A 56,423-nucleotide genomic window follows, 5' to 3' on the forward strand; every position below is an offset into this window, starting at 1 on the left:
TCCTCGCAATCCATGTCCTGGGCCATGGCCAGCGGGAAGATGGCCTCGCCGAGATAACGCTCGCCAGCCGGGCCCTCGATCACATGCCCCTTGATGCGCACGTGCTCGGCCCGACCCTGATGATCGTAATGGGTATGCAGCACCTGATGCGCCACACCGGTCTGGAATACCTGCTGGTGCGGGCAGTCCTCGCCATGGGCATGACAGGGGCTGTCAAGATGATGGGAAACCTCATGGCAACAGCGCCCGATCAGCTGCTCCTCGTCTTCGATGCCATAGCTCGCCCGGTAGGCACGATTGGCCGCCACGATGCGGTACTCGGCATCGATGAGCACGAAGGGGTTCTCCTGGGCGTCGATCAGCGACTGCATGAAAACGGGAAGCCGGGGCATGGGACCCTCCATGACAGATTGTCAGATGTCATGCCGCCATGACATGACAAATCATCTACAAAGTCTAGTACATTATTTTATATATTAAAAATCTCACTATATTTCAAATGCTTACGATTTGGCACAGAAGATGCTAATCAGATTTGCACTTTTCTGAGGAGGAAAAAAATGCGTACATTGAAATCCTGTTTGGCGAGCGTCATCCTGTTGGGCACGAGCAACCTGGGCATGGCCGCTGTTACCCAGATCGAAGGCGCGGGCGGCGGTGGCATCGTGCCATGGGCCCTGCTGGCCGGTGACGATCCCAAGCAATCCATGGGTGGGACGGCATCCTATACCTTCATAACCACTGGCAACTTCGACATCCACAGCGTAGGGGCTGCGGCCAGCTTCGGCCACCTGGCGGAAATCTCCTATGCGCACCATTACCTGGGCCTGCCGGAATCACTTCAGACCGCCACCGGCACCTCGGAAATCCAGCAGAACGTGTTTGGCGCCAAGTTCAAGCTCCTGGGCATGAACGGCATGATCCCGCAAATCGCCCTGGGCGTGCAGTACAAGCAAAACAGCAACGGTGATCTGGTCCGGGCCCTGGGCGCCAGGGATGACAGCGGCACGGATTTCTATCTTGCCGCCACCAATGTCTATCCTGTTGGTGGCAAGAAGCTGCTCCTCAATGGCACGGTACGCGCCACCAAGGCCAACTGGTTCGGCCTGCTCGGCTTTGGCGGGCCGGACAACGACAGCTACGAGGCCCAGTTCGAAGGGAGCGCGGGGCTCTTTCTCAACGATCAGACCGTGCTCGGCGCCGAATACCGGATGAAGCCGGACAATCTCAAGTCCGCAGGACTTGCCGAGAACGACGCCTATGACGGCTTCATTGCCTACTTTCCCAACAAGAACCTGGCGCTGGTAGCGGCCTATGCCGGCTTGGGACAGATAGCAACCAAGCAGGATCAAAACGGTCTATACTTGCAGGTACAGGCCAGCTTCTAATTCCATCCAGGGTGGAGGGCTTCAGCCCTCTGCTCCCCCTTCCGAGGAGTCTGAAATGGCACATATCGTCATCATCGGCGCCGGGACCGGCGGCCTGCCGCTGGCCTATGAAATGCGCGCCGAGTTTGGCCGACAGCATCGCGTCACCGTCATCAATGCCCACAGCACCTTTTCCTTCGTACCCTCCAACCCCTGGGTAGGCGTGGGCTGGCGCAAGCGCGAGGACATCAGCTTCGAGATCGCTCCACGCCTGGCGCGCAAGGACATCCACTTCATCCACGATACCGTCACCGAGATCGCCGCCACGGAAAACCGGCTCTCGCTGCAAAGCGGCAAGACCGTCAACTACGACTATCTCGTCATCGCCACCGGTCCCAAGCTCGCCTTCGAGGAAGTGCCAGGGCTTGGGCCGGACGGCGGCCACACCCAGTCCATCTGCGTGACCCATCACGCCGAGCAGGCCTATGCCGCCTACGAGGAATTCTGCAGGAATCCGGGACCGGTGATCGTCGGTGCCGCACCTTTTGCCAGTTGCTTTGGCCCAGCCTATGAGCATGCCTTCATCATGGACAAGGACATGCGTTCACGCCGCATCCGCGACCGCGTGCCCATGACCTATGTCACCTCGGAGCCCTATATCGGCCATCTGGGACTGGGTGGAGTGGGTGACAGCAAGGGCCTGATGGAAAGCGAGCTGCGCAACCGCCACATCAACTGGATCACCAACGCCAGGATCACCAAGGTCGAAGCCGGCAAGATGTTCGTCGATGAGCTCAACCCCCAGGGCGAGATTCAGAAGCAGCATGAACTGCCCTTTGCCTATTCGATGATCCTGCCCGCCTTCAAGGGCGTCGATCCGGTGGCGGCGGTGGAAGGCCTGTGCAATCCGCGCGGTTTCGTCATCGTCGACAAGCATCAGCGCAGCCCCAAGTACCCCAACATCTTTTCCATTGGCGTCTGCATTGCCATCCCGCCCGTCGAGGCTACCCCGGTCCCCACCGGCGCGCCAAAAACAGGCTTCATGATCGAGAGCATGGGCACGGCGGTGGTACGCAATCTCAAGGCCGAACTCGAAGGCCGACCGGAAAAGGCCGAGGCCACCTGGAACGCGGTCTGCTTTGCCGACATGGGCGATACCGGGGCGGCCTTCGTGGCTTTGCCGCAGATCCCGCCGCGCAACGTCAACTGGTTTCGCAAGGGAAAATGGGTACACCTGGCCAAGATCGCCTTCGAGAAGTATTTCATGCGCAAGATGAAAAGCGGGGTGGCCGAACCCTTCTACGAGCGCCTGGCGATGGGCCTGATCGGGGTGAACCGGATCAAGAACAAGCCCCTGGTCGATCCCGAAGAGGCTTCCAAGGTCTGAGCGATACGGGCTTGAGCCTAGCTAACGAAGGAAAACGGCTGGCGGATTCTCCACCAGCCGTTTCGTTTCAGGCGTTCATTCCACGGTGACACTCTTGGCCAGGTTGCGTGGCCGGTCGACATCTGTTCCCTTCAATACGGCCACATGATAGGACAGCATCTGCAAGGGCAGCACATAGAGTATGGGGGAAATGAAGGGATGGCAGGCGGGCATGCTGTGAAAGCGCATGCCCCCGCCGTGATCCACCGCGCCATCCTCGCCAAATACAAAGAGCTGCCCGCCACGCGCACGCACTTCCTCCAGGTTGGAGCGCAGCTTCTCCAGCAGGCTGTCGTTCGGTGCCACCGCCACCACCGGCATCTCCTCGTTCACCAGCGCCAGCGGCCCGTGCTTCAGCTCGCCGGCAGGATAGCCCTCGGCATGGATATAGCTGATCTCCTTGAGCTTGAGTGCGCCTTCCAGCGCGATCGGATAATGTACGCCACGGCCGAGGAACAGCGCGTGATGCTTATCGGCAAAGGCCGCTGCCAGTTCCTCGATGGCTGAGTCCATGGCAAGAATTTCCTCGACCTGAGTCGGCAGCCGCAACAGCGCCTGACGCATGTCGCTCCGTACACCCTCCCGCTCGGCCAGAGCCAGCACCGTCAGCGCGAGTGCCGCCAGTTGCGTGGTGAAGGCCTTGGTGCTCGCCACCCCGATCTCGGGGCCGGCGCGGGTCAGCAGCACCGCATCCGCCGCGCGCGCCAGGCTGCTCTCATCGACATTGCAGATCGCCAGCACGCCATCGAAGCCCCGCTCGCGGGCATCATGCACCGCCGCCAGGGTATCGGCAGTCTCGCCGCTCTGGGAAATGGCGATCACCAGCTCATTTGGCATCGGATAGGAATCACGATAGCGAAACTCGCTGGCCACCTCCACCCGGCAGGGCAGCCGGCACAGCGACTCGAACCAGTAAGCCGCGGTCAGGCCCGCGTGATAGCTCGTGCCACAGGCCAGGATACGGATGGCGCGCGCATTGGCCAGCAGGCTCATCGTTTTCTCGCCCAGGGCAAGGGGGGCGTCGTCCAGCGGCAGACGCCCCTGCAAGGTGCGCCCCAGGGCCATGGGCTGCTCGAAGATCTCCTTTTGCATGTAATGGCGATATTCGCCACGCGACACGCTGGTCGGGTCGAGCTGGCTGATGCGCAGGGCTCGCTGTACCGGCTGCCCATCGCGATTGAAGATCTGGTGCTGATCGGCGCTGAGCTCGACCATGTCGCCATTTTCGAGGTCCACGAGCTGACTCGTGACCGGAATCAGGGCCGACGGGTCGGAGGCCAGGAAACGCTCGCCGACGCCCACGCCCAGCAGCAGCGGGCTGCCCTTGCGGGCGGCAAGCAGGCGATCCGGGTTTTCCTGATCCAGCACCACCAGCGCGTATGCGCCTTCGAGCTGGGCCACTGCCGCGCGAAAGGCCTCCCACAGGCTCAAGCCCTGGCGCAGGCCGCGCTGGATCAGGTGCGGCACCACTTCGGTGTCGGTCTGCGACTCGAACACCGCGCCCTCGGCTTCCAGCATCTGGCGCAGCGGCTTGTAGTTCTCGATGATGCCATTGTGCACCACGGCAATCCGCTCACCCGCCATGTGCGGGTGGGCATTGCATTCGCTTGGCACCCCATGGGTGGCCCAGCGCGTATGGGCAATGCCGGAATGGCCATTCAGCTCGGCCGCCTGCACCGCCTCCTCCAGCACCGAAACCTTGCCCAGTCGCCGCATCCGGTTCAGTTCCGTGCCGCGAGCAACTGCCACCCCGGCCGAGTCATAGCCGCGATACTCCAGCCGGTGCAGGCCTTCCAGCAGAATGGGAACGACATTACGTTTTGCAATTGCGCCAACGATACCGCACATGATTTTTTCTCTCTCGTGCAACTTATGCGTAGATAGCCCAGCCCGGCTCTTCCGGCAAGCCTGCCGACAATGCTATCCGGATTTCTTGGTCGGTCGCTTCCAGCCGGTGCGGGTTCGCTGCGGGGGGCGACTCAGGGTCAATTCGCCAGCAGGCGCATCATGGGTGATGGTGCTGCCCGCGCCGATGGTCGCCCCCTGCGCCACCCGCACGGGCGCCACCAATTGGGTATCACTACCAATGAACACATCATCCTCGATGATGGTCTTGTGCTTGTTGGCGCCGTCATAGTTACAGGTGATCGCACCCGCTCCGACATTCACACCGTTGCCGATTTCGGCATCGCCGATATAACTGAGGTGATTGACCTTGCTACCCCGGCCAATGGCGGAGGCCTTGACCTCGACATAGTTGCCGATATGCACGCCCTCGGCAAGCGTTGTGCCGGGGCGGATGCGGGCAAAGGGTCCAATCCGCACCCGGTCCGCGATGCGCGCGCCTTCCATTACCGAATAAGGCAGCACCTCCACCCCATCCCCGAGTTCCACGTCACGCAGTACACAACCCATGCCGATCACGCAGTTGGCGCCAATCCGCACCCTCCCTTCAAGCATCACATTGGGTTCCAGCAGGGTATCCGGCGCGATCTCGATCTCGCCACGGATATCCAGCCGCGCCGGATCCGTGACCAGCACGCCGGCTAGCATGAGTGCCCGGGCCTGGCGCGCCTGGAAAGCCCGCTCCAGCTCGGCGAGCTGTACCTTGTTGTTCACGCCCGCCACCTCGGCCGGATCAGCGACGGCAAAGGCCTGCACCTCAACGCCATCTTCGCGCGCCAGCGATACGACGTCCGTGAGGTAATACTCCCCCTGGGCATTGTCGTTGCCGAGCCGTTCAAGCCATGAACCCAGCCGCTTTCCGGGCAGGAGCATGATGCCGGTATTCACCTCGCCCACCGATTTTTCTTCCGGCGAGGCATCCTTTTCCTCGACGATGCGCATGACGGCACCCGCCGCATCCCGGATCACCCGGCCATATCCGGTGGGATCTGCCAGCCGCACGGTCATCAGCCCCATGCCATGCTCGGGCACGGACTGCATGAAGGCCCGCAGGGTATCCGCCTGCAGCAGAGGCACGTCGCCATAGAGCACCAGCACCTGTCCCGCGTCCGCACAGTGGGGCTGTGCCATCTGCACGGCATGGCCGGTGCCAAGCTGGGCTTCCTGCCTCACCCAGTGCAGGTCTGCCGATGGCAGTGCGGCACAGACCTGCTCGCCGCCATGCCCGAACACGATGCGGATGGCCGCAGGTCCAAGCGCCCGGGCCGCATCGATGACATGCCCGAGCAGGGGCTTGCCGCCGAGCCTGTGCAGCACCTTGGGAAGCTGCGAACGCATGCGGGTGCCCTGCCCGGCAGCCAGGATGACCACTTCCAGTGAATTAGCTTCTTTCACGATGCCTCCGGATGAATAAAAAGGGCCCCCTTGCGGGAGCCCCAAATGTAACCTGCCAACACGTTTTCTGGGTGGTGCATGGGTCAGTGGCGGTTGGGCAGAAGACCTTTTTCACGCAGCCGGTGAATGGTCCGCAGGCGGGCGATCTGTTCCGCGATATCAGCCTGTGCTCTGGCGTAATCAATGTCGCTCAACTGTCCGGCCATGCGCTCTTCAGCCCTTTGCTTGGCTTCCAGGGCCTTGGCCTCGTCGAGATCGCTGGCACGTTCGGCCGTATCCGACAGGATGGTGACCACATGCGGCTGGATTTCGACGATGCCGCCCGACACGAACAGGTACTCGACATGCTCCCCGTTACGGATACGGACTTCACCGGCCCGCAGGCGGGTCAACAATGGCGCGTGCCGGGGCAGGACACCGATCTCGCCCATCTCGCCAGGCACCACGACCATCTCGGCCGTGCCCTCGTAGATGCTTTGCTCCGCACTCACGACATCGACCCGAATCGTCATTGCCATAACCTCTCCTTAAGCAGCGCCTGCAATCTTCTTGGCCTTCTCCACCGCTTCATCAATGGTGCCGACCATGTAGAAAGCCTGCTCCGGCAGATGATCGTATTCGCCATTGGCAATGCCACGGAAACCACGGATGGTCTCTTTCAGGGACACGAACTTGCCCGGCGCGCCGGTGAACACTTCCGCCACGAAGAAGGGCTGGGACAGGAAACGCTGGATCTTGCGGGCGCGCGACACGGTGAGCTTGTCGTCTTCGGAAAGCTCGTCCATGCCCAGAATCGCAATGATGTCCTGCAGTTCGCGGTAACGCTGCAAGGTCCGCTGCACCATGCGGGCGGTATCATAGTGTTCCGCGCCAACGACGTTCGGATCGAGCTGACGGCTGTTGGAATCCAGCGGATCCACGGCCGGATAGATGCCGAGTTCGGCGATCTGGCGGCTCAACACCACGGTGGCATCGAGGTGGGCGAAGGTGGTCGCCGGAGACGGATCGGTCAAGTCGTCGGCAGGCACGTACACGGCCTGGATCGAGGTGATGGAGCCGGTCTTGGTCGAGGTGATGCGCTCCTGCAACTGACCCATTTCCTCCGCCAGTGTCGGCTGGTAGCCCACGGCCGAAGGCATACGGCCCAGCAGCGCGGACACTTCGGTGCCAGCCAGGGTATAGCGGTAGATGTTGTCGATGAAGAGCAGCACGTCACGGCCCTCATCGCGGAAATGTTCAGCGATGGTGAGACCCGTCAGGGCCACGCGCAGACGGTTCCCAGGCGGCTCGTTCATCTGGCCATAGACCAGCGCCACCTTGTCGAGCACGTTGGAGTCCTTCATTTCGTGATAGAAGTCGTTGCCCTCGCGGGTACGCTCACCCACGCCGGCAAACACGGAGTAGCCGCTGTGCTCGATGGCGATGTTACGGATGAGCTCCATCATGTTCACGGTCTTGCCCACGCCCGCACCACCGAACAGACCGACCTTACCGCCCTTGGCGAAGGGCGCGATCAGGTCGATCACCTTGATGCCGGTTTCGAGCAATTCCGTGCTGGCCGCCAGCTCGTCGTAGGCAGGGGCCTTGCGGTGAATGGAGGCACGCTCCTCGGTCTGCACCGGACCGGCTTCATCAATCGGATTGCCGAGCACGTCCATGATGCGCCCGAGGGTGGCGGTACCGACAGGTACGGAAATCGGCCGGCCGGTATTGGTCACGGCCAGACCGCGACGCATACCTTCCGTGGGGCCCATGGCGATGGTACGGACCACGCCATCACCCAACTGCTGCTGTACTTCCAGGGTCAGATCCCCTTCCTTGATCAGCAGCGCGTCCAGCACGTTCGGCACGCTTTCGCGCGGGAACGCCACGTCGACCACCGGTCCGATGATCTGAACGATCTCGCCCGTCCTGCTGACGGTATTTACGGCTTCGCTCATTGCATTTTCCTCATTGCAAATTGAATTGGATCCCGGCTAGACCGCCGCCGCGCCGGCGCTGATCTCGGAAATTTCCTGGGTGATCGCCGCCTGCCTGGCCTTGTTGTAGACCAGTTGCAGTTCGCCGATCAGCTTCTTGGCATTATCCGAGGCGCTCTTCATGGCGACCATGCGCGCACTCTGCTCGCTGGCAGCGTGCTCGGTCATGCCCTGATAGACCACGGCCTCGACATAGCGGCTCAGCAGCGTCTCCAGCACGGGTGCCGGATCGGGCTCATACAGGTAATCCCAGGGAGCAGTGCGTTCCGGCATGCTGGCTGCCTGAATCGGCAGCAGCTGTTCCACCGTGGCCCGCTGGGTCATGGTGTTGATGAACTTGGCCGAGATCAGGTACAGGCGATCGATCCGCCCATCCTTGTAGGCATCCAGCATCACCTTTACCGGCCCGATGATCTGCTGCAGGCTCGGGCTGTCGCCCACGCCATTGAGCTCAGCGACCAGATTGCCACCATAGCGCCGGAAGAATCCCAGGCCCTTGTTGCCGATGACCGCAAGGTCTATCTCGGCACCCGCCCCCTGCAGCTGGCGGATCTCGCCAAGGGCCGCCTTGAGCACGTTGGTATTCAGCGCGCCCGCCAGTCCCTTGTCGGAGGTAATGATGATCACGCCGGCGCGCTTGACGGCGCGCTCTTCCATGAAGGGATGGCGGTATTCCGGATGCGCCGCCGCCAGATGACCGATCACCTGCCGGATCTTTTCGGCATAGGGCCTTGCGGCCCGCATGCGTTCCTGGGCACGGCGCATCTTGCTGGCTGCCACCATTTCCATTGCCCGCGTGATCTTCTGCGTATTCTTTACGCTGCGGATCTGCGAACGAATTTCCTTGCTTCCGGCCACGGGACCTCCTAGTAGGCGCTGTTCGCCTTGAACTGCTTGATGACCGTTTCCATTTGCGATTTGGCCTCGTCGGTCAGATCAGGCTTGGCATTGATCGCTGCGAGCAGGTCCGCATGGTTGGACTTGACGTAGCCCTGCAGCGCGCGCTCGAAGTCACGGGTCTTGTCGACCGGGACATCATCAATGGCGCCACTGTTGGCCGCGAACAGCGAGACCGCCATTTCGGCGACGCTCATCGGCGAATACTGGTCCTGTTTCAGGAGCTCGGTCACGCGCTTGCCGCGTTCGATCTGCTTGCGCGTGGTCTCGTCGAGATCGGAAGCGAACTGGGCAAAGGCCGCCAGCTCGCGGTACTGCGCCAGATCCAGACGGATACCGCCGCCGAGCTTCTTGATGATCTTGGTCTGGGCCGCGCCACCGACGCGCGATACCGACAGACCGGCATTGATGGCCGGACGGATACCGGCATTGAACAGATCGGTTTCCAGATAGATCTGGCCATCCGTGATCGAGATCACGTTGGTCGGCACGAAGGCGGACACGTCACCAGCCTGGGTCTCAATGATCGGCAGGGCCGTCAGCGAGCCGGTCTTGCCCTTGACCTCACCATGGGTCATCCGCTCCACGAACTCAGCATTCACCCGGGCAGCGCGCTCCAGCAGGCGGGAATGCAGATAGAACACGTCGCCGGGATAGGCTTCGCGGCCAGGGGGGCGACGCAACAGCAGCGAGATCTGGCGATAGGCCCAGGCCTGCTTGGTCAGATCGTCATAGACGATCAGGGCGTCTTCACCACGGTCGCGGAAGTATTCGCCCATGGCGCAGCCGGAATAGGGAGCCAGATACTGCAGTGCGGCGGATTCAGAGGCACTGGCCGCCACCACGATGGTGTGATCCATGGCGCCATGCTCTTCCAGACGGCGCACCACGGAAGCCACCGAGGAGGCCTTCTGGCCAATGGCGACATAGATGCAGATGACGCCGGTGCCCTTCTGGTTGATGATGGCGTCCACGGCAACGGCGGTCTTGCCGGTCTGGCGGTCGCCGATGATCAGTTCGCGCTGGCCGCGGCCAACGGGCACCATGGCGTCGATGGCCTTCACGCCGGTCTGCAGCGGCTGGTCCACGCTTTTACGGGAAATCACGCCCGGCGCGATTTTTTCCAGGGTGGCAGTCACGCTGGTGTTGATGGGGCCCTTGCCGTCGATGGGCTGGCCCAGGGTGTTCACGACGCGGCCAATCAGGGCCGGGCCCACGGGCACTTCCATGACCTTGCCGGTGGTCTTGACCGGATCACCCTCATTGATGCCACTGTAGTCACCCAGCACCACCGCGCCGACGTTGTCACGCTCGAGGTTCAGGGCCAGGGCGAACAGACCGCCGGGGAGCTCAAGCATCTCGCCCTGCATCACATCACCCAGGCCGTGTACGCGGATGATGCCGTCATTGAGGCTGATCACCGTCCCCTGAGTGCGCGCTTCCGTCCGCGTTTCGAAGGAAGCAATTTTTGCTTTGATCAGTTCACTAATTTCCGAAGGGTTCAATTGCTGCATTTTGCTTCCCTCATTTAACTGCGTAAGGTATTGGCGAGCTGGTCCAGCTGGCCTCGGACGGATCCATCAATCACCAGATCGCCGGCACGGACGATCATGCCGCCGATCAGCTGCGGATCCAGCCGGGTCTCAAGGATGACCTCTCGCCCCAGTCTGCGCTTCAAGGCTTCTTTGAGAGCCTTGACCTGGCTTTCGTTCAGATCGACCGCGCTGCTTACCTCCACCTCGATCTGCCCTGCCGAGCTGCGAAGCGAGGTTTCGAAAAGATGCTGAATCTCCGGCAGTAGTTCGATGCGATCATTTTCGAGCAACAAGGCCAGAAAGTTATGAATCTTCGGGGTCAGCAGATCCCCACCGAGATCCCGTAGAAAGGCAAGCTTGCTGGCCTGTTCGACTTCGGGGTTGATAAGAAACGCTTCAGCGGCCGGATCGCGCGCCACCGTCGCAAGAAATCCCAGCGCCTTTTCCCAGACCGGCAGTTCGCCGGCTTCGCTGGCGAACTGGTAGGCGGCTACGGCATAGGGTCGGGCCAAGGTGGTGAGTTCTGCCATTCCCTACTCCTAGATCTGGGCGACCATGCGCTCCAGTATCTGCGCATGCGCCTTTGGATCAATTTCCCTGCCAAGGATGCGCTCGGCACCTTCCACGGCAAGCTGGGACACACGGGTGCGCAACTCTTCCCGGGCGCGATTGTATTCCTGCTCCACTTCTGCCCGCGCGGCTGCCACGATCTGTTCGGCTTCCTGCCGGGCGACGGCCTTGGCTTCCTCGCGGACTTCGTTGCCGCGCTTCTCGGCAGCAGCGACGATCTCGGTGGCGCGCTGCTTGGCTTCGTTCAGAACCTCAGCGGCGCGGCGCTCAGCCAGGTGCTGCTCGCTCTTGCCGCGCTCGGCAGCCTCCAGGCCTTCCGCAATCTTCTGGCGGCGGGCAGCCATGGCAGCGCTGAGTGGGCCATAGAGATACTTGCGCATCAAAATGATCAGCAGGATGAAGGTGATCATCTGGCCGACCAGGGTCAAATTTATATTCATGCCTCGCTCCGATTTTCCTCACGGCCCCGGATAGCCGGGGCCGGCTAGCTGCCCAGGGTTCTTAGCGGATGGCGGCCAGGAAGGGGTTACCGAACACGAACCACATGGCCATGGCCAGCACGATGAAGGGGAAGGATTCCATCAGACCGGCGAAAATGAAGGTGTTGGTCATCAACTGCGCGCGCATTTCCGGCTGACGGGTGATGCCTTCGATGGTCTTGGCGGAGATCAGACCCCAGCCCAGGGCGGAACCGAGACCGGCAGCAGCGAGGATCAGACCTACAGCGATGGCAGTGGCGGCGACAATATAAACTTCGGGATTCATGCTTTGCTCCTTGAGTTACATGATTGAAAAGAAAATCAGTGGTGTTCTTCTTCAGTGCTGGCCATGGCGAGATATACCACGGTCAGAACCATGAAGACGAAAGCCTGCAGGGTGATCACCAGCAGCTCGAAGCCCGACCACACCACACCCGGCACAAAGTTGATGTATACCGGCAAGAGTGCGATCAGCAGGAAGACCAGTTCACCGGCAAACATGTTGCCGAAAAGTCGCAGCCCAAGGCTCAGGGGCTTTGCGATCTCTTCGATGATCTTCATGATGATGTTGAAGGGCATGAGGTACTTGCCGAAGGGATGGTACAGGAATTCCTTGAAGAAACCTGCTCCCTTGACCTGAATATTGGTGTAGATGACCAGTCCGAAGATCGTCAGGGCAATACCCATGGTGGTATTGAGATCGGTCGTGGCGGTTGGACGGAAATGCGAGGTGCCAAGAAACCCTGCCAGGCCGGGAATGAGGTCTGCCGGAAAGACATCGAAGATGTTCATCAGGAAGACCCACATGAACACCGTCATGGCGAGCGGAGCGACCAGGTCGTTGCGGCCGGGAAAGCTGTCTTTTACGACGCCATCGACGAAATCGATGATGGTTTCGAGGAAATTCTGCAGGCCGCCGGGCACACCGGTTTCCAGACGCCGCCCCGCCAGGATGCCAAGAAACACCAGGATCGCCGCAGTAATCCAGCCCATGATGAGCGAATCGACATTGAGTGACATGAAACCATTGGTCCCATCCAGACTGACCGTCCAGTTCGTTATGTGATGGGATATGTATTCAGATGCGTTCATGCGACCTGTCTCCAAGCGATTATTGGTTCTGCACGGGGCTCTTTGCCCTCGCGGCGTGCACTAGAAAAATCAGATGCCCCAGGATCAGTCCGGTCAGAATGCCGGCTACCGGCAATCTCAACCAGCCGAAGGCGAGCGCCATGCTTGCCAGGGTAAAGACGAAACGCTGCACAGCCCCGCCAAGCAAGCGGGCCTGCACATTTCCCCCTTCCTGCTCAAGTCCCTGGACCCGGGTACCGAGCAAAAGGGTATTGATCATGACCACACCCCCTGCAAAGGCAACCGCCTTGGCCTGGGCAAGATCCCAGAACATGCCGTAGGCAAGCGCGACGATCCCGATCAGCAGCACCTCATAGGCCACCAGCCTGGCAAGATACTTATCCAGGGCACTGGTCATGAGAACGGTATGGTGGCAATGGGTCGGGCGCGATTGTGTCTGCGGCCTATTGTTCCCCAGGGGTGTGCAAACGCGGCGAGTATAAAGTTCGGTCCCGACAAAAGTCAAACCTCGATCTGCAGGCGTGCCAGCACGCCGTCCAGTTCATCCAGCGAGTGATATTCGATGCTGATGCGGCCCTTGCGCCCGCGCTGCGAAATGCGCACCCGCGCACCCAGTGCATTGGCCATGGCTTCCTCGAGCTTGCGCAGATTCGGGTCATGGCTGGCCGGCTGGCGTGGCGCATCTCCGCCCTGCAGCCGTTGCACCAGGCGCTCGGTATCGCGCACCGACATGCCGCGGCCCATCACCCGCTGGGCGACCTTGAGCTGCAGCGCTTCCGGCAGGGTCAGCAGGCTGCGTGCATGACCCATGCTGAGCTGGCCCGTTTCCAGGCCACCGCGAATGCTGGCGGGCAGGCGCAGCAGGCGCAGCATGTTGGTCACGCTGGCGCGCGAGCGGCCCACCTGCTCGGCGAGATGCTGGTGCGTAAGCCCGAACTCGGTCTGCAGGCGGTTCAGGGCCTGGGCCTCCTCGATGGGATTGAGATCCTCGCGCTGGATGTTCTCGATCAAGGCCAGGGCCATGGCCTGCTCGTCGGGGATGCTGCGCACCAGCGCCGGAATGCGTTCCAGACCCGCGATCTGGGCGGCCCGCCAGCGTCGCTCGCCGGCCACGATCTCAAAACGGTCCGGCCCGACCGGCCGGGCAACCACCGGCTGCATGACGCCCTGGGCGCGGATCGAGGCGGCCAGATCCTGCAGGGCGGCAGGGTCCATCTGGGTGCGCGGCTGGTATTTGCCGGGGCTGAGCAGATCCAGCGGAATATGTCGCAGCTCTTCCCGGGCACCGGCAGCCGCGCTGTCGCCCAACAGGGCATCGAGACCGCGACCCAATCCAGACTTTTTCATCAACCTTCCTCCCGGCGCAGAAACTCCCGGGTCAGGCCAAGGTATGCCTGAGTGCCGGCGCACTGGCGATCATATTCCATCACCGCGCGGCCATGACTGGGCGCCTCCGCGAGCCGGACATTGCGTGGCACCACGGTCTGGTAGAGCTTGTCCGGAAAGTGTCTTTCCAGTTCGGCGGCGACTTCGTTGGCGAGCCGGTTGCGCGGATCGAACATGGTCCGCAGCAGGCCTCCGAGCGCCAGATCCGGGTTGAACTGGCTGCGCACCCGGCGGATGGTGGCCAGAAGCTGGGTCAGACCTTCCAGGGCATAGTATTCGCACTGCATCGGGATCATGACCGAGTGGGCAGCGACCAGGGCGTTCACGGTTAGCATGTTGAGCGCCGGCGGACAGTCGATGAGCGCATAGTCAAAGGCTTGCGCCTGGGTGGCCAGCGCCTCACGCAGGCGCTGGTCGCGGCCGGTCTGGTCCACCAGCTCCACCTCGGCGCCGGATAGCTCGGCGTTGGCAGGCGCGAGCTGCAGCCCGGCCGGGGATACCGGATGCAGGACCCCCGAGAGCGGAATCTGATCGACCAGGACCTGATAGATGGTATGGGTCAGGGCGTTCTTGTTGACGCCCAGCCCCATGGTGGCATTGCCCTGGGGATCGAGATCAACGAGCAATACCCGCTTCCCGGCCAGCGCAAGGCCCGCAGCCAGATTGACGGCACTGGTCGTTTTGCCGACCCCGCCCTTCTGGTTGGCTATGGCAATGATCCGCATGATTTTCCTTCGCCCGGCAAGCTTCGATTCTGGTCCGGCCCAAAATGGCATCAAGCATAGCCGATTCGCTGCTGCCGGGCTAGGGGGATGATCTGTCCCAGGATTGCCGCCAGCACAGCAGGGATCGCTGCTCCCCGGCGCCGGGAATCGTGAGCGATATCAACTGTGGCGCGGACTGGTTGGGGTGCTGCGCTTGCCAGGCTGCCAGCTCGGTTTCCGCGGCCGGTCCCTTCATGGCCAGCACCGTGGTGCCGGGCAGGAGCAGGTGATCGATGGCTTTCATGAAGTCCGCAAAGTTGGCAAAGGCACGAGACAGGATGCAGTCCACTGGTTCGACCGGCTGATAGGCTTCGACGCGCGCCTGCACCAGGGTGACATTCTCCAGCTTCAGTTCGAGCAGCACCTGCTGCAGGAAGACCATGCGTTTACCCAAACTATCGAGCAGGATGAAGTGTCGCCCAGGCTCGGCAATGGCCAAGGGGATGCCGGGCAGGCCCGCGCCGGTGCCGACATCCAGAATGCGCTGGCCACAGAGATATGGCCGCACTCCGAGGCTGTCGAGCAGATGGCGTTCGACCATGGCCCGTGGCTCGCGCACGGCGGTGAGATTATAGGCGCGGTTCCAGCGCGCGAGCAGCCCGATGTAAGCAACCAGCTGCTGAACCTGCTGATCATTCAGGTCCTGCTGGCCCAGGGCCTTCAGGCCTGCGCGCAGCTCCTGCTCCAGAATGTCACCCCTCTCCATGCAGCTTCGCCTTCTCGTCAGTCAACGCCATCGGCCTAATTTCGTTATCTGTATCAAGAGTTTGGCCATCACTCAACACCGTTCAAGGAATCTGTCATGAAGATCTCTTCGTTTCGACTAAGCCTGCTTGCCGCCGTGTCGGCCCTCGCCCTGGGTGGCTGCGCCAGCACGGGCAATAACTGGCAAAACCCCACCATTGCTGGCAGTCACGCCTATGGCGAGGCGGCGGCGGGTGCCGCGATTGGCGCCGCCACTGGGGCCCTGATCGGCAATGCCACGGGTAATCAGGGCAATAGTGCCGCCATCACCGGTGCGGTCGTGGGTGGCGCGGGCGGTTACATCCACGGGCGCGAAAAGGATCAGCGCCAACAGTCTGGCTATCCCTATCAGTATCCGCTCAGCTATTGAACTCGGACCTTCCCGGACAAACCCGCCTTGACCGGCGGGTTTTTTCATGCGCTGCGCTTTTTCAGGTGCACCAGCAATAGGCTCACGGCCGCGGGTGTCACGCCACTGATGCGGCTGGCCTGGCCGAGCGTGTCGGGACGGAATTTCTCCAGCTTTTGGACGATTTCCGCCGAGAGCCCGGAGAGCTCACGAAAATCGAGATCCTGCGGCAGCGGCAGTTCCTCCCAGCGCCGGCTACGGGCAATCTCTTCCTGCTGGCGCTCGATGTAGCCCGCGTATTTGGCCTGGATCTCGACCTGCTCGGCGACCTTGGAGTCTTCGACGGGATCGGCAATGCCCGCCAGATGCAAGAGATCAATATAATTCACGCCGGGGCGGCGCAGCAGCTCCAGCAGGGAAAAATCCCGCGACAGCGGCTGGCCGAGCACGGCCTCGGCCTGCTCAGGCGAGACCTGGCCGGGATGCAGGCGGGTGGTGCGTAGCCGCGCCTGTTCCGCTTCGATCGCCGCACGCTTGGCCTCGAAGCGGCTGAAACGCGCGTCATCGACCAGACCCAGCTCGCGACCGATGGGCGTCAGGCGCAGGTCGGCATTGTCTTCGCGCAGCTGCAGGCGGTACTCGGCGCGGCTGGTGAACATGCGGTAGGGCTCGTCGGTACCCTTGCTGACCAGGTCGTCCACCAGCACGCCGAGATAGGCCTCGTCGCGGCGCGGATACCAGCCAGGCAACTCGCGGGCGCGGCGCGCGGCATTCAGCCCGGCCAGCAGACCCTGGGCGGCGGCCTCCTCATAGCCGGTGGTGCCGTTGATCTGGCCGGCGCAGAAAAGTCCCGGCAGGCGCTTGCTTTCGAGTGTCAGGTGCAGGTCGCGCGGGTCGAGATAATCATATTCGATGGCATAGCCCGGGCGCAGGATGCGGGCGTTTTCGAGCCCCTTCATGCTGCGCACCAGGTCCACCTGGACATCGAAGGGCAGACTGGTGGAGATGCCATTGGGATAGACCTCGAAGGTATCCAGGCCCTCGGGTTCGAGAAAGATCTGGTGCGCGGCCTTGTCGGCAAAGCGCACGATCTTGTCCTCAATGGACGGACAGTAGCGCGGCCCCACGCCCTCGATGTGGCCGCCGTACATGGCCGAGCGGTGCAGGTTCTCGGTGATGATTTCGTGCGTGCGGGCATTGGTGTAGCTGATGTGGCAGGGCACCTGCGGCACCGTCACGCGCTCGCTCAGAAAAGAAAACGGTGGTGGCGGCGTATCACCGGGCTGGGCTTCGAGCCCGCTGTAATCGATGCTGCGCCCATCGATGCGCGGCGGCGTGCCGGTCTTGAGGCGCCCGATCGGAAAAGCCATCTCGCGCAGGCGCCGGGCCAGGGCATTGCTGGGGGCATCGCCCATGCGTCCGCCGGACTGCTTGACGTCCCCGATGTGGATGATGCCACCGAGAAAGGTGCCGGTGGTCAGCACCACCTGGCGGGCATGGATCGGGATGCCGCTTTCCAGCATCACGCCGGCAAGCTGATCGCCCGCCATCAGCAGGTCACCCACGGCCCCCTGGAAGAGATCCAGCCCCTGTTCGGCCTCGACCAACTGGCGCACGGCGCGCTTGTAAAGCACCCGATCGGCCTGGGCGCGGGTGGCGCGTACCGCCGGTCCCTTGCTGGCATTGAGGATGCGAAACTGGATGCCGCCCTGGTCCGTGGCGCGCGCCATGATGCCGCCGAGCGCATCGATCTCTTTCACGAGATGGCCCTTGCCGATGCCACCGATGGCGGGATTGCAGGACATCTGACCGATGGTGTCGAGATTCTGGGTCAGGAGCAGCGTGCGCACCCCCAGGCGCGCCGCAGCCAGGGCCGCCTCCACGCCGGCATGTCCGCCGCCGACAACGATGACATCATAGATCGTGTTCATGCATTTCCCGTCCGGCTGCTAGAGCCCTCATCAACCGAAAAAATCATTTTACCTCAGAAACCAGGCATTTAGCCAAGGTCTTCGCCTCGTCAGGCCGCCAAGGCGGGACAGGATTGCATTTTGTAAGATGAAAGATTGCAGAATGCAAAAGTGCCGGATCAATGGCCAGAAAAAGCCTGAAAACTCCGCATTCTTCAAGTGGCACACTCGTTGCTATTGGTATGAAGGGGCGGTTCAGGCCTTGCCCAGGCATTCCACACAAGCTCATAAAAGGAGAAATCATGGTCAAAATCCCTTTCTCGCTGATTTCCCTGGGTCTGGCGGCCAGCCTGCTGCTTGGCTGCGCCAGCACCGAAAACGACAATAAATCCGCGAGCGATACACAGGGTGCAAATATGACCAGCCCGACCGCCTACGTCGCCGTCCCCAAAAACAAGGACAACGACCTACGCCTGTTTTACGCCGATGGCAAGCTGCTCAAGGGCAGCGCGGCGATGGATCGCATGCCGCAGGATGCGGATCTGACGCTATGGCTGGCGGGCAATCAGTTTTTCGCCATGGAAGACGTGGTGCGCAGCTTCCAGAAGCAGCATCCCGACATCAATGTCGGTGTCATCACCCTGCCACCGGGGTTGATTCTGAAGGCCATTCAGGCTGGCGGCTGGCGTTATCAGGGCAAGGATTATCCCGGCCAGCCGGATCTGTACGGCTCTGTCAACATTGGCCACCTCAAGGCGCTCAAAAAAGCAGGACTGATGGATCAATACATGATCTACATGCACAACGAATTGCAGATCATGGTGGCCAAGGGCAATCCCAAGCACATCCAGGGCATCGATGATCTGGCACGCCCGGATGTGCGCACCTCCATGCCCAACCCGCTCACCGAAGGCATCATGAAGTTCTATGCCAAACCGGTGCTGGAGCGTCACGGCATCTGGGACAGGATCTCCGGCGGCAAGGAATGCCAATCCTGCCAGACCACCCCGAATAACTGGTTCACGGCGGTGCATCATCGTGAAACGCCGGAGCGCATCCAGGATGATAGGGCGGATGCCGGTATCGTCTGGAAGACCGAAGTACTGGAAGCCGTGCGACATGGCGCCAGGGTGGAAGGTATTGCATTACCGCCTGCTGACAGCCTGGTCAATGAAGTGGCTTATGCGATAGGACCGCTGAAAACAGGGGCGCATCAGGACACCGCCATGCAATACCTGGCCTTCCTGGCCACAGCGGCGGCTCAGGATGCTTACGCCAAATACGGCTTTGTCCGCGCCAAGCCCGAGGAGTTGCGTCCGCAGTCGCTTGCCAGGTAAGCAGCCGGAGAAAACATACCGTTTTCTTATCAATAGCCTATTTATTTATCAATAGCCTATTTATACAGCGGATCGGCTCCTCCGGGGCTGATCCGCTGATTTGCATTCAAAGGTTTTCATCGGATAGGTCATGGCGTCAAAGAAGTTCTTGGGTAACCACCCGCTATCGCAAGCCTTTCGGCTGATGAGCGCGCTGTTATTGGTGGCGATGCTGGCTTACGGGATATATGCCTGGTTTCTGGCCAAGGAGCGCACGCTCGAACAGCTTTTGCATCTCAGTGACTTCACCGCCAAGTCCTCTGAGCAATTTTTCGATCATTATGCCGTGGCGCTGGAACTGCTGGGGCAGGATCTGCAGGAACATCAGGCTATGCGAAGCCCTGCCTATGCTCATGACTTGCTGACCCGCTTTCAACAGCTCAACCCAGACATTGCCACTGTGAACGTGGTCAGCACACAAGGCCAGATTCTCCTCAGTTCTCGCGTGCCGGCAGGCAAGCCTCTGCCCCGCTCTCGACAGCCAGCTTATTTCTGGGAAGACTTCCGTAAGGCGCAGCAGAAAAGTGACCTGCAGATCGTTCCGCCCATCAAGAGCGCAATATTGAAGCAGTGGGTCATGCCGCTACTGTACCCGGTACGCGATGCGCAAGGTCGACTGCAGCATTTCCTGGTAGTGACCATCCTGTTAAAAAACCAGCAGGCCATCTGGCGCCATCTGGAATTGCCCAGTGATACGGCGATCGGCCTCATACGTGATGATTATTATCTGCAAAGCCGCTGGCCGGATCTGGGTATACCAGAGGACATGTACCAGCATTCCAAAAAAGGGCCGCTCACGGCCGCTCTGGAGAAAACACCCAGGCAGGTGCGTGGTACCTATATTGGTCTGGCGGATATCAAGAGCACCTATCGCTTTGGCGCCTTTTCGCGCCTGCCGCATTATCCGATGGCGGCTTTCGTCTCAATGCCCGTAGGCAAGGTCTGGAAAGACTGGTTTCATCTCATCCGTCTGCCATTTCTCCTGTTCAGCCTGTTGATCATGGGTGATTTTTTTATTTACCGGCTCAGCCTGCGCCGCGAAACCGCACTTGAAATAGCCAGGCAGGAAGCCCAGAACGCCTTGCTGCGTCTGAGTCAGCAAGATGCCCTGACCAAGCTGCCGAATCGCAGCTATTTTCAGGATCAACTCCGCCAGGCCATGGCCAGAGCCGAGCGGCATGAACGCTTGCTTGCCGTGTTGTTTCTGGATCTGGATCGCTTCAAGGTCATCAATGACAGCCTCGGGCATGCTCATGGCGACCAGCTCATCCAGGCGGTTGCCCAGCGGCTGCAGGCCAGCATGCGGCAATCGGAAACTGTCGCGCGCATGGGTGGTGATGAATTCACTCTGTTGCTGGAGGATCTGACCACTGTGGAAGAAGCTACCTTCGCTGCCCAGCGCATTCTGGACTGCTTCCGAGAACCTTTCGCGGTGGATGGCCGCGAACTGTTTGTGAACACCAGTATCGGCATCGCCATTTACCCCTTCGATAGCGCAGACTGCCAGACCCTGCTCAAGAACGCCGATACCGCCATGTACCGGGCCAAGGAACTGGGCCGTAACAACCTGCAATTCTATGCAGCGGAAATGAATGCACGCGCGGATAATCGCCTGCAATTGGAAAACCGGCTGAGACGTGCGCTGGAGCGTGGCGAATACGTGCTGCACTACCAGCCCAAGCTTGATCTGCACAGTAATGCCATCTTTGGCGTGGAAGCGTTGCTGCGCTGGGAAAGCCCGGAACTTGGGCTGGTTTCACCCCTGGATTTCATACCAGTCCTGGAAGAGACCGGCTTGATCCTGCCTGTCGGTGAATGGGTGCTGAGCAGTGCCTGTCGACAGGCCGTCGCCTGGCAAAGAATGGGATTGCCATTGAGGGTTGCGGTGAATCTTTCCGCCCGCCAGTTTCAACAGGAAAACCTGGCCGGCCGAATCGGGGAAATCCTGCGCGCCAGCGGGCTCCCGGCGAAATTCCTGGCGCTGGAAATCACCGAAAGCATGGTCATGGCGAATCCGGGACAGGTGGTCGATACGCTCAAGCAGCTCAAGTCCATGGGCATTTCGCTCGCCATGGATGACTTTGGCACCGGTTATTCGTCGCTGGCTTATTTGAAGAACTTTCCCATTGACAGCCTCAAGATCGACCGTTCTTTTGTCAATGAGTTGCCAGATAATTCCAAGGATGCCGCCATTGCCAAGACAATCATTGCGCTGGCACACAACCTGAATCTGCAGGTGATCGCCGAGGGCGTGGAGCACAGGGCGCAGGCTGATTTTCTGCGTGCCCATGGCTGTGATGCCATCCAGGGCTATCTCGTCAGCCGGCCTGTGCCGGCGCAGCAGATCAGTGCACTGTTACAGAACAGTGATTTTGCATGAAAGCAATTTTCCTTGAAATACAAATTCGCATGTTCATGCACAGAGTGCATCATCTACTGGTGTGCTATTGTAAACTTTTCTGCAGCACTTGTTCTTTCGGGAGCAATATTGTTTTTGATCGCTTGAGCTCGGATATTGCCGAGCGGTGGGAAATGGAGCAAAGCTTGCCCTGCTCGCCAATTACGACAATGACAGTGCGGACCAAGGCATGTAACGGGCCAAGCAACAGGGTCGCAACGCGGTGGAGTTTTGTGCCGGTAGGCAAGATGGGCATCCGGAAGACCTGCAACTGATTCTGGCAGGGTTTTCCGATTAAGAATTCAGAAACTTCAGGAACCAGGGCATAAAAAACCCCGCCACGAGTGCGGGTTGGAGTGCTTAGAAGCGGTAGTTCAGGCCCAGCGTCAGGCTGATGTTGCTGATGTTATAATCCACGGCCGTGTTTTCGACCGTGAGCCGGTCGCTGTAGCGTATGTAACTGGCCTCGGTCTGCAAGCCCAGGTGCGGATTGAACAAGTATTCCACACCGAGAGCGGCATACAGGGCGCGTTCGCGCTCCGAGTCCCCCAGATCGGTGTTGCTGTCGCGCTCCTTGACATCCTTGATTTGTGCCCAGGCCATGCCGAGCTTGGCATAGGTCATGGTGTCGATGTTCTTGATGCCGACCAGGCCGGTCAGGCCGTAGGCATCGGCGCCAAATTCAGCGCGCCCACTGGCCAACGTGTTGCCACTGGCATCCGTAATGCTGTAATCGTGGTCATTCTTGCCGACCAGACTGCCAAAGCCCTGCACGCCCAGCACCGTGTTTCCGATGGCCCAGTTGTAGCCGGCCTGGACCGTGCCCTGGGGTGCGACGCTACGCTCCACCTCGGCGTTATACCCACTGGCATCGGCCTCGGCACCGATCCAGCTCCCACCGAGCTGGCCGCCGAGATAGGCCCCGGCAAAGGGCTCCGCCAATGCTGTGCTGCTCAGGCCGCAGAGCGCGGCCGCCATGATGATGTGTCGCATGCTATCCCCCCTTTTAAAGGACTTATGGAGGATAGTTACAAAGTATGTTTGGCGCAACGGCTTCATGCCCCCGAGGCAGATATTCACCTTAACCTGGCCATTCGGTCAGCATCATTTTCCGATGCAGAATCTCCCGAACACCTCGCCCAGCAGCTCGTCCGCGCTCACCTGTCCGGTAATCTCGCCCAGGGCCTCGCCCGCCTGGCGCAGATCCTCGGCCAGCAGTTCCAGGCCGCTGTGGGCCGCCAGCGCACCGGCGGCGGCTGTGAGGGCCTGCTGGCAGCGGCGCAGGGCATCGAGGTGGCGGGTGCGGGCGCTGAAGAGCCCCGCCGCTTCGCCGCCATAGCCGAGCAGGGCCTTGATGCGGATGCGAAGATCGTCGAAACCGCTACCATCGCGGGCGGAGATGCCGATGGCATCCGCAGGTAGCGCGAATCGTTCTGTCACAAGATCCAGCTTGTTGAAAACGGTCAGGATTGGGGCGCCGGAGGCAGCGAGTCGGTCGCGGATGGCGACATCCTCGGCGCCAAAGCCCGCCAGGGCGTCCACCACCAGCAGGCAAAGATCCGCCTCCTGAGCGGCCTGCCAGGCGCGCTCGATGCCGATGCGTTCCACCGCGTCTTGGGTATCGCGCAGCCCGGCGGTGTCGACGATGTGCAGGGGCAGGCCATCGATCTGGATCTGCTCGCGCAGGACATCGCGGGTGGTGCCCGGCACATCGGTGACGATGGCGGACTCCATGCCGGCCAGGGCATTCAGGAGACTCGACTTGCCGGCATTGGGCAGGCCCGCCAGTACCACGCGCGCGCCCTCGCGCAACAAGGCGCCTTGTCCACTTTGCGCCAGCAGATGCTGCACTTCAGTGGAGAGCGTTTGCAGGCGCTGGCCGACCTGGCCGCTTTCGAGCAGATCCAGCTCTTCATCGGGAAAATCAATGGCGGCCTCGATGAAGGCGCGCAGCTCCAGCAGTTGTTCATGCAGTTGATTGACCACCCTGGAAAACTCGCCTGCCAGGCTGCGGGTGGCGGCGCGCGCCTGGGCCTGGGTCTGGGCATCGATCAGATCGGCGATGGCCTCGGCCTGGGCCAGATCGAGCCGGTCGTTCAAGAAGGCGCGTTCGGAAAACTCGCCGGGCCGGGCCGCACGCGCACCCAGCGCATAGATGCGCGCCAGCAGCATTTCGAGAATCACCGGACCACCGTGGCCCTGCACTTCCACCACATCCTCGCCGGTGAAGCTTTTGGGGCCAGGAAAGTAGAGCAGCAGACCCGTATCGAGCGGTTCACCGCGGACATCCCGGAAATGGACGTAATGGGCGTAGCGCGAGCGGATCGTGGTACGGCCACTGAGCCGATGGGCAATGGGCAGGGCTTGTGGACCGGAGATGCGGATCACCCCCAGCCCACCCCGGCCGGGCGGGGTGGCGATGGCGGCAATGGTGTCAGCGTTGCGGAACATGGCCAGCTTGCGGTTGGTTTACCTTGAAAACGCCAAAGTGCGATCAGCCAGCCTTCTCCACCTGATGGGTGATGTACCACTGCTGGGCGATGGAAATGACGTTGTTGACCACCCAGTAGAGCACCAGGCCCGCCGGAAAGAAGGCAAAGAACACGGTAAAGATCACCGGCAGGAGATACAGCATCTTCTTCTGGATGGGGTCCATGGGTGCCGGATTCAGGCGCTGCTGCAGAATCATGCTCGCCCCCATGAGTACCGGCAGGACATAGAAAGGATCGCGGATGCTCAGATCCTGAATCCAGAGAAAGAAGGGCGCCTGGCGCAGTTCCACGCTTTCCAGCAGCACCCAGTAAAGGGCGAGGAAGACCGGGATCTGCACGATGATGGGCAGACAGCCCGCCAGCGGGTTGACCTTCTCGGTCTTGTACAGCTCCATCATGGCCTGACCAAGCTTCTGCTTGTCATCCTTGTAGCGCTCGCGCATCTTCTCCATCTTCGGCTGCAGCTTGCGCATGCCGGCCATGGAGCGATAGCTCGCGCCCGAGAGCGGGAAGAACAGCAGCTTGACGACGAGCGTCAGCAGGATGATGGCGATGCCCCAGTTGCCGGTCAGCTTGTGGAACCAGGACAGGAGCTGGAACAGGGGCTGGCCGATGATGGTCAGCCAGCCATAATCCACCGCGCGGTTCAGGCCGCGATCGAGAGATTCCAGCAGGTCCTGCTCCTTGGGGCCCATGAAGAGTTGTTCACTGACGCTGGCCCGCTGGCCGGGTGAGAGAATCGGCAGACTCTGCGCAATGCCGCTGACATAGAAGCCATCGCCGGTGGCGCGGGCATAGGCCTGGGCCGGCTGGTTCTGCGGCGGCAGGACCGCGGTCAGGAAATAGTGGTCCATGATGCCGGCCCAGCCCCCGTTGACCGGCGCGCCGATGCTGTTCTTGTCGAGATCCTTGAAGGCGTGTTTCTGGAATTCGTTATCGCGATAGACCACGGCGCCCGTAAACACCGGCATGAAGTAGGAGCCCTGACCGCTGCCATCGCGCAGAAACTGGTTGTACACCTGCCCCTGCCAGGGCTGGCCGCCCTGGTTGACGAATTCATAGCGACTGTCGATCAGATAGCTGCCGCGCCGCAGGGTCAGGATCCGGTGCACCAGAACGTTGCCGATCCGGCCTTGGAGGCGGATTTCGAGGGTGTTCTGGCCCGGCTGCAGCTGATAGCGCGTCGCGTCCGCCTCAAAAAGCAGCGGGGTGGCGGTCCCGCCCTGCGGGGTCACGCCACTTTGCTGGATCCAGCGCTGATTGCCCTGACCTCCGAGCAGTTGCAGGGGCTCGCTGGAACCGGCTGCCACGGTATAGCGCTTGAGCACCAATTGGCGGATATCGCCGCCAAGCCGATCGAGCGTCAGGCGGTAGAGGTCGGTCTCGACCTCGATCGTGCCACCGGATACTGGCGAAGCGTGGGACAGGCTTGGCACCGAGGGGGTCTGGGCGGCCGGAACCGGGCTGTGCGCCGGGGCGCTGGCGGTCGGGGCCATCGGTGTGGCGGGCTTTGGTTGCTGCTGGGCATTCCAGGACTGGAACAGCAGCAGCACGATGATCGACAGTGCTACGGCAAGCAGGGTTCTTTGCGGATCCATGGGTGACCTGTATCGGTGTTATTGTCTCAGGGAACGGGATCGACACCGCCCGGATGCCAGGGGTGACAACGGCCAATGCGCCGCAAGCCCAGCCAGCTCCCCTTCAGGGCGCCATGACGTTGCAGTGCGGTGATGGTGTAGTGTGAACAGCTGGGATAGAAACGGCAGCGCTGCCCGAGATAGGGGCTGAGCACGATCTGATAGACCCTGATCAGGAGGATGAGCAGTCGGTGCATGATTTGTCCCCAGCGAAAAACGCGCAGCCCGCGACAGCTTCAGACATCCTGGTTTTTCACCAGAGGCAAGGCAGCACGCCGGATCTTCACCGCTTCCTGAAGGCGTCTGGTTGCCAGTTCCAGCGTGAGCTGGCGGGCACCGGGGCGGGCAACGACCACCAGGTCACAGGCCGGCCAGTGCATCTGGTTCAGACGGAAGGCCTCACGCAGCAATCGCTTGATGCGACTGCGGTGTACCGACTTGCCGACCTTGCGGCTGACGGCCATGCCCAGGCGCGAACCCGTGGCCTCGCGTGCGAGCACATAGATCACCAGTTCACTGCTGACGATTTTCCGGCCTTGCTGAAAGACCTGCTGGAACTCCGCGGCCTTGAGCAGACGGTTCCCTTTCGGGAAGGCACAGGAGCTTGCCGCGTCCGGGCGGGGTTCCTGCATGACTGCCGCAATCAGCATCGAAAAGCCGCTCCTCGCAGATCCCCACCGGATCCGGCGAGGTGCAGACTCATCATGGATTTACGGGCAGAGTTTGGCGCGGCCCTTGGCACGGCGGCGCTTCAATACCAGGCGGCCGGAACGGGTGGCCATGCGGGCACGGAAACCGTGAACGCGCTTGCGGTGCAGGACGCTGGGCTGGAATGTACGCTTCATGGTTGGCTGACCTTCATCGGTGCAAAAATACTGAAAATGGGGAATGCCTGAAAAGGCGGATAAATTACGCGGGCACCTGCCACAAGTCAAGCCATGCCCGGCCGCGCACAAGTGGGATAGATCGGGTAGAATAGACTACAATATCAGTTTTACTGCAAGCGGCTTCCAATCAGATGTCCATGACAAACCCCGACGCCGATCTCTGGGATCAGTGCCTGAACGAGCTCCAGCGCGAGCTGTCGGTTCAGCAGTTCAATACCTGGATCCGGCCGCTGAAAGGTCAGCGCGAGACCGAACAGCTGGTGCTGGTGGCACCCAATACCTTCGTGCGCAACTGGGTCCGTGACCGCTTCCTGGAACGCATCCGCGCCATCGTCGGGCTGATCAGCCAGGGCAGCGTGGCAGTGGACCTGGTGGTGGATGACGGCAGCGCCCCCAAACCGGCACCTGCGCCGCGCCAGGCCAGTTTCGCAAAAACCAGGACAGGCAGTCCGGCCACCATGCAGCCGGAGCCCGAATCCCGCGCCGCCGACACCGGCGCGGCGGCCCCTACGCGCACCAATCTCAATCCGGCCCATGCCTTTGAGACCTATGTCGAAGGCAAGTCCAACCAGCTCGCCATCGCCGCCGCCCGGCAGGTCGGCGAAAATCCCGGCCTGTCGTACAATCCGATGTACATCTACGGCGGGGTGGGTCTGGGCAAGACCCACCTGATGCAGGCCATCGGGAATTACATGCTCGGCCGCAATCCCAAGGCCCAGGTGCTGTATGTCCATTCCGAGCGATTTGTCAGCGACATGGTCCGCGCCCTGCAGCATAATGCCATCAATGATTTCAAGAAGCGCTACCGTACTCTCGATGCCCTGCTGATCGATGATATCCAGTTCTTTGCCGGCAAGGACCGCACCCAGGAGGAATTCTTCCACACCTTCAACGCGCTCTTTGAAGGCCAGCGCCAGATCGTCATCACCTGCGACCGCTATCCCAAGGAGATTGAGGGCCTGGAGGAACGCTTGCAGTCACGCTTTGGCTGGGGGCTGACGGTCGCCATCGAGCCGCATGAGTTGGAGACCCGCATGGCGATCCTGCTCAGGAAGGCCGAACTCGATGGCATCGACCTGCCCGAGGAAGTGGGCTTTTTCATCGCCCAGAAGATCCGCTCGAACGTGCGTGAGCTCGAAGGTGCCTTGCGCCGGGTGATGGCCCATGCCCGCTTCACCAACCGGCCGATCGATCTTGGTCTGGCCAAGGACGCCCTGCGCGATCTGATCGATATCCAGAACCGCCTGGTCAGCATCGACAACATCCAGAAGACGGTGGCGGAATACTTCAAGATCCGCGCTTCGGACATGCAGTCCAAGCGTCGCAACCGGCAGGTGGCCCGTCCCCGGCAGGTGGCCATGGCCCTGGCCAAGGAACTGACCAACCACAGCCTGCCGGAGATCGGCGAGGCCTTCGGTGGACGCGACCACACCACCGTGCTGCATGCCTGCCGCCAGGTGGCAAGCCTGCGCAAACAGGACCCGCGCATCAACGAGGACTATCAGAATCTGCTGCGCACGCTCAGCTCCTGAAGCTTGTTGAAAACTGCCCCGGAACCCGGGGCAGAAGCTGTGGACAAGCCTGGGATGAAACCGGGCACCGAACTTATCCACAAAGGCTGCACAGGGAGTCAGCATGGTTCCGGGGACTTTGCCACCAGCGTTTCAGGCGAAGCAAATGATTGAATATGAACACGAAATTCGGCTTGTCCACAGATCATCGGCAAGCTAGTAGTAAACATAAAAGAAAACAAAAAACCAAACATCAATTAATATATAGAGGACCGACATGGAGTTCCTGAGCAAACGCAACGCCCTACTCAAGCCGCTGCAGGCGGTCGTTGGCGTGGTGGAAAAACGCCAGACCCTGCCTATCCTGAGCAACCTGCTGATCCACTGCGAGAACGATCAAGTGCGCATGACCGGCACCGATCTGGAGCTGGAGATGCAGAGCACGGTCAGCGTCGAGACACGAGAACCGGGCACCGGCACCATCCCGGCGCGCAAGTTCTTCGATATCTGCCGCAGCCTACCGGATGATGCCGAGATCCGGGTGAGCTTCGAGGGCGAACGCACCATCGTGCGCTCGGGTCGCTCGCGTTTCACCCTGCAGAGCCTGCCGGCCAGCGACTTTCCGGCCATGGATCGCAAGGGCGAAAAGCTGCGTGGCCGCATCGAGCAACAGACGCTCAAGACCCTGCTGGACCGCACCAGCATGGCCATGGCCCAGCAGGACGTGCGTTATTATCTCAACGGCATGTTCCTGGAATGCCGGCCCGAGGGGCTGCGCTGCGTGGCCACCGATGGCCATCGTCTGGCCATGGCCCAGGGCATGGCCGAGACCGGCGTCAGCGAGGTGATTTCCGCCATCGTGCCGCGCAAGGGCGTGCTGGAGATGCAGCGCTTGCTGGAAAACAGCACGGACATGATCGAGTTTTCGCTGGGCGACAATTTCCTGCGCATCAGCCGCAGCGATCTGGTATTCACCTCGAAACTCGTGGACGGGCGTTTTCCGGATTACGAGCGTGTCATTCCGCGCCAGCATGACCGCACCCTGCTGGTGAACCGCGAAGAACTCAAGGGCGCCCTGCAACGCGTTGCCATTCTGTCGAGCGAGAAATTCCGCGCCGCCCGCCTGCACCTGTTGCCGGATGAACTGCGCATCAGCGCCCACAATGTCGAGCAGGAGGAGGCCGAGGAAACGCTGGCCGTGCAATACCCCTTCGAAGAGATGGAAATTGGCTTCAACATCCACTATCTCATTGATGCAGTGAACTCTTTGACCGGTGAAGTTGTCAAATTCCTGTTTAAGGACAGCAATAGCAGCGGCCTGATTCAGACACCGGACAGCGAGCAGCCGCTCTATGTCGTCATGCCGATGCGCCTCTGATCCTGATGCACCTGGCCTTGGTCCATATCCAGAATCTGCGCTGCCTGCAGGACCTGCGTTTCAAGCCGGGCCCGCGCTGGAACTGGTTGCTTGGGAATAATGGCCAGGGCAAGACCAGCGTGCTGGAAGGCATTTTCATGCTCGGCACCGGCAACAGCTTTCGCGACCGGGGCGAGGGCATGATCCGCCTGACGGCAACGGAGATGCTGGTGTTTGGTGAGATCGAAGGCGATGGCAAGCACCACCGGGTAGGTATCCTGCGTGACAGGCATACCCGCACCATCAAGATCGACGGCCAGGTCGTGGACAGTGCCTGGCGCCTGCTGGAAATCATGCCCATACTCGCCATGACCGCGGATAACAGCCAGATCCTGAGCGACAGCCCGCAACAGCGCCGGCGCCTGCTGGACTGGGGACTGTTCCACGTGGAACCTCGTTACGGCGAGCTGCTGCAGGGTTTTCGCCGGGCACTCAGACAGCGCAATGCCTGGCTCAAGAGCCGGCCCGCCGGCAACAATCCCTGGGACCGGCCCTTTCTCGACTTTGGCCTGGGACTGGAACAGTTGCGACAGGATTACATCTCAGCACTGACCCCCTATTTCACTGAGACCCTGGCGCAATTTGGTCGCGAAAAGACCGAGGACGCCAGTCTGCAGCTCCTGTCCGGCTGGTCCCGCCAAAAAAGCCTGGAAACCGCCCTGGAACAGGATGCCCGACGCGATCTCGACGCCGGTTTCACCCATAGTGGGCCACACCGGGCGGACCTCACCTTCAAATGGCAGGAATGGCCGGCCGCGCAGATCCTGTCGCGGGGCCAGATCAAGCTGTGGAGCTACGCCTTCCGGCTGGCGCAACTGCGTTATCTGCGGGCACAACGCGGGATTCGCGCGGTGGTACTGCTCGATGATTTTGGCGCCGAGCTCGACCCGGACGCGCGGGAAGCCCTGCTGCAGACTTTACAGGGCATGGAACTGCAAGTATTCGCAACCGTCACCCATCAAAGCCAGATCCCTGCCGGCGCCAGCAGCGACGCGCAGGTTTTCGGGCTGGAAGCGGGTAATATTCGTTTGATTGAAGGAAAAGCGGCATGAAAGCAACTGATATGGCAAACGAGATCCTCGGCACTCAAGCAACGCCACCGGTTTATGACTCCACCAGCATCAAGGTCCTGCGCGGACTGGATGCGGTGCGCAAGCGGCCGGGCATGTACATCGGCGACACCGATGACGGCACCGGCCTGCATCACATGGTGTTCGAGGTCGTGGACAACGCCATCGACGAAGCCCTGGCCGGTTATGCCAATCAGGTGACCGTGACGATCCACGTCGATGAATCCGTCAGCGTCTCGGATAATGGCCGTGGCATTCCGGTGGACATCCACGAGGAAGAAGGCCGTTCGGCCGCCGAGGTCATCATGACCGTGCTGCATGCCGGCGGCAAGTTCGACGACAATGCCTACAAGGTATCCGGCGGCCTGCATGGCGTGGGTGTCTCGGTGGTCAATGCCCTGTCTGAATGGCTGCAACTCTCGATCCGGCGCAACGGCAATCTCTATACCCAGGAATACCGCAACGGCGAACCGGTCGCGCCCCTGGCCATCACCGGCCAGAGCAAGAGCACCGGGACCTCGGTGCAGTTCAAGCCCACCCCCGAGATCTTCTCTGACACGGTGTTTCACTACGAGATTCTCGCCAAGCGCCTGCGCGAGCTGGCCTTCCTGAACTCGGGCGTCAACATCGACCTGCGTGACGAACGCAGCGGCAAGCAGGAGAATTTTTTCTATGAAGGCGGCATCCGGGCCTTCGTCGAGCACCTCAACCGCAGCAAGCACGCCATTCACAACCAGGTCATCAGCATCAACGCCCAGAAGGATGGCGTCCAGGTCGAGGTCGCCCTGCAGTGGACCGACGCCTACCAGGAAGCGGTGTATTGCTATACCAACAACATTCCCCAGGCCGATGGCGGCACCCATCTCGCCGGCCTGCGCGGCGCGCTCACCCGCACCCTGAACAATTACATGGAGCATGAAGGCGTGCTGGCCAAGCACAAGATCGCGCCTTCGGGAGATGATGCCCGCGAAGGCCTGACCGCGGTGCTGTCGGTGAAGGTGCCGGACCCGAAGTTCTCCAGCCAGACCAAGGAAAAGCTGGTGTCCAGCGAAGTGCGTCCGATCGTCGAAAGCCTGGTGACCGACGCGCTGGCGACCTTCCTGGCGGAAAATCCCAAGGATGCCCGGAGCATCGTGGAAAAGGTGGTCGAGGCCACCCGCGCCCGTGAAGCCGCCCGCAAGGCACGCGAGCTGACCCGGCGCAAGGGCGCGCTGGATGTCGCCAACCTGCCGGGCAAACTGGCCGACTGTCAGGAGCGCGATCCGGCCAAGTGTGAGATCTATCTCGTCGAGGGCGACTCCGCCGGTGGCTCGGCCAAGCAGGGCCGCGACCGCAAGTTCCAGGCCATCCTGCCGCTCAAGGGCAAGATCCTCAATGTCGAGAAGGCGCGTTTCGACAAGATGCTGTCCTCGGATGAGATCGGCACCCTGATCACCGCACTTGGCACCGGCATCGGCAAGGAAGAATTCAACCCGGAGAAGCTGCGCTATCACCGCATCATCATCATGACCGACGCCGACGTCGACGGCAGCCACATCCGCACCCTGCTGCTGACCTTCTTCTACCGGCAGATGCCAGCACTGGTGGAAAACGGCTACATCTACATCGCCCAGCCGCCGCTGTACAAGGTCAAACGCGGCAAGCAGGAGCGCTATATCAAGGACGACGCCGAACTGGCCAGCTATCTGCTGGAAACCGCCATGGATGGCGCGCGCCTGCTGCCCGGCGAAGGCCGCGAGCTGATCCAGGGTGAGGCCCTGGCGGAAATGGCGCGCCTGTACCAGGTCGTCGATGCCCTGATCCAGCGCCTGGCGCGGCGTTACCCGAGCGCCATCCTCTGGCAAATGGCCTATATGCCCGAGCTCAGCTCGGCGGGTCTGAATGATGCCGGCCAGGGCCAGGCCTTCCTGAGCGACCTGCTGGCGCGGCTCAAATCCGGTTGCCTGGCGGATGAGACCTTCAGCGGTGAATGGACGAAGGCCGAGGGCGAGGAAGCCTGTATCCAGATCACCCGGCATATCCACGGCAGCACGCAGCGAGCCCTGATCGACACCGAGTTCCTGCTCAGTGGCGAGTATCGCAAGCTGCATCAGTTCGGCGCCCAGGTGGAAGGCCTGTTGAGCACCGGCGCGCGCATCGAGCGCGGCGAGCGGGGCATGGCGGTGCGCAGCTTCCGCGAAGCCATCAGCTGGCTGCTGGAGGAGGCCAAGCGCGGCCAGAGCATCCAGCGTTACAAGGGCCTGGGTGAGATGAATCCTGAGCAGCTCTGGGAGACCACCATGGACATCTCTGCCCGGCGACTGCTACGGGTGACCATCGAGGACGCCGTGTCCGCCGACGAGGTGTTCAGTACGCTGATGGGCGATGCGGTCGAGCCGCGCCGGGCGTTTATCGAGGAGAATGCGCTGCAGGTGTCGAGGCTGGATGTGTAGGCGGATGGTTATCCTCTTGCCAGCAATGTACACTAAGTCCGTGTACACGAATGATGGGGATTGCCATGAAGAACATTACCCTGAGCGCGGATGAAAAACTCATCGAAGCCGCCCGCGAGCGGGCCCGGGCCGAACACACCACCCTGAACGAACAGTTTCGCCGCTGGCTCGTGGACTATACGCGCCGCCAGGAGCGCATGCAGCGCTACGACGAGGTCGTCGAATCCCTGCGCGGCAAGGTCCGGGTCGGGCGCAAGCTGACGCGGGACGAAATGAATGAGCGCTGATTGCTTTATCGACACCAACCTCTTCATTTATCAACTCGAAGCGCTGGATACCCGCAAATATGCCATCGCCGAAGGCATCATTCGCGAAGGTGTGGCCACCGGCAAGGCCTGCATCAGCTTTCAGGTGATACAGGAATGCCTGAATACCGTGCTGCGCAAAGCCGAGATTCCCCTTGATACGGATGCCACCCGCGCCTATCTCGATACCGTACTCACGCCGCTGTTCCGGGTGCCGGCCAGTATCGCCCTCTATCAGCGCGGCCTCGACATCCAGGGGCGCTATCGCTACGGCTTCTACGACAGCCTGATCATAGCTGCGGCTCTGGAAGCCGGCTGCACCCGGCTCTACAGCGAGGACCTACAACATGGTCAACGCATCGACAGGCTGATCATCGAAAATCCATTTCGGGACTGACTCAGAAATCGGCTGCTGGTGCTTCGACCTGACTCCAATTGAGAATTTTTACTCTTGCGCATTGCTTGATTGCGTAATTTGCAAGATATAGACTGGTCTAACACTAGTCTGGAGGAGTTTCCCATGTCCGAGATCGGCGCCTATGAGGCCAAGACCCATCTGCCCCAGCTCCTGGAACGGGTGCAGAAGGGCGAGCGTTTCATCATCACCAAGCATGGTCATCCGGTGGCGGAGCTCGTGCCTGTCAACCAGCGGGACCTTGATGCCGTGAATCAGGTAATCACGGCGCTCCGTAATTTGCGCTCGGATTTCGCCGAACGTGGGCTGCGCCTGGATGACCTTCTGCAGGAAGGACAAAACCTGCGCGAGCTGGCGCATGAAGGGCATCGTTACTGATGCCCTTCGTACTTGATAGTTCCGTCACGCTGGCCTGGTTACTGCCTGATGAAGCCAGCCCGGCGGCCGATCGCTTGCTTGAGCAGCTTTCTGGAGAATACGCACTGGTCCCGGCGATCTGGCCTCTGGAAATCGCCAATGTACTGATCATGGCCCAACGGCGTGGGCGCATTTCCCAGCAAGAGCGCGAAATCATGTTTGGCAACCTGCGGGTCCTGCCCATCAAGATCGAGGAAACGTACCTTGAGCGCAGCCTTGGCGCCGTGCTGGAACTGGCGATATGTCATGGGCTGACCAGCTACGACGCCGCCTATCTCGAACTTGCCCAGCGCCGCGGGTTGCCGTTGGCCACACTCGATACGCGCCTGCGCGCGGCCTGTGATGCGGCTGGGGTTGCGGTGCTGCCGAGCTGACAAATGATAAAAATCAATGAAATTCAGTGAATTGCCCTTTGGGCAGCAGTTTGAATGGCAGGGTGAGAACTACAGCAAGGTCAGCCCCCTCATGGCCCGGCAGCTAGTGCTGGAACAAACTCAGCAAGCAATCGCGCAAGCCTTGGAGTGTTTTCTAGCGGCAGTTGGAGAGCCTGATAACCGTAAATCCGATCCGGCCCCATGAACTGCCGCTCCGGTTGCGGTGCCTGCTGCATCGCGCCTTCCATTTCCTCGCCCATTCCCGGCATGCCGGAAGGAAAGCCTGCGGGGGTGCGCTGCGTGCAGCTCGATGAGGCGAACCGCTGCCGCATCTTCGGGCGGCCCGAGCGCCCGGCAGTATGCGCCAGTCTCAAGCCGGCAATGGACATGTGCGGCGCATCATCTGCCGAAGCCCTTGCCCTGCTCGCACGGCTGGAGATCCTGACCGGCGCAGGCGCAAATCCATGAAAAAGGCGGCCCGCAGGCCGCCTGAAGGTTTCATCCGCTAGCGCAGAGTCGGTTGCTGACCCGGTCGCTCGCCCGCTGGCGGGGTGATCGGGTGAGGGTTCTCCTGATCCAGCGCGGCCTCCCCACTGCTGTCGGCGCGCGTCATCTCGGGCGAGATGCCGGGATCGCCCTTGTAGGCGGAATCGAGCAGCACCGACAGGACGCCGGCGGCGCGGGCCCGCTCGACCGCGGCATGGGTGATGATCTCGCCGGTATTGAGGATGACGTTGTCGGCACGATCGAGGATGACGCGGGTGGTCGGGCGGCCGAGTGCGTCATTGATGCGCTGCTGCTCTTGCTTGGCCGCGTACTCCGCGCGCTTGGCGTGCATGGCGGCCGTCAGTTCGGCGGCCTTTTCCTTGACCGTCTCCCAGAAGTTGCCGGCCTTTTCACGGGTGGCCTGCATGCCCTGGGAAGCCATGCCAGAACCCGCAGCAGCAATCAGTTCTCGCTCCCTGCCATGCAGGCGGGCTTCCTGCAGGATTTCCGGGGTGATGATCATGCCAGGTGCGACCAGGGTGGCGCCGCTGGGCAGCAGTACTTCGCGTCCGGCGGTTTTGCCGACCACGGCCTCGGCGGTAGAGGATGTGCCACTGGCGGCCAAGCCGCTGATCCTTTCCCTGCCGCTGCTCCAGGCGGCGCTCACGGCTCCGCCACCGGCGGCGAGCACCAGTTGGCGAAGCCGGCCGGCAGCTTCGGCGCGCTCGATCTGCTCCTCGGTGATGATCTCGCCCTTGCGTACCAGGAGAGTTTCGGGTGCTTCGCTGTCGTCGAGGGAGCTGGCTTCAACGCTGTCCAGGTCGTGCTGGGTGCTGGCCGAGGCGGCGGAAAGGTCGATAGTGTCAGGCAGGCCCTGCGTGGCCGGGATGAAGACGTCGCGCCCGGCGGTCCTGCCGAGGACGAATTCGCGCTGTTTCTCGACCGAGGCCTCGCTGATATTTTCATAGATGCCGGCGGCGCGGGTTCTGGCGCCCTCGGCGGCTGTCCCGAGCCTTTCCTGCGCCGTGGCTGCCGCGCCCCGCAGGCCACCGGGCTGGCTTTCGGCTTGCGCAGTCAGGGCATCGGCTGCTTCCGGTGGTACCAGGGCGACGTCCTCGCCCAGCCGCATGCCATGCTCCACCGCCAGGAAGCGCTTGCCGGCCATGGCGTCGTTGACCACGCCCCCGGAGACCTCATAACCGACGATATTGCCGCTGGCTTCATCGATGTACATGTCCCCCAGGGTGCCCAAATCACGGCCGTCGGTGGTGAAGACGCGCTTGCCGGACAGGGCGCCAGCCCCTTCCATGAGCTTGCGGATCTCCGGGCGCTCGTCGACGACGATACTGGCATGGTCATCCCGGACCATGACGGCATCCGGGCCGATGGTGATGAGGGCCTCCCAGGGCACGACGTGTGCCTTGATCATGCCGAAGAGTTCCCGGTCCGACAGCACCAGCGCCACCAGGCGGTCGGCATCGTGATCAAACACCAGATCCCGCACGCTGCCGAGCGTTTCGCCATCCGGCTGGCTGATGACTTTCAATCCAATGATGCTATGCCCTTTACGCATAAATCACTCCTTGCTGGATAATTGCCAGGCCGCGTCCGCGAGTGGCGCATGGCCAGCACTGGTCTGGGCCGGAACCGCGATGGTTTCGTCTTCCAGGACGGATCGTTGCTGGTACTGGTCGTAAAGCAGGAACGCGCCCAGGGCCAGGATCAGCAGCACCAGTACGATGACCATGGTGCGGGTGACGGGAGATTTGTGTCCTTCGAGTCTGGGCATGGTCAGGCTCCTTTTGTGGAAAAGGTTTTCAGGAATGCTGCCTCGCCGGGATCGGGAACGGGCCATACTCGGGCGGGGCGAAGCCACCCTCACTAAACCATATGACAACAAAAGTGGCAGGAATGATGCAAGGAAATCAGGGCGTTAGGTCCTAGGACGAAGAGCTGAAGTTGCTGAATGGCTGGTTTCACCTTGACCATGGGAGAAATCTGCTTTGGTGCAGCAGTTTTCTCGATGCACCAAAATGGTGCTAAATGGTCCTCCAAAGGTATTACTAATCCAGAATATACAGGTACGATAATTGCATAGACCTCCTTAACAAAAGGGAGGATGGCACGATGCACTTACAGAGCCGATCGATGCGGCTGACAGGCAGCGAACGTCGCTGGCTGCCTTGGTTCGGCAAGACGGGCAAGCTCGCGATGGGATGGTCCTGTTTTCTGAATCGCAAGGTCTATGCCAGTGTGGAGAGTATTTTCGAGGGTATTGCCGGTACTCGAAAGAAGATCCTGATGCAGTGGGCCGAGTCCCAATGGGGACATCTGGGCAGTCTGGCGGAGGTGCTTGCCAGCGACTTTCCTGAAGTACCGCAGGCGCGGCTGGTCGCCAAACGGCGCCAGGCGCCGGACTTCTCCGAGCTCTTCGTGATCGATGCCCAGGGCACGGTGCTGGCATCGACCCATGCGGCGCGTCTCGGCGCGCGGGATCTGCTGCCGCAGGCAGTCATGGCGGGCCAGCAGGCACCCTTCCTGCATGGACCTTATGTGGACCGGGCCACCGGGTCCATCGGCCCTTCCACGTCCAAATTCCATGACGATGTAACGCTCATGTTCTATCAACCGATCCGCCGTGAGGGCCGGGTGCTGGGTTGTCTGTGTGGGCGGGTGCCGAATGATGTGCTGGGTGATCTGATTCAGCGCGAGGCCGGGCATGTCTATCCGGAGTCCGGGGATAATTATCTCTTCATGGTGGAATCACGCTTCGATCCAATGATTCAGCCAGGCACGGCACTGTCGCGCTCGCGCTTCGAGGACGATACCTTTTCCTATGGCGAGAACCTCAAGGGTGGTGTGCACACGCCCTGGGGCACGGTGCAGGTCAAGGCACATACGGAGCTGGAGCTGCGCTTCACCGATCCGGCCACCCGCGAACTGCATCCAGGCGTACGCGAGACGATTCGGCAGGGCGAGAACCTCTTCGTCACGTATCCCGGTTATTCGGATTACCGGCATGTACCGGTGATCGGCAAGGGCGTGACTTTCCAGATGCCGGGCTCGCCGGATCGCTGGGGCATGATGTGCGAAGGGGATCTGGAGGAGGTGTACCGGCGCCGGTCGATCAGCTTCCGGCTGATGCGCTGGTATCTGGGCGTGACCCTGTCGCTGTGGCTGGCCAATGTCCTGCTGACGCGGTTCTCGGGGTTGACACCCCTGATGGCCCAGGTCGCGACCGGTGCCCTGTTCGTGATGGGCGGCGCGATATTCTACCGCTTCGGTACCGCTTCACTGAGCCGCCGGCTCGATGAAATGACCGATGTGATCCGCACCATCGCCGAGGGTGAAGGCAACTTGCGCCAGCGCCTCGACAGCAAGCGCTTCAAGGCCGATGAGACCGGCGAAATGGGGCGCTGGATCAACAGTTTCATCGACAATCTCGATGGCATCGTCGGTCAGGTGATCCAGGTGGCCGAGGAGGTCCGGGAAACCAATCACCAGATGCTGGACCGCAATCAGGCCGCCAGCGTCAGCTCATTGCAGGTACTGGCGGCAATCGAGACCATGCTCGATACCCTGCGCGACCAGATGCGCGAGATCGAGTCGGCTTCGGGAACCGCCAGCGCCATGCAGACCGCCATGGACGAGGTGGTGCACAATGCCCAGGCCCAGTTTGCCGTGGTGCGCGGCAAGACCCAGGGAATTCGCAACGCGATCGAGGAATCGGCCCGCAGTATCCGCGCCCTGCAGCAGCGCAGCGAGGAGATCGGCAAGATCGCGGGCGTGATCAATGACATCGCCGATCAGACCAATCTGCTGGCGCTCAACGCCGCCATCGAAGCGGCGCGGGCCGGCGAGCAGGGACGCGGCTTTGCAGTGGTCGCCGATGAGGTCAGAAAGCTCGCCGAGCGCACCACCGAGGCCACGCGTCACATCCACGAAATGATCGGCAATGTGCAGGGCGAGGCGCGCCAGGCGGTGACGGTCATGGAAAACGGCATGCAGGGGGTGGAGGACGGCCTGCGCATGGCCGAGGAGACGGCCGGGAATCACACGGACATCGAGCAGGTGGTGCAGCGCATGAACGCGGTGATTCAGACCATCGCCAAGGGTAGCGAGGCGCAGAACCGCAGCGCGCGCGACACCGCCGAGATCACGGCGGGCATGCAGGGCGTGGTGGATGACCTGCGTCAGAGCGCGGACCAGGTGCAGGTCACGGCCGGCAAGCTGCAGCGACTGGTGGGGCAGTTCCAGGTGAGTCGGGTGGCATGACGCAGCCCGGTCCCCTGCACCTGGATCTCATCGAGGCCGCGATCAGCGCGCGCGAGTTCAGCCATTATGGCAAGTTCGGAGGATTGCTGCTCACCAGCGCCTTCCAGCCCATCTTCAGCCTGGCGCATCGCAAGCGCATCGGCAGCGAGGGTCTGCTGCGCGCCTTTTCCCGCAGCGGCGAACCGGTATCACCCCTGGATGTGTTTGCCGCGGTCCAGGATGAGCGCCAGGGGATCTATCTCGACCGGCTCTGCCGCACCCTGCATCTGCGCAATGCCCTGCCGCTGATGGCGGACGAGTGGCTGTTTCTGAACATCAATCCGGACACGGCAGTGCGCGGCAAGCACTATGGGGCCTTTTTCGGGGAGCTGCTAGCGCGCTATCAATGCCCGGGGTGCCGCATCGTCGCCGAGATCGTCGAGGCGGCCTTCCAGCAGGAGGCTATGCTGGCGGATGCGGTCCAGTATTACCGTGCGCTTGGCTGCCTGGTGGCCATCGATGACTTTGGCGCGGGACATTCCAATTTCGACCGGATCTGGCGCCTGCAGCCGGACATCGTCAAGCTGGATCGCTCGATGATTGCCGAAGCCGCGCGCTCGCCCAAGGTACGGCGCCTGATGCCGCGCATCGTCTCGCTGCTGCACGAAGCCGGCAGCCTGGTGCTGATGGAAGGGGTGGAGACCGAGCGCGAGGCGCTGATCGCCGTCGAGGCCGATGTCGATTTCGTGCAGGGCTATTTCTTTGGCCGGCCAGAATTGGGTGGCAAGCCTGTCAGCCAGCCCGATTTCGACGCCCTATGCGGGCGCTTCAATCAGGTTTCGGAAACGCAATCCCTGCAGCGGCGCGATTATATAGCGGCATTCCTGCAGCCTTTCGAGCAGGCGGCCCGCGACTATGCCGCAAGTGGTGATGCCCGGCACGCCTGTGGCACTTTGCTCGACATGGCCCATGTGCAGCGCTGCTACGTGATGGATCAACAAGGCAATCAGCTCGGCCAGAATCTGAACCGGCGGGTCCGGGCCAACGACCCCCGCTTCGGCCCGATCTCGGATGCGGCAGGCGCCAACTGGTTTCGCAGACCCTATCTGCGCCGCGCCCTGGAGGCGCCCGGCACGATCCAGATCACCCGTCCCTACCTGTCGATCGCCGATTCCAGCATGTGCGTGACCCTGTCCATGAGCGTGCGCCGCGCGGGTCGGCTGGAAGTGTTGTGCTGTGATCTCGACTGGATCGAGGAGGATCTGCACGCAGCCTGAAATGCTGGCATAAGGGGGATCCGGCATGCTTACTCGTCATGTTCACCCGGTCATCTTGCCCACGGGCGCCTTCCTGCTGCTGGTGCTGGGGGTAATGGGGCTCAATGTGCTGATGTCCCAGGGCATGCATCAGGATGCCCTGGAGATCAATATCGCCGGACGCCAGCGCATGCTGAGTCAGCGCATGGCCAAGGAGTTGTTGCTGTTGCAGGCCGATCCGGTTTTCAGGGCGGCTGGACACCGGGCAAGCCTGATGCAATCCCTGCAACTGTTCGACGAAACGCTGACTGCTTTCCGCCAGGGCGGCCTGGTGCACGATGCGACAGGCAGTTTGCGGCGTATCGACGCCCTGCGCGGCGAGCGCATCCAGGGTCTACTGCGCGATAGCGCGCTGGACTGGCAGGCCTATAGTCGCATGCTGAAAGCCGCCCTGGCGGAGCCGGCCGCCATCCGGCAAATGGCACTGAATTCGCAAGCGCAGAACACGGCGCTGCTGGCGCGCATGAACCAGCTCACGCAACTGCTCGAAGAGCAGGCGGAAACCCGCCTGCAGCTTTTGCAAACCGTGCAGCAGGTCGCCCTGGCGCTCTCCCTGCTGCTCTTCGGCGGCATCCTGCACGCCCTGCGTTGCGAGGTGCGGACCACGCGCGACAACAAGGCCCTGCTGCGGGCGGTACTCGACAACATCGAAACCGGGGTGCTCACGCTCGATGGCGCCGGCCGTGTGCTCTCGGCAAACGCGGTGGCCGCGCAATTGTTCGAGCGGTCACCTGAGCAACTGCGGAATTGCCTGCTGCGTGACCTGCTTGCCGCGCCTTACTATCCCTTTTATCTTCGCCGGGCCAATGGTGATCTGCTGCCAGTCGACATCTCTCTCAATGCAGTCACTGCGCAGCATTACGTCGCCAGCCTGCGTGATCTGAGCCAGCAGCATCTGCAGGAGGAAGAACTGACGCGCATCGCCTATCAGGATCCCCTCACGCAGCTCCCCAATCGCCTGCTCTTCGAAGACCGTCTGGAGCAGGAGATTCATCATGCGCGGCGCAATGGTTACTGCCTGGGCCTGTTCTTTCTCGACCTGGATGGCTTCAAGCCCATCAACGACCAGTTTGGCCACGCCTGCGGCGACCTGGTGCTGCAGACCGTGGCGCGGCGGCTGCAGGATATTCTGCGCGAGGGCGACACCATCGCGCGGCTGGGTGGTGACGAGTTCGTGCTCATAGCCGTGGGCATTCACAACGTTGCCGATTGTCTCCGGATCGCCCGCAAGTTGCTACGCACCATCAGCCGCGAAATCCACCATGAAGGCCAGTCATTCCAGGTGACTGCCAGCATCGGGGTCAGCCTCTTTCCGCATGATGCCGAAGACCGGGAGACGCTGCTGCGTCGGGCCGACGAAGCCATGTACGTCGCCAAATCAGGTTCCTTGGGCTTCTGCTTTTATGCCATGCCAAAAACTGTACCGCTCGAGCGCAAATTCCTGCCAGAGGGTGGTCAGCCGATTGTATCAAGGTGAATGAAGCTGGCGGGCATGGTGATGGACGATCCCCTTGACAGAAATCCGCAAGGGGGCTAGGTTCGATTAGAACGGCCGTTCTAGGGATGGATTGTTCAATGCAGAAGACCATCACGCGTCCCCAGGGGAGTGCGCGACAACACGTGCTGGAAAGCGCACTCAGCCTGTTCACCGAACAGGGCTATTTCAATACCTCGGTTCACGACATCGCCCGTGCATCCACGGTAAGCATAGGTTCGATCTATCATCATTTTCAGGACAAGGAGGGAATTGCCCGAGCACTCCATCACTCTCTCCTCGATGAGATGGAAAGCGTGCTGACCGGCATCGTGGACCGCCACGAGAACACGCATGACCGAAGCCGGGCCATCGTGGAGTTGCTTTTTGAACTTGCCCTGGACAGCCCCCACAAGATGGCGTTCATGCTATCTGCCAAACATCGGGAGTTCATGCCGGATGAGCCCCCGGTTTGTTCTTCCAGGCCTTTCGGGATCATGCGCGAAATCGTTACAGAAGGGATCCGGAATGGAGAACTGTACCCGAATGACCCGCTCGTGGCTGCAACCTGCCTGTTCGGTGGGCCTATACGCATGGTCAATCTTCATCTGGATGGCATTCTGCCGAAGCCCTTGTCGCATTATCTGGAAGAAGTCTGGCGCTGCGCCTGGCGTGGAGTATCGCGCTGATTTTTTGAGCACGAGTTAGAACGAACATTCATTCTACAGGAGGTGTCTTATGCCCGAAGAAGAAGCTGACAGTCTTTGCTGGGGCTGTGTTTATTATCCCCCGAATCTGCCACGACACGCTTACGCCGAAGCTGACTGGCAGATGCTGCAATCACTTTCATGCGCTTTCGAATATCAACCCGGCAGTGCGGATTGCCTCGGCTCGCGCAAGACCAGTTGCAGTCTGCTGGATCTCGAAGCAATGGCCGGGCAGATCCGGGTCGATGCCAAGCAGAATTCCGCAGGATCGAGCTAGAGCCCTGAATCCGGCATGTCTCGGGCCGAGCGAGCAAAACTGTGCACCTGCTCTTGATTGGTGCGTTCTTGCTGGCCGGCTTGAGATTGACTTGCTTGATGCACCATGATGGTGCATGCAGTTGTGGCGATGTAGAAAAAACACCCTGGCCCGATCCTTGCTATGGAAGACCGATAGCCGGAAACAGGAGCTTGGGTGGATCGCATTCTCATCATCGACGACGCGCGCGAACGGGCGGCCTGGCTCCGGGCCAGCCTGGAGCTGGCGGGCTATGAGGTCTTGGATGTGCTGGCCTGGGTGGATGTCGATGCCGCGCGGCTGCAACGATTGCATCCGGACGTGATCATCGTCGATACCAATGCGCCGGGGCGCGACACACTGGAGCAGATCAGCGTCATGTCCTCGGAGCTGGAGCGCCCGGTGGTGGTGCTGGGCGGCCAGGACGATCAGGGCAGCATCCGCGAGGCGATGCGCGCCGGGGTGAGCGCCTATGTGAGTCACGCCATCCAGGCCGAGGATCTGGCGCCCATCCTGCGCGTGGCCACGGCCCGCTTTGCCGAGTACAAGCGCTTGCGCGATGAACTCAAGGAAGCGAAGACGCAACTGGCCGAGCGCAAGACCATCGACCGGGCCAAGGGCATCCTCATGCAGGAACATGGTTTCAGTGAACCGGACGCCTATCAGCGCATGCGCAAGATGGCGATGGATCGCAGCAAGCGGCTGGTGGATGTGGCGGAGGCCATCATCCTCGCCCAGGAATTGAAGGGCTGAGATTTCAGCGGCAGGCCATGATGGTCTGCCGATCGGGAAGGTCCGCGCAAAGGCGCGTGGACATCCAGGCAATGACGCCAATCCGAATGTTCGGATTGGCGTTTTTTTGTGTTCAGGAGACCATCATGAACCGTGAGTTTTTGAAATCAGGACATACGCCAACGCTTTTTTCCGCCTTTTTGTACTTTGATCTGAGTTTCATGGTCTGGGTGCTGCTTGGGCCGCTGGCGGTGCAGATTGCCGGCGATCTGGGCCTGAGCCCGGCGCAAAAGGGCTTCATGGTGGCGACACCGGTGCTGGCCGGGGCCTTTCTGCGGGTGGTCATGGGCCTGCTGGTGGATCATTTCGGTCCCAAACGGACGGGCCAGCTCGGCCAGTTGATCGTAATCGCCGGATTGCTTGGGGCCTGGATGTTTGGGCTGCACAATTACAGTCAGGTGCTGGCCATCGGCGTGCTGCTCGGGGTGGCCGGGGCGAGTTTCGCCGTCGCCCTGCCGCTGGCTTCGCGCTGGTATCCGCCGGAGTATCAGGGCACGGCCCTGGGTATTGCCGGCGCGGGCAATTCCGGTACGGTGCTGGCCAGCCTGTTCGCGCCGGGGCTGGCCAAGGCCTTTGGCTGGAACGCGGTATTCGGGCTGGCGGCGATTCCCCTGATCCTGACCTTGCTGGTGTTCAGCCTGCTCGCCCAGGACAGCCCCAACAAGCCGGCGCCGCAGCGGCTCAGCCAGTATCTCTCGGTGCTCAAGGACAAGGATGCCTGGTGGTTCATGCTGTTTTACAGTGTCACCTTTGGCGGGTTCGTCGGGCTCGCCTCAAGTCTGGTGATCTACTTCAATGATCAGTACGGCCTGGACCCGGTGACGGCGGGCTACTTCACGGCAGCCTGCGTCTTTGCCGGATCGCTGGTGCGCCCGGTGGGCGGCGCGGTGGCGGATCGCATCGGCGGCGTGCGCGCGCTGAGCTTCGTGTATATCGTCGCAGGCCTGGTCCTGGCCCTGGTCAGCATCGGCCTGCCCAGCCGCTGGCTGGCCCTGGCCGCCTTCGTGATGGCCATGCTGGCGCTTGGCATGGGCAATGGCGCGGTGTTTCAGCTGGTGCCGCAGCGCTTTGGCCGCGAGATCGGCGTCATGACCGGACTGGTGGGCATGGCTGGCGGCCTCGGCGGGTTCTATCTCGCCTCCAGCCTGGGGCTTTCCAAGCAGTGGACCGGGACTTATCAGACCGGCTTTCTGATCTTCGCGGCCCTGGCCGTGGTTGCCCTGATCGGTTTGTCCGCCGTCAAACGACGCTGGCGTACCACCTGGGGCGCGGTGATCGCGGCGCGGGTCTGAGGCTTGAGCAAACTGCAAATCCAGGTTGGGCAGCATAGCGAAGCAGGCCCGCGGCCGCGCAACGAGGACCGCTTCGGGGTGGTGACGCCCGAGGGCGCGGTACTCGCGGCCAAGGGCGCGCTGCTGGCGGTGGCCGATGGGGTCGGTGGGGCGGCTGGCGGCCTGGAGGCGGCGCGCTATACAGTGCGTGGGCTGATGGCGGATTATTATGCCACGCCCGATACCTGGCCGGTGAGCCGCTCTTTGCAGGCAGTGCTGGAAGCGGTGAACGCCTGGGTGCATGCCGAAGGGCGCAAACGCCGCGAGCTGGCCGGCATGGCCTGTACCCTGAGCGCCCTGGTGCTCAAGGGCCGGCGCTTTCATGTCGCTCACGTCGGTGATTCGCGTATCTACCGGCTGCGCGGCGAGCAGTTCGAAACCCTGACCACGGACCACGTCTGGGACCGCCCGGATCTGCGCCATGTGCTGACCCGGGCGGTGGGCCTGGAAAGCCATCTGCCGCTGGATTACCGCGAGGGTGATCTGGCCGAGGGTGATCGCTTTCTCATCCTCTCCGATGGCGTCTGGGGGGCACTGACGGACTTGGAGATGCATCAGTTGCTCCTGCTGCATGAGGAGCCTGAGGGACTGGCGCGTGCCCTGGTGCGCGCCGCCCTGAATGCCGGCGGCCAGGACAATGCCACCGCCGTGGTAGTACGGGTGGCGTCGCTGCCGGCCGAGGGTCTGGATGATCTCTGGGGCGAGACCCGCGAATTGCCCCTGCCCCCCGCGCTCAAACCGGGCCAGGTGCTGGATGACTTCGAGATCGAGACGGTGCTGCATCGCGGCAACATGGCCTGGATCTATCAGGCCCGCGACCGCCAGAGCCGGCGTCAGGTGCTGCTCAAGGCGCCGAGCCCCCTGCGCGCGGAAGACCCGCAGACCCGTGAAGGCTTTCTGCGCGAGGAATGGCTCGGCAAACGGGTGCTGAGTCCGCATGTCGCGCAGGTCCTGCCGGTCGATCCCGCCCGGCGCAGCGCGCTCTATTACGTCATGGCACAGCATCCCGGCAGCACCCTGGCCGAGCGGCTCGATGCCGGCCAGCACTTCGGGATACCCGAGGTGATCGAGCTCGGCCGTCAGCTCCTGAGCGGATTGGGTGCCCTGCACCGGCTGGAGGTGCTGCACCGCGACATCAAGCCCGAGAACCTGCTCCTGAGCGAGGAAGGCCAGCTTCGGATTCTGGATCTGGGCGTGGCGCGCAGCGCTGTGCTGGGCGAAGCCTCTGCCAATCCCGGGACGCCGAGCTACATGGCGCCGGAGCGCTTCAGCGGCAGTCCGGCCAGCGTGGCCGGTGATCTCTATGCCGTGGGTGTGACGCTCTATCATCTGCTGACCCGCCGCTATCCCTATGGCGAGATCGAGCCCTTCCAGCACCCGAACTTTCGCGAACCCACCCCTGCCTCCCGCTTTCGCCCCGAGATTCCGGCCTGGCTGGATCAGGTGCTGCTGCGCGCCTGTGCCCGCGATCCGGCGGATCGCTTCGAGACCAGTGAGGAATTTGCCCTGGCACTGGCGCGAGGTATGCAGAGTCCGCTGCCGCCGGTGCGTAGCGAACCCCTGCTCAAGCGTGATCCGGCGGTATTTTGGCGGGGTCTGAGCCTGATGCTCGCGCTCATTTGCGCCCTTTTGCTCTATCTGCTCATTCTGCGGGGTTGAAATCAAACGTTTCTTGGCATTTTGCAAATTGCTCGGCTAATATTGGTGTATATCCGACTTTGGTCGTGCTTTTGTTTGCTGATTGGAACTGCCATGTCCTCATCCCGCCCCACTCCCGGCTCTCCCGATCTGATATCCACGCGTGAGGAAAATGCCGAGCGCCTGAGCCTGGCCTTGGAGGCGGCGCGGCTGGGGATGTGGGACTGGGACATCGAGAGCGGCAAGGTCTTTGTCAGCCAGGACTGGAGCGGCATTCTTGGTTACGGCCCGGACGAATCGGTCCTGCATGACCAGACCTGGCACGGTTTCATCCACCCCGAGGACCTGCCACGGGTGCTTGAGGAGGTGGAGGCTCATCTACGTGGAGATAGTCCTTGCTACGAGGCGGAATACCGCCTGCTGGAAAAGTCCGGGGAGTGGCGCTGGATTCAGGACCGTGGCCGGATCACTGCCCGCGATGCGGCGGGCCTTCCCTTGCGCATGACCGGCGTGCATCAGGATGTCACCGAGCGCAAGGCTGCCGAGGAACGCATCCTTTTTCTGGCCCAGCATGATGCCCTGACCGGCCTGCCCAACCGGGTACTGCTGTATGATCGCCTGCAACAGGCCCTGGCGCGCGCCGTGCGCCGGCGTGGGACTTTCGCGGTGCTCTTCATCGATCTCGATGGCTTCAAGACCATCAATGACCAGCATGGCCATGCCGTGGGTGACCTCTTCCTGCAACAGGTCGCCCTGCGTCTTACTGGTGCCTTGCGTGCCGCCGATACCGTCAGCCGGCTCGGCGGCGATGAGTTCATCGTCCTGCTCGATGAGCTGACCCGGCCCGAAGATGCTGCCTTGGTAGCGCAAAAACTCATCCGGGAACTGTCCTGCCCCTGTATCCTGGAGGGCAAGGCGCTTGGTAGTACGCCATCCATCGGCATCAGTTGTTTTCCCGATGATGGCGCAGACCCCGAAGCCCTGATCCAGTGCGCCGACCAGGCCATGTATCGCGCCAAGGCCGCCGGTCCCGGCCGCTTTGAGGCATATGCCGGCACGGTTCAGGACAGCCGCGCCAGAAGCTGCTGAGCTGCCCCGCATTGGTGCAACGCTGGCCGCCATCGTCTCATTTTCGTGCGTAATCCCTTTTCCAAGCCATCTTTCCTTCGTTTTGCTTGCTATTTATGCCTGGCACGACCTTTGCTGATAGCTGATTGACGGGCCAAAGCCGGCCTGCCAAATGAAAAAGGACAAAGGCGTCCTCCCGGTATTTGCCGGGTGGACGCTTTTTTGTGCGAAATTCGACGGGAGAAGCTGGGCATGGATGAAACCAAACAGGAGCAGTTGGAACAGGATGCAATGAACCGGCGCGATTCCATGAAGCGCGGCAGCAGTCTGGTGGGTGCGGCGGACATCCTGACTCTGGTGCCCCCAGCAGTGCGTAGCAATGCCTGGGCGGCGGGTTCGGATGCCCCGGAAAAGCCCAACATCACGGTCGGCTTCATTCCCCTGACCGACTGCGCCAGCGTGGTCATGGCCCATGAACTGGGCCTGGACAGAAAATACGGCCTCAAACTGAGCGCCTCCAAGGAAGCGAGTTGGGCGGCGATGCGCGACAAGCTGGTGCTGGGCCAGATCGATGCCGCGCATGTGCTCTATGGCCTGGTCTATGGCCTGCAGCTCGGCATCGGTGGCCAGAAGAAGGACATGGCAGTGCTGATGGGCCTGAATCACAACGGCCAGGCCATCACGCTGTCGCAGCAGCTGCGCGAAAAGGGTGTGACCAACGGCCAGCAGCTCGCAGCCTTGATCAAAAAAGAATCCCGCGATTACACCTTCGCCCAGACCTTCCCCACCGGCACCCATGCCATGTGGCTGTACTACTGGCTGGCGGCCTACGGCATCAATCCCTTCAGCGAGGTCAAGACCATCACCGTGCCGCCGCCGCAGATGGTAGCCAATATGCGCGTCGGCAACATGGATGGCTTCTGCGTGGGCGAGCCCTGGAATGCGCGCGCCATCCAGGACCGTGTCGGCTTTACCGCCACCACGACGCAAAGCATCTGGAAGGATCATCCCGAGAAGGTGCTCGGCACCACCCTCGCCTTCGTGCAGCAGTATCCCAATACCAGCCGGGCGATGATGCGGGCGGTGCTGGAGGCCTCCAGATACATCGATGCCACGGCAAATCGCGGCAAGGTGGCGAAGATCATTGCCAGCAAGGCCTACGTCAATGCCCCGGTACCGGTGGTCGAGGGCCGTATGCTCGGCGTCTATGAGAATGGGCTCGGGCAGAAGTGGACGGACCCTAACACCATGAAGTTCTATCAGGACGGCCAGGTGAATTTCCCCTACCTCTCGCATGGCGTCTGGTTCCTGACCCAGTTCCGCCGCTGGGGACTTTTGAAGCAGGACATCGACTATCTCGCCGTGGCGCGCCAGGTCAATCAGGTTGCGCTCTATACGGAGGTGGCGCGCAGCCTCAACATCCCCGTGCCTTCCAGTCCCTTGAAGACCGAAAAGCTCTTTGACGGCAAGATCTTCGATCCGAACCAGGCGGCGGCTTACGCCAGAAGCTTCAAGGTGCATGCCTGAATCCTGCCGGGCAGGACCTGGCTGCTCATCGGGCTCGCCGTATTCAAGGCCGCCGACCCTTCCGCCATCTTCGTGATCTGCTCGATTATCAGCGGCACGTACGTCCGGCGGTCTGATTACATCCAGGCCGGAATCCGTGCCGCGAGCTGGCGTTTTGCCTCGCAGGCCCTACCGGACAGCGCGAAACCCACCAGTTGCCCCTGGGCATCGACAAAATCAAAACGCATGCCGTCAGGGTTGGTTTCGATTGCCCGCCAGGTCCCGTTCTGGCCCGTCAGGGGCGGAACCACCACGATCGGACAAGCGGGGGTTTTCAGGATGATGGGCAGGGCTGGCAGGCTCAGGGCGCGGGGTGTGCCGCTCAGGGTGGCTGCGAGCGCGCGTGCCTGATGCATCAACGGCAGGACAAATGGCAGTACCTGGCCGTCGACCTCGGCGCAGTCACCCAGCGCAAAGATTTGCGGATCCTCGGTGGCCAGGAAACGGTTCACCCGGATCCCCTTACCCGTTTCCAGGCCACAATCGCGCGCCAGTTCAAGCCTGGGGCGCAAGCCGGTAGCCCAGAGCAAGAGGTCGGCCTCGATCCGCTCGCCGCTGCCAAGCGCCACCTCGATTCCGGTCGCGACTTGATTGATGCTCTGAACCTTTGTCCGGCAATGCATGCGCACACCGACCCCTTGCAGGGCCTTTTGCAAATGTTCCGCCAAGGGCGTCGGGATCAGTCTGCCGAGGATGTGCTCGCCGGATTCCAGCAGGGTAACGGCATGTCCCGTTGCCGCCAGATCATTCGCGAATTCGCAGCCGACCAGACCGGCGCCTATGATCAGCACGCGTTTGCCCGGACTGAGAGCGCCCCGAAAGCGGCGATAGTCGTCGAGATGGTTGATGGCAAAACCGCTGCTACCGGCTGCAGCGGCCTGATCCGCGCCCCCCGCTTCCGCGCCGACAGCCAGCACCAGCGCTCCATAATCAAGCGCGCCAGCACTGGTCAGCAGACGTTTGGCGCCGCGATCGATGGCGATCACCTGACAATGGGACAGAACCCTGATGTTCAGGGCTTTCGCTTGTTCCTGCGCGGTATTCCTTACCAGGGCCTCGGGTGTGATGCGCTGATCCAATGCATTGGACAGCATGGGTTTCGAGTAGTAATCCCCGCTGTCCGCGCTGACGAGCGTCACGGGGCGCACTGGATCAAGTTTGCGCAGTTCCCTGGCCACGGTGTAAGCGGCGAGCCCGCCGCCCACGATCACAACGGGGCGCGTATGCATGGTCTAGCCCTGATAAAGTTCGAAGTCATTTTTGCCGACTCCGCAGTCCGGGCATGCCCAGTCGTCGGGCAGATCCTCGAAGCGCGTGCCAGCCGGAATGCCTTCCTCGGGCCAGCCCAGCGCTTCGTCATAGACCAGATCGCAGACAACGCAGATCCATGTACGGGTGGTAGGACTCGTTTGTTGGGCTGCTGCATTCATAAGATCTCCTTCCGCGCGGTGAGCGTTTCGATGATTTGCTGAAAGATGGCATCCAATTCCGCGGCGAGGGCATCCAGTGCGGGATTGGCGTAAGGCGCGAAGACCCGCGACGGCCAGCGCCAGGCGACGACCGTCTCGTCTTCCGCCGCATAGACGTGAATGCGCAAGGGGATGTCGATACCCGCCGATTTCTCGGCCGCCCAGACACGCACTGCGAAATCCGGGCGGAATACCTCGAGGATCTGATCCGGGGCGACGATGAGGCCGCGCTTGGCGGCATTGGCTTGTCCGTTGATGTGCGCGACCAGTCCCATGGGCACGGCGGCGATAGCATCCTGCAGCCGCTGGATCGTGTCTTCGACATTGCCCAGCACCGTAAGCGCTTCCAGTTGACCGGGGCTGTTCATCATGCCACCCCGCTGCTTGCCAGATCCTGGCCTGTGAGCGCGTGCAGTTCCTTTTTGAGGTGCTTGAGGGCGGGTGACACGATGGCGACGAAATAGGCTTCCCGCAGGCGGCGCTGTGCGGGGTTGCGCAACAGGTATCCCTTGGCGCCCATGTGCAGCATGGCGGCCTGCGCGGCGCGCAGGGCGAGCTCCGATCCGGCGATGCGCAGCTCCAGGATTTCCATTACCCCGCCGCCATCCCGTTGCCGGTCGATTTGGCGCGCCAGGGCATAGGTGCGCTGTCTGGCCAAGATCAGTGCCGCCTCGATATCCTCCACCTGATCGTCGAGATAGCGGTTCACGTGATAGAGCTTGGTGTTCGCCTCTTTCATGAGCTGTACGCAAGCCTTCGCCAAACCAAGACCCATGCCCATCTGGGCGAGAATGAGGCCGCCACGAATGCGGTTGAAATAGGCCTCGAAATGCTCAGGCTCGCAAATGACCATCTCTTGCGGCAGGAACACGTCCTGAAACTGGCATGCCATGGTGGCCGTGCCTTCAAGCGCCACGAAATGGGCATTCTGACGCAGGGTGAGCCCCTCTGCATCACCCCTGACCAGGCCCATCAGGGTAGTGTTGCCGCCGTCCAGGGTTGCAGCGATGGCAAAGACGTGATCACGGCCGATATTGGATACCCAGGGTAGCGTGCCATTGATCCGGTACCCGCCGGGCACGGCGCGGGCATTGAGCCGCAATGCCTCGATACCGGAGCGGGATTTCAGCAGATTGGACAGCGCGGTGCCGCCGATCAGCGCACCCTTGCAGAGTTTGGGCAGGATTTCATGTTTCAAAAAAGGGTTGTCACTGTTGTCCAGATACCAGACGCAACTGCTCTGGCACCAGATCAGGAAACCTGTGGAGAGACATTCCCCGGACACGGCCTCCATCTGGGCGATCACGCTGCCGAGGCCTTCGCCGGTTCCGCCGAATGCCGGCGAGACAGCGCCACCGAAGCCCTGTGTTTCGCCCAGCCGGCGCAGGAAGATCTCCGGATAATGCCCCTTGAGATCAATGTCCATGACCTGCGGTGCCAGCTCCTCCGAGATGAGCCGGGCAAGGGACATCGACGTGTCGCTGGCCCTCGGCTTCGCCCAAGGCTGTGTGGATGACGGGGCATTTGTGGCTTCGCTTAACATGACTTTCTCCTTGCGTGGTGGAGAGCCAGTCATTCCCTGGCTCTCGCTATCCGGTGTCAGGCGAGGCCCACTTCCACGCTGACGGGGTTACGCAGCGTGTTGGCGACTGGCGACCAGGCATTGGCGTGCGACACCAGATCCTCTAGTTCCTCCCGGGAGGCATCACCTTCCAGATGCACCCGCACCCGGATATCCGTGAAGCCGAGCCGCTTGTCGGACAGATCCCCGACGCCCCAGACCGCGGTTACGTTGATATCACCCTCCAGTTCCAGCTCCAGCCGGGACAGGGCGATGCCGCGCGCCACCGCGTTCGCGTGCAGCCCCACCGAGAGGCAGGAACCCAGGGCCGCCAGTACTGCTTCGGAGGGATTCGGCGCGGTATCGTCGCCGAGCAGGTGCGGCGGCTCATCGATGATGTGGGCGGGCAGGTTGCGCACGAAGGTGAGATTGCGGAATTTCCCTTCGCAGACGGTTTTTGCCTTCAGGGTAACGACGGCTGCCGGGTTGGCCTTGCCCTTGCTGGACAATGCTTGCAGCCCCTGGGCATCAATGGGTGTAAGCGCAAGGTGCTTTCTTAAAACGTTCAACTCTGACATTGGGTGTTCTCCTCGAAGGATGCGTGATAGGGCATCTCTCCAGGAGCAATTCACATGCCAAGGCGGAAAATGGCAATCAAGTGTTTGTAAATTAACTGAAAATTTGGAATTGTCTGGTACGCGGACACTTGCTGGTGAACAAATTGTTCACAATTTGAAAGGGGGGCGGTGCTGGCACGGCGCCCCTTACATGTTCAACAATTTCATCCGGTAGTTGAACTGGCGCAAGGTCATGTGCAGCAGCTGCGCTGCGCGCGATTTATTGCCGCGGGTCTGCGCCAGTGCCCTCTCGATCCGTTCCCGGTCGCTTTGCTGGACCAGCTGGTAGTCTCGTACCGTTTCGGACGCTGCCCTGCTTGGCTCGGGTGACTCCAGTACGCTGGTCCGAAATTCGCCGCCGAGCACCTGCTCGACGGCTGCCGGCTGGATCAGTGTGCCTTCGGCCAGGACCGCGAGCCGTTCCAGGACATTGCGCAGTTGCCGGATGTTCCCTGGCCAGGGGTAATCGACAAGTCGTTGCAAGGCCTCCGGAGAGAGATTCACATTGCGTTGATAGGCTTGGTTGATCTGGTTCAGGTGATACCGAACCAGTGGAGGGATATCCTCGCGCCGATCGCGCAGGGCCGGCAGGTGGATGGGGATGACGTTCAGCCGATAATAGAGGTCGAGCCGGAAACGACCTTCACGAATCCTTTCCTGCAAGTCCAGGTTGGTGGCCGCGACGATTCGTACATCAATGGCGATTTCCTTGCGTCCACCAATGCGCTCGACCGTTCGTTCCTGCAGCGTGCGTAGCAACTTGACCTGCATCGGCAGCGGCAGATCGCCGATCTCGTCGAGAAAGATTGTGCCGCCACTGGCCTGTTCGAAGCGGCCGGGCCGGCTGGCGTTCGCCCCGGTGAAGGCGCCTTTCTCGTAGCCAAAGAGTTCTGACTCGAACAGGTTCTCCGGAATCGCGCCGCAATTGACCTTTACGAAGGGGGCATCCCGGCGCGGACTCATCAGGTGCAGGGCGCGCGCGAAAAGCTCCTTGCCAGTGCCGGACTCGCCGAGCAGCAGGACGGTCGCATTCGTGGCGGCAACTTGTTCGATATGCCTGAAAACCCGGTGCAGTGCAGCGGATTCACCGACGATGCCATAGACACCCAGGCCCGGCGCCTGGCGTTCGAGTGCATGACGAAGCGCCTGATTTTCCTGCTCCAGACGCGCGGTTTGCTCGCGCACCAGCTGATTGAGCCGGAGGGTCTGGGCGACCAGGGTGGATACGAGCCTGAGGATCTGCAGGTCATCGGCCAGTGCCCTGGCGCGGTGGCGCAGGCGGTGCACCCCCAAGGCGCCGATGATCCTGCCCTCCTGCAGCAGCGGCACGGCAATATAGGATACCGTCTCGCGCGGCAAGTGATCGCGGCCCACGGCGCGTTGCAAATAACCGGGCGCTTCGTCGATATCCTGCACGATGGCGATCTCGCCGGTGCGGATCACCTGGCCGGTCACGCCCTCGCCCGCCGCATAACGGCCGCGAGCCACCTCTTCCCGGGTCAGGCCATAGGCATACTGGATGCAGTAGTCGCCTTGCCCGGGATCGTGCAGCACCACGCGTCCGCGATTCAGTCCCAGCAACTCGGAAAGCAGATGCAGCATCTCCCGGATGACCAGATCCTGATCCAGGCTTTTGCTCAGCAGCTTGCCGATTTCCCGTTGCAGCAGAAACTCCTCTTCCCTTAGATCTTCCCGCGTGGCGCGCGGGCACTTATGTGTCGATGCCATGTTGCCTCCTGTCCGGTAGTACGCCATTTCGATCGAACAAATTGCTAACAATCTGTAAACAGCATCTTTCCTTCGTTGCACCATTTCGGAAATGTTCGCCCCGATATGGTGCAAAACTCCTAAATTCTGGCAGTTATCCACGTCATCAGCAGTCTATGCAGAAAAAATTCAACCTGATGAAAGCGATTATCAAGCACATCACGAAACATTTCAGCCTGGCATATATGTTGCTCAATGATAATTGGCAGCAATTACTACCAGGAGAGCACCATATGCCGATCTTTGACAATCCATTCGATCCGGACAGCCATCTGGGGCACGGATGCAGTTGCGGTCGTCACCGCAGCCAGGCGGCGCACGACCAGGCCTCTGCAAGCCCGCATCCCCAGGGTGAGGAGGCGCTGACCGATCGTCTGGTGGAAACGGCCGTGGTCCAGGCCTTTTTTCCTACCGATGTATCCAGGCGCCGTTTCCTGAGTACCGTTGGCGCAGGTACCGCATTGGCTGCTATTTCCACCCTGTTCCCCCTGGGCGCGGCCAAGGCCCTGGCCAAGGAGATCAAAGGGCCTCTGGAAAAGAAACAGCTCAAAATCGGCTTCGTGCCGATTACCTGTGCCACCCCCATCATCATGGCCGGGCCCATGGGTTTCTATGCCAAGCAGGGGCTTGAAGTCTCTCTGATCAAGACAGCCGGCTGGGCAGTGGTGCGCGACAAGATCATCAATCACGAATACGACGCTTCGCACATGCTCTCACCCATGCCGCTGGCAATGAGCATGGGCCTTGGCTCAAAACCCCTGGCCGTGGATGTCGCCGCCATCGAGAACATCAATGGCCAAGCAATAACCATGCACATCAAGCACAAGGACCGCCGGGACCCGCGCCAGTGGAAGGGCATGCGTTTTGGCATTCCCTTTGATTATTCCATCCATAATCTCTTGCTCCGCTACTATCTCGCGGAGCATGGCGTCGATCCGGACAAGGATGTGGAACTGCGCATTCTGCCGCCGCCGGACATGGTGGCCAATCTGCGTGCCGGCAACATCGACGGTTTTCTGGGGCCGGAGCCCTTCAACCAGCGCGCGGTTTATGAGGGAATGGCCTACATCCACACCCTGTCCCGGGACATCTGGGATGGCCATCCCTGCTGTGCCTTCGGCGTGTCCGAGTCCTTCGCCCGAGAAAATCCACATACCTTTGCCGCCCTGTTCCGGTCCATCGTGGCGGCCACGGAGTACGCGCACAAGCCGCAGAACCGGCCCGCCATCATCGATGCGATCGCGCCGGCCAACTATCTCAATCAGCCCAAGCCAGTACTGCAGCAGGTCATGACGGGGCGCTTCGCGGATGGGCTTGGCAATGTGCGCAACGTGCCAGACCGGGTGGACTTCGCACCCTTTCCCGCCCAATCCATGGCGGTCTGGATTCTGACCCAGCTCAAGCGTTGGGGTTACATCAAGGGTGATGTCAATTACCGGCAGATTGCCGAACAGGTCTTTCTGGCCACTGATGCCCGCAAGCGGATGGCGGAGATGGGCTATACCGCGCCCGCCAGCAATTACAGCAAGTACGTGATCATGGGCAAATCTTTC

Annotated in this window: 56 protein-coding genes (2 of these 56 only partly in view); 26 read left to right on the forward strand and 30 right to left on the reverse strand. The window is 61.5% G+C overall.

Going from position 1 to position 56,423, the window contains the following annotated elements; all coding sequences use genetic code 11:
- Positions 1–392, reverse strand: the 5' portion of a protein-coding gene (locus WOB96_RS07515) for a sigma-54 interaction domain-containing protein (protein WP_341370666.1). The gene continues 934 nt to the left of window position 1, outside the view; 392 of the gene's 1,326 nt are visible here — the first part of the coding sequence; its start codon is at positions 390–392; its stop codon lies beyond the left edge, outside the window.
- 168 nt (positions 393–560) lie between these two features.
- Here WOB96_RS07515 and WOB96_RS07520 point away from each other — a divergent pair, with 168 nt between their 5' ends.
- A complete protein-coding gene (locus WOB96_RS07520) occupies positions 561–1,388 on the forward strand; it encodes a DUF3034 family protein (protein ID WP_341370667.1) in 828 nt (275 codons plus the stop codon).
- Positions 1,389–1,443: 55 nt separating this feature from the next.
- Positions 1,444–2,754 (forward strand): NAD(P)/FAD-dependent oxidoreductase, encoded by a 1,311-nt coding sequence (locus WOB96_RS07525; RefSeq protein WP_341370668.1) that lies wholly within the window; start codon positions 1,444–1,446, stop codon positions 2,752–2,754.
- Positions 2,755–2,829: 75 nt separating this feature from the next.
- Here the strand turns inward: WOB96_RS07525 and glmS are convergent, their stop codons facing one another.
- The 14 genes from glmS to rsmG all read right to left on the reverse strand — a co-directional run bounded on the left by glmS (position 2,830) and on the right by rsmG (position 15,501).
- A complete protein-coding gene (glmS, locus tag WOB96_RS07530) occupies positions 2,830–4,641 on the reverse strand; it encodes a glutamine--fructose-6-phosphate transaminase (isomerizing) (protein ID WP_341370669.1) in 1,812 nt (603 codons plus the stop codon).
- Positions 4,642–4,713: 72 nt separating this feature from the next.
- Positions 4,714–6,093 (reverse strand): bifunctional UDP-N-acetylglucosamine diphosphorylase/glucosamine-1-phosphate N-acetyltransferase GlmU, encoded by a 1,380-nt coding sequence (gene glmU, locus WOB96_RS07535; RefSeq protein ID WP_341370670.1) that lies wholly within the window; start codon positions 6,091–6,093, stop codon positions 4,714–4,716.
- A gap of 83 nt (positions 6,094–6,176) precedes the next feature.
- A complete protein-coding gene (locus WOB96_RS07540) occupies positions 6,177–6,611 on the reverse strand; it encodes a F0F1 ATP synthase subunit epsilon (RefSeq protein WP_341370671.1) in 435 nt (144 codons plus the stop codon).
- 9 nt (positions 6,612–6,620) lie between these two features.
- Positions 6,621–8,033 (reverse strand): F0F1 ATP synthase subunit beta, encoded by a 1,413-nt coding sequence (gene atpD, locus WOB96_RS07545; protein WP_341370672.1) that lies wholly within the window; start codon positions 8,031–8,033, stop codon positions 6,621–6,623.
- A 36-nt stretch (positions 8,034–8,069) separates the two neighbouring features.
- Entirely contained in the window at positions 8,070–8,930 is an 861-nt protein-coding gene (gene atpG, locus WOB96_RS07550) for a F0F1 ATP synthase subunit gamma (RefSeq protein WP_341370673.1), read from the reverse strand.
- An 8-nt stretch (positions 8,931–8,938) separates the two neighbouring features.
- Positions 8,939–10,483 (reverse strand): F0F1 ATP synthase subunit alpha, encoded by a 1,545-nt coding sequence (atpA, locus tag WOB96_RS07555; protein ID WP_341370674.1) that lies wholly within the window; start codon positions 10,481–10,483, stop codon positions 8,939–8,941.
- A 14-nt stretch (positions 10,484–10,497) separates the two neighbouring features.
- Positions 10,498–11,034, reverse strand: coding sequence for a F0F1 ATP synthase subunit delta (locus WOB96_RS07560; protein ID WP_341370675.1), 537 nt, complete (start codon positions 11,032–11,034; stop codon positions 10,498–10,500).
- 9 nt (positions 11,035–11,043) lie between these two features.
- Positions 11,044–11,514: a F0F1 ATP synthase subunit B gene (locus tag WOB96_RS07565; RefSeq protein WP_341370676.1), complete on the reverse strand. Its 471-nt coding sequence runs from the start codon at positions 11,512–11,514 to the stop codon at positions 11,044–11,046.
- 61 nt (positions 11,515–11,575) lie between these two features.
- Positions 11,576–11,839 carry a F0F1 ATP synthase subunit C gene (gene atpE, locus WOB96_RS07570; RefSeq protein ID WP_341370677.1) on the reverse strand — a complete coding sequence of 88 codons (264 nt, stop codon included), beginning with the start codon at positions 11,837–11,839 and terminating at the stop codon, positions 11,576–11,578.
- A 35-nt stretch (positions 11,840–11,874) separates the two neighbouring features.
- Complete coding sequence (gene atpB, locus WOB96_RS07575) at positions 11,875–12,645, reverse strand: F0F1 ATP synthase subunit A (protein ID WP_341370678.1); 771 nt, start codon at positions 12,643–12,645, stop codon at positions 11,875–11,877.
- 19 nt (positions 12,646–12,664) lie between these two features.
- A complete protein-coding gene (locus tag WOB96_RS07580) occupies positions 12,665–13,042 on the reverse strand; it encodes an ATP synthase subunit I (protein WP_341370679.1) in 378 nt (125 codons plus the stop codon).
- 104 nt (positions 13,043–13,146) lie between these two features.
- Positions 13,147–13,992 (reverse strand): ParB/RepB/Spo0J family partition protein, encoded by an 846-nt coding sequence (locus tag WOB96_RS07585; protein ID WP_341370680.1) that lies wholly within the window; start codon positions 13,990–13,992, stop codon positions 13,147–13,149.
- Positions 13,992–14,756 (reverse strand): ParA family protein, encoded by a 765-nt coding sequence (locus WOB96_RS07590; protein WP_479725479.1) that lies wholly within the window; start codon positions 14,754–14,756, stop codon positions 13,992–13,994. Before WOB96_RS07590 ends, WOB96_RS07585 begins: the two co-directional genes overlap by 1 nt.
- A gap of 79 nt (positions 14,757–14,835) precedes the next feature.
- Positions 14,836–15,501, reverse strand: coding sequence for a 16S rRNA (guanine(527)-N(7))-methyltransferase RsmG (rsmG, locus tag WOB96_RS07595; protein WP_341370681.1), 666 nt, complete (start codon positions 15,499–15,501; stop codon positions 14,836–14,838).
- A 96-nt stretch (positions 15,502–15,597) separates the two neighbouring features.
- Between rsmG and WOB96_RS07600 the strand changes: the two genes are divergently transcribed.
- Positions 15,598–15,909 carry a glycine zipper domain-containing protein gene (locus tag WOB96_RS07600; protein WP_341370682.1) on the forward strand — a complete coding sequence of 104 codons (312 nt, stop codon included), beginning with the start codon at positions 15,598–15,600 and terminating at the stop codon, positions 15,907–15,909.
- Between the two features lie 44 nt (positions 15,910–15,953).
- Here WOB96_RS07600 and mnmG read toward each other — a convergent pair whose 3' ends face one another.
- Complete coding sequence (gene mnmG / locus WOB96_RS07605; protein ID WP_341370683.1) at positions 15,954–17,819, reverse strand: tRNA uridine-5-carboxymethylaminomethyl(34) synthesis enzyme MnmG; 1,866 nt, start codon at positions 17,817–17,819, stop codon at positions 15,954–15,956.
- Positions 17,820–18,100: 281 nt separating this feature from the next.
- Here mnmG and WOB96_RS07610 point away from each other — a divergent pair, with 281 nt between their 5' ends.
- Entirely contained in the window at positions 18,101–19,135 is a 1,035-nt protein-coding gene (locus WOB96_RS07610) for a molybdate ABC transporter substrate-binding protein (RefSeq protein ID WP_341370684.1), read from the forward strand.
- A 130-nt stretch (positions 19,136–19,265) separates the two neighbouring features.
- Positions 19,266–21,554 carry a putative bifunctional diguanylate cyclase/phosphodiesterase gene (locus tag WOB96_RS07615; protein WP_341370685.1) on the forward strand — a complete coding sequence of 763 codons (2,289 nt, stop codon included), beginning with the start codon at positions 19,266–19,268 and terminating at the stop codon, positions 21,552–21,554.
- Positions 21,555–21,932: 378 nt separating this feature from the next.
- Here the strand turns inward: WOB96_RS07615 and WOB96_RS07620 are convergent, their stop codons facing one another.
- From WOB96_RS07620 to rpmH, 6 genes are all read right to left on the reverse strand, one after another.
- The gene (locus WOB96_RS07620; RefSeq protein ID WP_341370686.1) at positions 21,933–22,565 is read right to left on the reverse strand and encodes an outer membrane protein; all 633 of its coding nucleotides are present in this window, start codon (positions 22,563–22,565) and stop codon (positions 21,933–21,935) included.
- Between the two features lie 111 nt (positions 22,566–22,676).
- The gene (gene mnmE, locus WOB96_RS07625; RefSeq protein WP_341370687.1) at positions 22,677–24,023 is read right to left on the reverse strand and encodes a tRNA uridine-5-carboxymethylaminomethyl(34) synthesis GTPase MnmE; all 1,347 of its coding nucleotides are present in this window, start codon (positions 24,021–24,023) and stop codon (positions 22,677–22,679) included.
- 43 nt (positions 24,024–24,066) lie between these two features.
- On the reverse strand, positions 24,067–25,662 hold the full coding sequence (yidC, locus tag WOB96_RS07630; protein WP_341370688.1) for a membrane protein insertase YidC: 1,596 nt from the start codon (positions 25,660–25,662) through the stop codon (positions 24,067–24,069).
- Positions 25,663–25,688: 26 nt separating this feature from the next.
- Entirely contained in the window at positions 25,689–25,898 is a 210-nt protein-coding gene (gene yidD, locus WOB96_RS07635; protein ID WP_341370689.1) for a membrane protein insertion efficiency factor YidD, read from the reverse strand.
- A gap of 39 nt (positions 25,899–25,937) precedes the next feature.
- Positions 25,938–26,351: a ribonuclease P protein component gene (gene rnpA, locus WOB96_RS07640; RefSeq protein WP_341370690.1), complete on the reverse strand. Its 414-nt coding sequence runs from the start codon at positions 26,349–26,351 to the stop codon at positions 25,938–25,940.
- Positions 26,352–26,411: 60 nt separating this feature from the next.
- Positions 26,412–26,546 (reverse strand): 50S ribosomal protein L34, encoded by a 135-nt coding sequence (gene rpmH, locus WOB96_RS07645; RefSeq protein WP_341370691.1) that lies wholly within the window; start codon positions 26,544–26,546, stop codon positions 26,412–26,414.
- A 179-nt stretch (positions 26,547–26,725) separates the two neighbouring features.
- On the opposite strand from rpmH, the gene dnaA reads away from it, so the two are divergent.
- The 10 genes from dnaA to WOB96_RS07695 all read left to right on the forward strand — a co-directional run bounded on the left by dnaA (position 26,726) and on the right by WOB96_RS07695 (position 34,997).
- Complete coding sequence (gene dnaA / locus WOB96_RS07650; RefSeq protein WP_341370692.1) at positions 26,726–28,120, forward strand: chromosomal replication initiator protein DnaA; 1,395 nt, start codon at positions 26,726–26,728, stop codon at positions 28,118–28,120.
- A gap of 256 nt (positions 28,121–28,376) precedes the next feature.
- Entirely contained in the window at positions 28,377–29,477 is a 1,101-nt protein-coding gene (gene dnaN, locus WOB96_RS07655) for a DNA polymerase III subunit beta (RefSeq protein ID WP_341370693.1), read from the forward strand.
- A 5-nt stretch (positions 29,478–29,482) separates the two neighbouring features.
- Complete coding sequence (recF, locus tag WOB96_RS07660; protein WP_341370694.1) at positions 29,483–30,568, forward strand: DNA replication/repair protein RecF; 1,086 nt, start codon at positions 29,483–29,485, stop codon at positions 30,566–30,568.
- Positions 30,565–33,018, forward strand: coding sequence for a DNA topoisomerase (ATP-hydrolyzing) subunit B (gyrB, locus tag WOB96_RS07665; RefSeq protein ID WP_341370695.1), 2,454 nt, complete (start codon positions 30,565–30,567; stop codon positions 33,016–33,018). The genes recF and gyrB overlap by 4 nt, the downstream gene beginning before the upstream one ends.
- 65 nt (positions 33,019–33,083) lie before the next feature.
- Positions 33,084–33,305: a hypothetical protein gene (locus WOB96_RS07670; protein ID WP_341370696.1), complete on the forward strand. Its 222-nt coding sequence runs from the start codon at positions 33,084–33,086 to the stop codon at positions 33,303–33,305.
- Positions 33,295–33,720, forward strand: a complete 426-nt coding sequence (locus WOB96_RS07675) for a PIN domain-containing protein (RefSeq protein WP_341370697.1) — start codon at positions 33,295–33,297, stop codon at positions 33,718–33,720. The genes WOB96_RS07670 and WOB96_RS07675 overlap by 11 nt, the downstream gene beginning before the upstream one ends.
- 123 nt (positions 33,721–33,843) lie before the next feature.
- Positions 33,844–34,116, forward strand: coding sequence for a type II toxin-antitoxin system Phd/YefM family antitoxin (locus WOB96_RS07680; protein ID WP_341370698.1), 273 nt, complete (start codon positions 33,844–33,846; stop codon positions 34,114–34,116).
- Positions 34,116–34,529 carry a type II toxin-antitoxin system VapC family toxin gene (locus WOB96_RS07685; RefSeq protein WP_341370699.1) on the forward strand — a complete coding sequence of 138 codons (414 nt, stop codon included), beginning with the start codon at positions 34,116–34,118 and terminating at the stop codon, positions 34,527–34,529. Before WOB96_RS07680 ends, WOB96_RS07685 begins: the two co-directional genes overlap by 1 nt.
- Before the next feature lie 16 nt (positions 34,530–34,545).
- Positions 34,546–34,734, forward strand: a complete 189-nt coding sequence (locus tag WOB96_RS07690; RefSeq protein WP_341370700.1) for a hypothetical protein — start codon at positions 34,546–34,548, stop codon at positions 34,732–34,734.
- Positions 34,731–34,997, forward strand: coding sequence for a YkgJ family cysteine cluster protein (locus WOB96_RS07695; RefSeq protein ID WP_341370701.1), 267 nt, complete (start codon positions 34,731–34,733; stop codon positions 34,995–34,997). The genes WOB96_RS07690 and WOB96_RS07695 overlap by 4 nt, the downstream gene beginning before the upstream one ends.
- Positions 34,998–35,034: 37 nt before the next feature.
- Here the strand turns inward: WOB96_RS07695 and WOB96_RS07700 are convergent, their stop codons facing one another.
- Positions 35,035–36,588, reverse strand: coding sequence for a PRC-barrel domain-containing protein (locus tag WOB96_RS07700; RefSeq protein ID WP_341370702.1), 1,554 nt, complete (start codon positions 36,586–36,588; stop codon positions 35,035–35,037).
- Between the two features lie 3 nt (positions 36,589–36,591).
- The gene (locus WOB96_RS07705) at positions 36,592–36,804 is read right to left on the reverse strand and encodes a hypothetical protein (protein ID WP_341370703.1); all 213 of its coding nucleotides are present in this window, start codon (positions 36,802–36,804) and stop codon (positions 36,592–36,594) included.
- A gap of 338 nt (positions 36,805–37,142) precedes the next feature.
- Between WOB96_RS07705 and WOB96_RS07710 the strand changes: the two genes are divergently transcribed.
- From WOB96_RS07710 to WOB96_RS07755, 10 genes are all read left to right on the forward strand, one after another.
- Entirely contained in the window at positions 37,143–39,290 is a 2,148-nt protein-coding gene (locus WOB96_RS07710; RefSeq protein ID WP_341370704.1) for a methyl-accepting chemotaxis protein, read from the forward strand.
- Positions 39,287–40,546 (forward strand): sensor domain-containing phosphodiesterase, encoded by a 1,260-nt coding sequence (locus WOB96_RS07715; protein ID WP_341370705.1) that lies wholly within the window; start codon positions 39,287–39,289, stop codon positions 40,544–40,546. Before WOB96_RS07710 ends, WOB96_RS07715 begins: the two co-directional genes overlap by 4 nt.
- A gap of 25 nt (positions 40,547–40,571) precedes the next feature.
- A complete protein-coding gene (locus WOB96_RS07720; RefSeq protein WP_341370706.1) occupies positions 40,572–42,062 on the forward strand; it encodes a diguanylate cyclase domain-containing protein in 1,491 nt (496 codons plus the stop codon).
- 98 nt (positions 42,063–42,160) lie between these two features.
- Positions 42,161–42,748, forward strand: coding sequence for a TetR/AcrR family transcriptional regulator (locus WOB96_RS07725; protein ID WP_341370707.1), 588 nt, complete (start codon positions 42,161–42,163; stop codon positions 42,746–42,748).
- 49 nt (positions 42,749–42,797) lie between these two features.
- A complete protein-coding gene (locus WOB96_RS07730; protein WP_341370708.1) occupies positions 42,798–43,043 on the forward strand; it encodes a hypothetical protein in 246 nt (81 codons plus the stop codon).
- Between the two features lie 195 nt (positions 43,044–43,238).
- Positions 43,239–43,814, forward strand: coding sequence for an ANTAR domain-containing response regulator (locus WOB96_RS07735; protein WP_341370709.1), 576 nt, complete (start codon positions 43,239–43,241; stop codon positions 43,812–43,814).
- 125 nt (positions 43,815–43,939) lie between these two features.
- Positions 43,940–45,145, forward strand: coding sequence for a nitrate/nitrite transporter (locus WOB96_RS07740; protein WP_341370710.1), 1,206 nt, complete (start codon positions 43,940–43,942; stop codon positions 45,143–45,145).
- 3 nt (positions 45,146–45,148) lie between these two features.
- Positions 45,149–46,843, forward strand: a complete 1,695-nt coding sequence (locus tag WOB96_RS07745; protein WP_341370711.1) for a bifunctional protein-serine/threonine kinase/phosphatase — start codon at positions 45,149–45,151, stop codon at positions 46,841–46,843.
- A gap of 93 nt (positions 46,844–46,936) precedes the next feature.
- Positions 46,937–47,911, forward strand: a complete 975-nt coding sequence (locus WOB96_RS07750) for a diguanylate cyclase domain-containing protein (RefSeq protein WP_341370712.1) — start codon at positions 46,937–46,939, stop codon at positions 47,909–47,911.
- A gap of 231 nt (positions 47,912–48,142) precedes the next feature.
- Positions 48,143–49,417: a CmpA/NrtA family ABC transporter substrate-binding protein gene (locus WOB96_RS07755; RefSeq protein WP_341370713.1), complete on the forward strand. Its 1,275-nt coding sequence runs from the start codon at positions 48,143–48,145 to the stop codon at positions 49,415–49,417.
- A 116-nt stretch (positions 49,418–49,533) separates the two neighbouring features.
- On the opposite strand, the gene WOB96_RS07760 is transcribed toward WOB96_RS07755, so the two are convergent.
- From WOB96_RS07760 to WOB96_RS07785, 6 genes are all read right to left on the reverse strand, one after another.
- Positions 49,534–50,685 carry an FAD-dependent oxidoreductase gene (locus WOB96_RS07760; RefSeq protein ID WP_341370714.1) on the reverse strand — a complete coding sequence of 384 codons (1,152 nt, stop codon included), beginning with the start codon at positions 50,683–50,685 and terminating at the stop codon, positions 49,534–49,536.
- 3 nt (positions 50,686–50,688) lie between these two features.
- Positions 50,689–50,886: a rubredoxin gene (locus tag WOB96_RS07765; protein WP_341370715.1), complete on the reverse strand. Its 198-nt coding sequence runs from the start codon at positions 50,884–50,886 to the stop codon at positions 50,689–50,691.
- A complete protein-coding gene (locus tag WOB96_RS07770) occupies positions 50,883–51,296 on the reverse strand; it encodes a DUF302 domain-containing protein (RefSeq protein ID WP_341370716.1) in 414 nt (137 codons plus the stop codon). The genes WOB96_RS07765 and WOB96_RS07770 overlap by 4 nt, the downstream gene beginning before the upstream one ends.
- Entirely contained in the window at positions 51,293–52,468 is a 1,176-nt protein-coding gene (locus WOB96_RS07775; protein ID WP_341370717.1) for an acyl-CoA dehydrogenase family protein, read from the reverse strand. The genes WOB96_RS07770 and WOB96_RS07775 overlap by 4 nt, the downstream gene beginning before the upstream one ends.
- Positions 52,469–52,524: 56 nt before the next feature.
- Positions 52,525–53,064 carry an OsmC family protein gene (locus WOB96_RS07780; protein WP_341370718.1) on the reverse strand — a complete coding sequence of 180 codons (540 nt, stop codon included), beginning with the start codon at positions 53,062–53,064 and terminating at the stop codon, positions 52,525–52,527.
- A gap of 186 nt (positions 53,065–53,250) precedes the next feature.
- Entirely contained in the window at positions 53,251–54,831 is a 1,581-nt protein-coding gene (locus WOB96_RS07785) for a sigma-54 interaction domain-containing protein (protein WP_341370719.1), read from the reverse strand.
- 272 nt (positions 54,832–55,103) lie between these two features.
- On the opposite strand from WOB96_RS07785, the gene WOB96_RS07790 reads away from it, so the two are divergent.
- Positions 55,104–56,423, forward strand: partial view of an ABC transporter substrate-binding protein gene (locus WOB96_RS07790; RefSeq protein ID WP_341370720.1) — the 5' portion only. Its footprint extends 54 nt past the window's final position; 1,320 of the gene's 1,374 nt are visible here — the first part of the coding sequence; its start codon is at positions 55,104–55,106; its stop codon lies beyond the right edge, outside the window.

It is taken from the genome of Thermithiobacillus plumbiphilus, assembly GCF_038070005.1.
Lineage (GTDB): Bacteria > Pseudomonadota > Gammaproteobacteria > Acidithiobacillales > Thermithiobacillaceae > JBBPCO01.

What these genes read in the sequence shown, in the direction of transcription:
- WOB96_RS07615 (WP_341370685.1), top strand. Translation starts at nt 19,266, where the DNA reads ATGGCGTCAAAGAAGTTCTTGGGTAACCACCCGCTATCGCAAGCCTTT.
- WOB96_RS07560 (WP_341370675.1), bottom strand. Translation starts at nt 11,034, where the DNA reads ATGGCAGAACTCACCACCTTGGCCCGACCCTATGCCGTAGCCGCCTAC.
- WOB96_RS07670 (WP_341370696.1), top strand. Translation starts at nt 33,084, where the DNA reads ATGAAGAACATTACCCTGAGCGCGGATGAAAAACTCATCGAAGCCGCC.
- WOB96_RS07565 (WP_341370676.1), bottom strand. Translation starts at nt 11,514, where the DNA reads ATGAATATAAATTTGACCCTGGTCGGCCAGATGATCACCTTCATCCTG.
- WOB96_RS07775 (WP_341370717.1), bottom strand. Translation starts at nt 52,468, where the DNA reads ATGTTAAGCGAAGCCACAAATGCCCCGTCATCCACACAGCCTTGGGCG.
- WOB96_RS07585 (WP_341370680.1), bottom strand. Translation starts at nt 13,992, where the DNA reads ATGAAAAAGTCTGGATTGGGTCGCGGTCTCGATGCCCTGTTGGGCGAC.
- mnmG (WP_341370683.1), bottom strand. Translation starts at nt 17,819, where the DNA reads ATGAACACGATCTATGATGTCATCGTTGTCGGCGGCGGACATGCCGGC.
- WOB96_RS07720 (WP_341370706.1), top strand. Translation starts at nt 40,572, where the DNA reads ATGCTTACTCGTCATGTTCACCCGGTCATCTTGCCCACGGGCGCCTTC.
- WOB96_RS07600 (WP_341370682.1), top strand. Translation starts at nt 15,598, where the DNA reads ATGAAGATCTCTTCGTTTCGACTAAGCCTGCTTGCCGCCGTGTCGGCC.
- WOB96_RS07725 (WP_341370707.1), top strand. Translation starts at nt 42,161, where the DNA reads ATGCAGAAGACCATCACGCGTCCCCAGGGGAGTGCGCGACAACACGTG.
- recF (WP_341370694.1), top strand. Translation starts at nt 29,483, where the DNA reads ATGCACCTGGCCTTGGTCCATATCCAGAATCTGCGCTGCCTGCAGGAC.
- mnmE (WP_341370687.1), bottom strand. Translation starts at nt 24,023, where the DNA reads ATGTTCCGCAACGCTGACACCATTGCCGCCATCGCCACCCCGCCCGGC.
- WOB96_RS07590 (WP_479725479.1), bottom strand. Translation starts at nt 14,756, where the DNA reads ATGCGGATCATTGCCATAGCCAACCAGAAGGGCGGGGTCGGCAAAACG.
- WOB96_RS07710 (WP_341370704.1), top strand. Translation starts at nt 37,143, where the DNA reads ATGCACTTACAGAGCCGATCGATGCGGCTGACAGGCAGCGAACGTCGC.
- rpmH (WP_341370691.1), bottom strand. Translation starts at nt 26,546, where the DNA reads ATGAAGCGTACATTCCAGCCCAGCGTCCTGCACCGCAAGCGCGTTCAC.
- gyrB (WP_341370695.1), top strand. Translation starts at nt 30,565, where the DNA reads ATGAAAGCAACTGATATGGCAAACGAGATCCTCGGCACTCAAGCAACG.
- WOB96_RS07705 (WP_341370703.1), bottom strand. Translation starts at nt 36,804, where the DNA reads ATGCCCAGACTCGAAGGACACAAATCTCCCGTCACCCGCACCATGGTC.
- atpA (WP_341370674.1), bottom strand. Translation starts at nt 10,483, where the DNA reads ATGCAGCAATTGAACCCTTCGGAAATTAGTGAACTGATCAAAGCAAAA.
- atpB (WP_341370678.1), bottom strand. Translation starts at nt 12,645, where the DNA reads ATGAACGCATCTGAATACATATCCCATCACATAACGAACTGGACGGTC.
- WOB96_RS07610 (WP_341370684.1), top strand. Translation starts at nt 18,101, where the DNA reads ATGGTCAAAATCCCTTTCTCGCTGATTTCCCTGGGTCTGGCGGCCAGC.
- WOB96_RS07740 (WP_341370710.1), top strand. Translation starts at nt 43,940, where the DNA reads ATGAACCGTGAGTTTTTGAAATCAGGACATACGCCAACGCTTTTTTCC.
- WOB96_RS07730 (WP_341370708.1), top strand. Translation starts at nt 42,798, where the DNA reads ATGCCCGAAGAAGAAGCTGACAGTCTTTGCTGGGGCTGTGTTTATTAT.
- WOB96_RS07540 (WP_341370671.1), bottom strand. Translation starts at nt 6,611, where the DNA reads ATGGCAATGACGATTCGGGTCGATGTCGTGAGTGCGGAGCAAAGCATC.
- WOB96_RS07690 (WP_341370700.1), top strand. Translation starts at nt 34,546, where the DNA reads ATGAAATTCAGTGAATTGCCCTTTGGGCAGCAGTTTGAATGGCAGGGT.
- WOB96_RS07780 (WP_341370718.1), bottom strand. Translation starts at nt 53,064, where the DNA reads ATGTCAGAGTTGAACGTTTTAAGAAAGCACCTTGCGCTTACACCCATT.
- yidC (WP_341370688.1), bottom strand. Translation starts at nt 25,662, where the DNA reads ATGGATCCGCAAAGAACCCTGCTTGCCGTAGCACTGTCGATCATCGTG.
- WOB96_RS07715 (WP_341370705.1), top strand. Translation starts at nt 39,287, where the DNA reads ATGACGCAGCCCGGTCCCCTGCACCTGGATCTCATCGAGGCCGCGATC.
- WOB96_RS07675 (WP_341370697.1), top strand. Translation starts at nt 33,295, where the DNA reads ATGAGCGCTGATTGCTTTATCGACACCAACCTCTTCATTTATCAACTC.
- WOB96_RS07685 (WP_341370699.1), top strand. Translation starts at nt 34,116, where the DNA reads ATGCCCTTCGTACTTGATAGTTCCGTCACGCTGGCCTGGTTACTGCCT.
- rnpA (WP_341370690.1), bottom strand. Translation starts at nt 26,351, where the DNA reads ATGCTGATTGCGGCAGTCATGCAGGAACCCCGCCCGGACGCGGCAAGC.
- WOB96_RS07760 (WP_341370714.1), bottom strand. Translation starts at nt 50,685, where the DNA reads ATGCATACGCGCCCCGTTGTGATCGTGGGCGGCGGGCTCGCCGCTTAC.
- glmS (WP_341370669.1), bottom strand. Translation starts at nt 4,641, where the DNA reads ATGTGCGGTATCGTTGGCGCAATTGCAAAACGTAATGTCGTTCCCATT.
- atpD (WP_341370672.1), bottom strand. Translation starts at nt 8,033, where the DNA reads ATGAGCGAAGCCGTAAATACCGTCAGCAGGACGGGCGAGATCGTTCAG.
- WOB96_RS07785 (WP_341370719.1), bottom strand. Translation starts at nt 54,831, where the DNA reads ATGGCATCGACACATAAGTGCCCGCGCGCCACGCGGGAAGATCTAAGG.
- WOB96_RS07770 (WP_341370716.1), bottom strand. Translation starts at nt 51,296, where the DNA reads ATGATGAACAGCCCCGGTCAACTGGAAGCGCTTACGGTGCTGGGCAAT.
- dnaA (WP_341370692.1), top strand. Translation starts at nt 26,726, where the DNA reads ATGACAAACCCCGACGCCGATCTCTGGGATCAGTGCCTGAACGAGCTC.
- WOB96_RS07520 (WP_341370667.1), top strand. Translation starts at nt 561, where the DNA reads ATGCGTACATTGAAATCCTGTTTGGCGAGCGTCATCCTGTTGGGCACG.
- WOB96_RS07525 (WP_341370668.1), top strand. Translation starts at nt 1,444, where the DNA reads ATGGCACATATCGTCATCATCGGCGCCGGGACCGGCGGCCTGCCGCTG.
- WOB96_RS07695 (WP_341370701.1), top strand. Translation starts at nt 34,731, where the DNA reads ATGAACTGCCGCTCCGGTTGCGGTGCCTGCTGCATCGCGCCTTCCATT.
- atpE (WP_341370677.1), bottom strand. Translation starts at nt 11,839, where the DNA reads ATGAATCCCGAAGTTTATATTGTCGCCGCCACTGCCATCGCTGTAGGT.
- WOB96_RS07680 (WP_341370698.1), top strand. Translation starts at nt 33,844, where the DNA reads ATGTCCGAGATCGGCGCCTATGAGGCCAAGACCCATCTGCCCCAGCTC.
- WOB96_RS07620 (WP_341370686.1), bottom strand. Translation starts at nt 22,565, where the DNA reads ATGCGACACATCATCATGGCGGCCGCGCTCTGCGGCCTGAGCAGCACA.
- dnaN (WP_341370693.1), top strand. Translation starts at nt 28,377, where the DNA reads ATGGAGTTCCTGAGCAAACGCAACGCCCTACTCAAGCCGCTGCAGGCG.
- WOB96_RS07700 (WP_341370702.1), bottom strand. Translation starts at nt 36,588, where the DNA reads ATGCGTAAAGGGCATAGCATCATTGGATTGAAAGTCATCAGCCAGCCG.
- yidD (WP_341370689.1), bottom strand. Translation starts at nt 25,898, where the DNA reads ATGCACCGACTGCTCATCCTCCTGATCAGGGTCTATCAGATCGTGCTC.
- WOB96_RS07755 (WP_341370713.1), top strand. Translation starts at nt 48,143, where the DNA reads ATGGATGAAACCAAACAGGAGCAGTTGGAACAGGATGCAATGAACCGG.
- WOB96_RS07580 (WP_341370679.1), bottom strand. Translation starts at nt 13,042, where the DNA reads ATGACCAGTGCCCTGGATAAGTATCTTGCCAGGCTGGTGGCCTATGAG.
- WOB96_RS07750 (WP_341370712.1), top strand. Translation starts at nt 46,937, where the DNA reads ATGTCCTCATCCCGCCCCACTCCCGGCTCTCCCGATCTGATATCCACG.
- rsmG (WP_341370681.1), bottom strand. Translation starts at nt 15,501, where the DNA reads ATGGAGAGGGGTGACATTCTGGAGCAGGAGCTGCGCGCAGGCCTGAAG.
- WOB96_RS07765 (WP_341370715.1), bottom strand. Translation starts at nt 50,886, where the DNA reads ATGAATGCAGCAGCCCAACAAACGAGTCCTACCACCCGTACATGGATC.